Annotated in this window: 47 protein-coding genes; 30 read left to right on the top strand and 17 right to left on the bottom strand. The window is 66.0% G+C overall.

Translation table 11 applies throughout. From position 1 onward, the window contains the following. Window positions 1-123 precede the first annotated feature (123 nt). Complete coding sequence (gene nadB, locus VSR72_RS27640; protein ID WP_342955530.1) at window positions 124-1,725, top strand: L-aspartate oxidase; 1,602 nt, start codon at window positions 124-126, stop codon at window positions 1,723-1,725. Window positions 1,726-1,816: 91 nt separating this feature from the next. Here the strand turns inward: nadB and nadC are convergent, their stop codons facing one another. The 5 genes from nadC to purN all read right to left on the bottom strand — a co-directional run bounded on the left by nadC (window position 1,817) and on the right by purN (window position 7,772). Continuing rightward, entirely contained in the window at window positions 1,817-2,716 is a 900-nt protein-coding gene (nadC, locus tag VSR72_RS27635) for a carboxylating nicotinate-nucleotide diphosphorylase (protein ID WP_342955529.1), read from the bottom strand. Continuing rightward, window positions 2,717-3,847, bottom strand: coding sequence for a quinolinate synthase NadA (nadA, locus tag VSR72_RS27630; protein ID WP_342955624.1), 1,131 nt, complete (start codon window positions 3,845-3,847; stop codon window positions 2,717-2,719). 175 nt (window positions 3,848-4,022) lie between these two features. Further along, a complete protein-coding gene (locus VSR72_RS27625; RefSeq protein WP_342955528.1) occupies window positions 4,023-5,219 on the bottom strand; it encodes an acyl-CoA desaturase in 1,197 nt (398 codons plus the stop codon). 505 nt (window positions 5,220-5,724) lie between these two features. Further along, window positions 5,725-7,116 carry an RsmB/NOP family class I SAM-dependent RNA methyltransferase gene (locus VSR72_RS27620; protein ID WP_342955527.1) on the bottom strand — a complete coding sequence of 464 codons (1,392 nt, stop codon included), beginning with the start codon at window positions 7,114-7,116 and terminating at the stop codon, window positions 5,725-5,727. Next, window positions 7,113-7,772, bottom strand: a complete 660-nt coding sequence (gene purN, locus VSR72_RS27615; protein WP_342955526.1) for a phosphoribosylglycinamide formyltransferase — start codon at window positions 7,770-7,772, stop codon at window positions 7,113-7,115. Before purN ends, VSR72_RS27620 begins: the two co-directional genes overlap by 4 nt. A 178-nt stretch (window positions 7,773-7,950) precedes the next feature. Here purN and VSR72_RS27610 point away from each other — a divergent pair, with 178 nt between their 5' ends. The 6 genes from VSR72_RS27610 to dut all read left to right on the top strand — a co-directional run bounded on the left by VSR72_RS27610 (window position 7,951) and on the right by dut (window position 15,266). Then, window positions 7,951-8,946 (top strand): bifunctional riboflavin kinase/FAD synthetase, encoded by a 996-nt coding sequence (locus VSR72_RS27610; RefSeq protein ID WP_342955525.1) that lies wholly within the window; start codon window positions 7,951-7,953, stop codon window positions 8,944-8,946. A gap of 141 nt (window positions 8,947-9,087) precedes the next feature. After that, window positions 9,088-11,937, top strand: coding sequence for an isoleucine--tRNA ligase (gene ileS, locus VSR72_RS27605; protein ID WP_342955524.1), 2,850 nt, complete (start codon window positions 9,088-9,090; stop codon window positions 11,935-11,937). Then, a complete protein-coding gene (lspA, locus tag VSR72_RS27600) occupies window positions 11,937-12,452 on the top strand; it encodes a signal peptidase II (protein WP_342955523.1) in 516 nt (171 codons plus the stop codon). The genes ileS and lspA overlap by 1 nt, the downstream gene beginning before the upstream one ends. 90 nt (window positions 12,453-12,542) lie before the next feature. Continuing rightward, window positions 12,543-13,715, top strand: coding sequence for a bifunctional phosphopantothenoylcysteine decarboxylase/phosphopantothenate--cysteine ligase CoaBC (gene coaBC / locus VSR72_RS27595; protein ID WP_342955623.1), 1,173 nt, complete (start codon window positions 12,543-12,545; stop codon window positions 13,713-13,715). Window positions 13,716-13,782: 67 nt separating this feature from the next. Further along, complete coding sequence (locus VSR72_RS27590) at window positions 13,783-14,787, top strand: LLM class flavin-dependent oxidoreductase (protein WP_342955522.1); 1,005 nt, start codon at window positions 13,783-13,785, stop codon at window positions 14,785-14,787. A 32-nt stretch (window positions 14,788-14,819) separates the two neighbouring features. Continuing rightward, window positions 14,820-15,266 (top strand): dUTP diphosphatase, encoded by a 447-nt coding sequence (gene dut, locus VSR72_RS27585; RefSeq protein ID WP_028205273.1) that lies wholly within the window; start codon window positions 14,820-14,822, stop codon window positions 15,264-15,266. Window positions 15,267-15,320: 54 nt separating this feature from the next. Here dut and VSR72_RS27580 read toward each other — a convergent pair whose 3' ends face one another. The 3 genes from VSR72_RS27580 to clpS all read right to left on the bottom strand — a co-directional run bounded on the left by VSR72_RS27580 (window position 15,321) and on the right by clpS (window position 19,511). Next, window positions 15,321-16,736, bottom strand: a complete 1,416-nt coding sequence (locus VSR72_RS27580) for an amino acid permease (protein ID WP_342955521.1) — start codon at window positions 16,734-16,736, stop codon at window positions 15,321-15,323. A 172-nt stretch (window positions 16,737-16,908) separates the two neighbouring features. Continuing rightward, window positions 16,909-19,200: an ATP-dependent Clp protease ATP-binding subunit ClpA gene (gene clpA, locus VSR72_RS27575; protein WP_069262762.1), complete on the bottom strand. Its 2,292-nt coding sequence runs from the start codon at window positions 19,198-19,200 to the stop codon at window positions 16,909-16,911. Continuing rightward, on the bottom strand, window positions 19,197-19,511 hold the full coding sequence (gene clpS, locus VSR72_RS27570; protein ID WP_028213389.1) for an ATP-dependent Clp protease adapter ClpS: 315 nt from the start codon (window positions 19,509-19,511) through the stop codon (window positions 19,197-19,199). The genes clpA and clpS overlap by 4 nt, the downstream gene beginning before the upstream one ends. Window positions 19,512-20,096: 585 nt before the next feature. On the opposite strand from clpS, the gene cspD reads away from it, so the two are divergent. Continuing rightward, entirely contained in the window at window positions 20,097-20,303 is a 207-nt protein-coding gene (gene cspD, locus VSR72_RS27565; protein WP_007586257.1) for a cold shock domain-containing protein CspD, read from the top strand. An 80-nt stretch (window positions 20,304-20,383) separates the two neighbouring features. Here the strand turns inward: cspD and VSR72_RS27560 are convergent, their stop codons facing one another. Both VSR72_RS27560 and icd read right to left on the bottom strand, forming a co-directional pair. Next, a complete protein-coding gene (locus VSR72_RS27560; protein WP_342955520.1) occupies window positions 20,384-21,988 on the bottom strand; it encodes a multicopper oxidase family protein in 1,605 nt (534 codons plus the stop codon). Window positions 21,989-22,838: 850 nt separating this feature from the next. Further along, window positions 22,839-24,095: an NADP-dependent isocitrate dehydrogenase gene (gene icd, locus VSR72_RS27555; protein ID WP_342955519.1), complete on the bottom strand. Its 1,257-nt coding sequence runs from the start codon at window positions 24,093-24,095 to the stop codon at window positions 22,839-22,841. A gap of 536 nt (window positions 24,096-24,631) precedes the next feature. Here icd and VSR72_RS27550 point away from each other — a divergent pair. From VSR72_RS27550 to VSR72_RS27500, 11 genes are all read left to right on the top strand, one after another. Continuing rightward, entirely contained in the window at window positions 24,632-25,213 is a 582-nt protein-coding gene (locus tag VSR72_RS27550) for a pseudouridine synthase (RefSeq protein WP_342955518.1), read from the top strand. Window positions 25,214-25,557: 344 nt separating this feature from the next. Then, window positions 25,558-25,761, top strand: a complete 204-nt coding sequence (locus VSR72_RS27545) for a hypothetical protein (RefSeq protein ID WP_342955517.1) — start codon at window positions 25,558-25,560, stop codon at window positions 25,759-25,761. Window positions 25,762-26,005: 244 nt separating this feature from the next. Continuing rightward, the gene (locus VSR72_RS27540) at window positions 26,006-26,524 is read left to right on the top strand and encodes a DUF192 domain-containing protein (protein ID WP_342955516.1); all 519 of its coding nucleotides are present in this window, start codon (window positions 26,006-26,008) and stop codon (window positions 26,522-26,524) included. 396 nt (window positions 26,525-26,920) lie between these two features. Continuing rightward, window positions 26,921-29,029 (top strand): elongation factor G, encoded by a 2,109-nt coding sequence (fusA, locus tag VSR72_RS27535; RefSeq protein WP_342955515.1) that lies wholly within the window; start codon window positions 26,921-26,923, stop codon window positions 29,027-29,029. Window positions 29,030-29,170: 141 nt separating this feature from the next. After that, the gene (locus VSR72_RS27530; RefSeq protein ID WP_342955514.1) at window positions 29,171-29,686 is read left to right on the top strand and encodes a cupin domain-containing protein; all 516 of its coding nucleotides are present in this window, start codon (window positions 29,171-29,173) and stop codon (window positions 29,684-29,686) included. Window positions 29,687-29,690: 4 nt separating this feature from the next. After that, entirely contained in the window at window positions 29,691-30,710 is a 1,020-nt protein-coding gene (locus tag VSR72_RS27525; protein WP_342955513.1) for a HoxN/HupN/NixA family nickel/cobalt transporter, read from the top strand. 250 nt (window positions 30,711-30,960) lie between these two features. Then, window positions 30,961-32,637: an ABC transporter substrate-binding protein gene (locus tag VSR72_RS27520; protein WP_342955512.1), complete on the top strand. Its 1,677-nt coding sequence runs from the start codon at window positions 30,961-30,963 to the stop codon at window positions 32,635-32,637. A 39-nt stretch (window positions 32,638-32,676) separates the two neighbouring features. Further along, complete coding sequence (locus VSR72_RS27515; RefSeq protein WP_342955511.1) at window positions 32,677-33,699, top strand: ABC transporter permease; 1,023 nt, start codon at window positions 32,677-32,679, stop codon at window positions 33,697-33,699. A 5-nt stretch (window positions 33,700-33,704) separates the two neighbouring features. Beyond that, complete coding sequence (locus VSR72_RS27510) at window positions 33,705-34,601, top strand: ABC transporter permease (protein ID WP_342955510.1); 897 nt, start codon at window positions 33,705-33,707, stop codon at window positions 34,599-34,601. Continuing rightward, window positions 34,598-36,694: an ABC transporter ATP-binding protein gene (locus VSR72_RS27505; protein WP_342955509.1), complete on the top strand. Its 2,097-nt coding sequence runs from the start codon at window positions 34,598-34,600 to the stop codon at window positions 36,692-36,694. The genes VSR72_RS27510 and VSR72_RS27505 overlap by 4 nt, the downstream gene beginning before the upstream one ends. A gap of 542 nt (window positions 36,695-37,236) precedes the next feature. Next, the gene (locus VSR72_RS27500; protein ID WP_342955508.1) at window positions 37,237-38,103 is read left to right on the top strand and encodes a hypothetical protein; all 867 of its coding nucleotides are present in this window, start codon (window positions 37,237-37,239) and stop codon (window positions 38,101-38,103) included. Window positions 38,104-38,340: 237 nt separating this feature from the next. On the opposite strand, the gene VSR72_RS27495 is transcribed toward VSR72_RS27500, so the two are convergent. Next, window positions 38,341-39,186 carry an aldo/keto reductase gene (locus VSR72_RS27495; protein ID WP_342955507.1) on the bottom strand — a complete coding sequence of 282 codons (846 nt, stop codon included), beginning with the start codon at window positions 39,184-39,186 and terminating at the stop codon, window positions 38,341-38,343. Window positions 39,187-39,344: 158 nt separating this feature from the next. Here VSR72_RS27495 and VSR72_RS27490 point away from each other — a divergent pair, with 158 nt between their 5' ends. After that, window positions 39,345-40,091 (top strand): GntR family transcriptional regulator, encoded by a 747-nt coding sequence (locus VSR72_RS27490; protein ID WP_233882636.1) that lies wholly within the window; start codon window positions 39,345-39,347, stop codon window positions 40,089-40,091. An 8-nt stretch (window positions 40,092-40,099) separates the two neighbouring features. On the opposite strand, the gene VSR72_RS27485 is transcribed toward VSR72_RS27490, so the two are convergent. After that, entirely contained in the window at window positions 40,100-41,539 is a 1,440-nt protein-coding gene (locus tag VSR72_RS27485) for a CoA transferase (protein WP_342955506.1), read from the bottom strand. A 144-nt stretch (window positions 41,540-41,683) separates the two neighbouring features. Between VSR72_RS27485 and VSR72_RS27480 the strand changes: the two genes are divergently transcribed. Beyond that, on the top strand, window positions 41,684-42,934 hold the full coding sequence (locus VSR72_RS27480) for a citrate synthase family protein (protein ID WP_342955505.1): 1,251 nt from the start codon (window positions 41,684-41,686) through the stop codon (window positions 42,932-42,934). A 27-nt stretch (window positions 42,935-42,961) separates the two neighbouring features. Here VSR72_RS27480 and VSR72_RS27475 read toward each other — a convergent pair whose 3' ends face one another. Continuing rightward, entirely contained in the window at window positions 42,962-43,342 is a 381-nt protein-coding gene (locus VSR72_RS27475) for a DUF2917 domain-containing protein (protein WP_342955504.1), read from the bottom strand. Between the two features lie 235 nt (window positions 43,343-43,577). Here VSR72_RS27475 and VSR72_RS27470 point away from each other — a divergent pair, with 235 nt between their 5' ends. The 3 genes from VSR72_RS27470 (at window position 43,578) to VSR72_RS27460 (ending at window position 48,117) form a co-directional block, all read left to right on the top strand. Next, the gene (locus VSR72_RS27470; RefSeq protein WP_342955503.1) at window positions 43,578-45,017 is read left to right on the top strand and encodes a PLP-dependent aminotransferase family protein; all 1,440 of its coding nucleotides are present in this window, start codon (window positions 43,578-43,580) and stop codon (window positions 45,015-45,017) included. A gap of 99 nt (window positions 45,018-45,116) precedes the next feature. After that, window positions 45,117-46,559, top strand: a complete 1,443-nt coding sequence (gene mdtD / locus VSR72_RS27465; protein ID WP_342955502.1) for a multidrug transporter subunit MdtD — start codon at window positions 45,117-45,119, stop codon at window positions 46,557-46,559. Window positions 46,560-46,845: 286 nt separating this feature from the next. After that, window positions 46,846-48,117 (top strand): EAL domain-containing protein, encoded by a 1,272-nt coding sequence (locus VSR72_RS27460; RefSeq protein ID WP_342955501.1) that lies wholly within the window; start codon window positions 46,846-46,848, stop codon window positions 48,115-48,117. Window positions 48,118-48,126: 9 nt separating this feature from the next. Here the strand turns inward: VSR72_RS27460 and VSR72_RS27455 are convergent, their stop codons facing one another. After that, window positions 48,127-49,248: a sigma-70 family RNA polymerase sigma factor gene (locus tag VSR72_RS27455; protein WP_342955500.1), complete on the bottom strand. Its 1,122-nt coding sequence runs from the start codon at window positions 49,246-49,248 to the stop codon at window positions 48,127-48,129. Window positions 49,249-49,437: 189 nt separating this feature from the next. Here VSR72_RS27455 and clpP point away from each other — a divergent pair, with 189 nt between their 5' ends. Beyond that, window positions 49,438-50,082 (top strand): ATP-dependent Clp endopeptidase proteolytic subunit ClpP, encoded by a 645-nt coding sequence (gene clpP / locus VSR72_RS27450; RefSeq protein WP_342955499.1) that lies wholly within the window; start codon window positions 49,438-49,440, stop codon window positions 50,080-50,082. Here clpP and VSR72_RS27445 read toward each other — a convergent pair. Continuing rightward, window positions 50,079-50,717, bottom strand: a complete 639-nt coding sequence (locus tag VSR72_RS27445; protein WP_342955498.1) for a TetR/AcrR family transcriptional regulator — start codon at window positions 50,715-50,717, stop codon at window positions 50,079-50,081. The genes clpP and VSR72_RS27445 overlap by 4 nt on opposite strands. A 63-nt stretch (window positions 50,718-50,780) precedes the next feature. On the opposite strand from VSR72_RS27445, the gene VSR72_RS27440 reads away from it, so the two are divergent. Further along, window positions 50,781-51,356, top strand: a complete 576-nt coding sequence (locus tag VSR72_RS27440) for an isochorismatase family protein (RefSeq protein WP_342955497.1) — start codon at window positions 50,781-50,783, stop codon at window positions 51,354-51,356. A gap of 93 nt (window positions 51,357-51,449) precedes the next feature. On the opposite strand, the gene sodB is transcribed toward VSR72_RS27440, so the two are convergent. Together sodB and xseA are read right to left on the bottom strand one after the other, a co-directional pair. Continuing rightward, complete coding sequence (sodB, locus tag VSR72_RS27435) at window positions 51,450-52,028, bottom strand: superoxide dismutase [Fe] (protein ID WP_342955496.1); 579 nt, start codon at window positions 52,026-52,028, stop codon at window positions 51,450-51,452. Between the two features lie 455 nt (window positions 52,029-52,483). After that, window positions 52,484-53,860 (bottom strand): exodeoxyribonuclease VII large subunit, encoded by a 1,377-nt coding sequence (gene xseA / locus VSR72_RS27430; RefSeq protein WP_342955495.1) that lies wholly within the window; start codon window positions 53,858-53,860, stop codon window positions 52,484-52,486. Window positions 53,861-54,345: 485 nt separating this feature from the next. Here xseA and lpxK point away from each other — a divergent pair, with 485 nt between their 5' ends. The 4 genes from lpxK to adk all read left to right on the top strand — a co-directional run bounded on the left by lpxK (window position 54,346) and on the right by adk (window position 57,579). After that, window positions 54,346-55,437 carry a tetraacyldisaccharide 4'-kinase gene (lpxK, locus tag VSR72_RS27425; protein ID WP_342955494.1) on the top strand — a complete coding sequence of 364 codons (1,092 nt, stop codon included), beginning with the start codon at window positions 54,346-54,348 and terminating at the stop codon, window positions 55,435-55,437. Next, window positions 55,418-55,621, top strand: a complete 204-nt coding sequence (locus VSR72_RS27420) for a Trm112 family protein (protein ID WP_042266182.1) — start codon at window positions 55,418-55,420, stop codon at window positions 55,619-55,621. Before lpxK ends, VSR72_RS27420 begins: the two co-directional genes overlap by 20 nt. 190 nt (window positions 55,622-55,811) lie before the next feature. Further along, window positions 55,812-56,615 (top strand): 3-deoxy-manno-octulosonate cytidylyltransferase, encoded by an 804-nt coding sequence (kdsB, locus tag VSR72_RS27415; RefSeq protein WP_342955493.1) that lies wholly within the window; start codon window positions 55,812-55,814, stop codon window positions 56,613-56,615. 301 nt (window positions 56,616-56,916) lie between these two features. Then, window positions 56,917-57,579 carry an adenylate kinase gene (gene adk / locus VSR72_RS27410; protein ID WP_342955492.1) on the top strand — a complete coding sequence of 221 codons (663 nt, stop codon included), beginning with the start codon at window positions 56,917-56,919 and terminating at the stop codon, window positions 57,577-57,579. Window positions 57,580-57,671: the final 92 nt, after the last annotated feature.

Below are 57,671 nucleotides of genomic sequence, written 5' to 3'. Positions count from 1 at the left end.
TCCTCTCTCGGAGTATGCTTCCCGCTTTATACCGGCTGCCACACGCGTGTCATATGCCCGTGACGGCGGCCCGTGACGGCGCAGCCGGAAAGCGTAGAACAAGAGAGACGGAGAAGCAGGATCATGAATTTCGATGTAGCGATCGTCGGCAGCGGCCTCGCAGGACTGAGCGTCGCGCTGAATCTCGCCGACTCGCGTCGCGTCGTCATCATCGCCAAGCGCGCGATGACCGAAGGCGCGAGCGACCGCGCGCAAGGCGGCATTGCCGCCGTGCTCGATTCGGCAGATAGCGTGGAGAACCACGTGGACGACACGCTCGTCGCCGGCGGCGGCCTGTGCGACGAGGCGGCAACGCGCTACATCGTCGAGCATGGCCGCGAGGCCATCGAATGGCTGATCGCCCAGGACGTGCCGTTCACGAAGGACGCCGCCGCCGAACTCGGCTTTCACCTCACGCGCGAAGGCGGCCACAGCCACCGCCGCATCATCCACGCCGCCGACGCCACGGGCCACGCGGTCGTGCAGACGCTGCTCGAGCGCGCGCGCTCGCACCCGAACATCACGATCCTCGAAGACCATCAGGCGATCGACGTCATTACGTCCGACCGGCTAGGCCTGCCGGGCCGCCGTTGCCACGGCCTCTATGCGCTCGATCTGAAGAACGATCGCACGGTGACGATTCAGGCGCCGCACACGGTGCTCGCCACGGGTGGCGCGGGCAAGGTCTACCTGTACACGACGAACCCCGACACGGCCACCGGCGACGGCATCGCCATGGCGTGGCGCGCGGGCTGCCGCGTGGCGAACATGGAGTTCATCCAGTTCCACCCGACTTGCCTCTTCCACCCGCACGCCAAGTCGTTCCTGATTTCCGAAGCCGTGCGTGGAGAAGGCGGCGTGCTGCGCCTGCCCGACGGCACGCGCTTCATGCCCGCGCACGACGAGCGCGCCGAACTGGCGCCGCGCGACATCGTCGCCCGCGCGATCGACTTCGAAATCAAGAAGCACGGCATCGACTGCGTGCATCTCGACATCAGCCATCAACCCCCGGCGTTTCTCGAAGAGCACTTCCCGACCATCCTCGCGCGCTGCCGCGAGTTCGGCATCGACATCACGAAGGAGCCGATTCCGGTCGTGCCCGCCGCGCATTACACGTGCGGCGGCGTCGTCACCGACCTGGCCGGGCGCACCGATCTCGCGGGCCTCTACGCCGTAGGCGAGACCTCGTACACGGGCCTGCACGGCGCAAACCGTCTGGCGAGCAATTCGCTGCTGGAGTGTCTCGTGATCGGCCGCTCGGCCGCCGAGGCGATCGAGGAAGAAGGCTTCAGCGCGGCCGCGCATGCACCGTTGCCCGACTGGGACGAAAGCCGCGTTTCCGATTCCGACGAAGAAGTCGTCGTTGCCCACAACTGGGACGAACTGCGCCGGCTGATGTGGAACTACGTCGGCATCGTGCGTACCGACAAGCGGCTCGAGCGCGCGCAGCATCGCATCGCACTCCTGCGCGACGAAATTCTCGAGTACTACGCGAATTTCCGCGTCACGCGCGACCTGCTGGAGTTGCGCAACCTCGTCGAAGTCGCTTCGCTGATCGTGGAAAGTGCGCGCTCGCGCCGCGAGAGCCGCGGCCTGCACTACAGCCGCGACTGGCCGAACTCGCTGCCCAAGGCATTGCCGACCGTACTCGCACCGGAGCGCGTGCGCAATCGCACGGTTTCGTGAGGCTTGCGCACTCAACGCGCCGCAAAAACAAAGGCCGCCTCATTGCGAGGCGGCCTTTTTCGTTCTGGCTCAGATCAACGAACTTGAAGCGTCAGACAATGCGCATCGAGAAGTCCGTCGCGCGCACGTCTTTCGTCAACGCGCCGATGGAGACGCGGTCCACGCCAGTTTCCGCGATCGTGCGCACCGTGTCGAAGTTCACGCCGCCCGAGACTTCGAGCACCGCGCGCCCCGCCGTGATCTTCACCGCGTCGCGCATCATGTCGAACGAGAAGTTGTCGAGCAGCACCGACTTCGCACCATGTGCAAGCGCCGCTTCAAGCTGCTCGAGCGTTTCGACCTCGATCTGGATCGGCACGCCGGAGTCGAGCGCGAGCGCAGCGTCCATCGCCGCATCCACACCGCCTGCCGCAGCGATATGGTTTTCCTTGATGAGGATTCCGTCGTAAAGCGCGAGACGCTGGTTTGCGCCGCCGCCCACGCGCACCGCGTACTTCTGCGCAAGACGCAGGCCGGGCAGCGTCTTGCGCGTGTCCAGAATGCGCGTACTCGTGTGCGCGATCATGTCGACGTAGCGGCGCGTCACGCTCGCCACGCCCGAAAGGAGCTGAAGGAAGTTCATCGCGTTGCGCTCAGCCGTGAGCAGCGAGCGCGCCGGACCCCGCAGCGAGCAGACGGTCGTGTCGGCGGCCATGCGATCGCCTTCGCGATAGTGCCAGCGCACTTCGATGCGCGGATCGACCCGCTTCACCACGCCGTCGAACCAGAGCACGCCGCACAGCACCGCCTCTTCACGGACGATGATGCGCGCGTCGCGCATTTCGTCGGCGGGCACGAGGCGGCCGGTCTGGTCGCCAGGGCCCACGTCTTCCTCTAGCGCATCGGCCACGTTGCGTACGATCGCGGCGTCGAACGCCGCGCCGTACTGCGCGCGCACTTCAGCGAGCACGGGCGAAACGGCATCGACTGCGAGCAATTCGAGTGCACCCATTTACGCCGCCCCCACTTGCGAGAACAGCGCGGTGTCGCGCGCGAGGTCGCCGCTCGCCTGCACGCGGCGCTTGTGCTCAGCGGCGAACGCCAGCATGCGATCGATCGGCAGACGTGCGCGCTCACCGATCGCAGCGTCCACATGAATCTCGTTGTGACCGCGCTCGAGCACGTCGGCGAGATTCGCGAGACCGTTCATGGCCATCCACGGGCAATGCGCACAGCTCTTGCAAGTGGCGCTGTTGCCGGCCGTGGGCGCTTCGATGAACGTCTTGCCCGGCGCCGCGAGACGCATCTTGTGCAGGATGCCGAGATCGGTCGCGACGATGAAGCGTTGCGCGTCGAGCTTCACGGCGGCGTCGATCAGTTGCGTGGTCGAGCCGACCACGTCCGCGAGCGCGACCACGGCTTCCGGCGATTCGGGGTGAACGAGAATCTTCGCGTCCGGATATTCGGCGCGCAGCAGATCGAGCTCGATGCCCTTGAACTCATCGTGCACGAGGCACGAGCCCTGCCACAGCAGCATGTCGGCGCCGGTCTTCTTCTGGATGTAGCTGCCCAGGTGCCGGTCCGGCGCCCAGAGAATCTTTTCGCCCTTGGCGTGCAGGTCGGCGACGATCTCGAGGCCGATGGACGACGTGACCATCCAGTCCGCACGCGCCTTCACGGCCGCGCTCGTGTTCGCATAGACGACCACGGTGCGGTCCGGATGCTCGTCGCAAAACGCCGAGAATTCGTCGATGGGGCAACCGAGGTCGAGCGAACAGGTCGCGTCGAGGTCGGGCATGAGAATGCGCTTGTTCGGACTCAGAATTTTCGCGGTCTCGCCCATGAAGCGCACGCCCGCCACGACGAGCGTCTGTGCCTCGTGGTCGCGGCCAAAGCGCGCCATCTCGAGCGAATCGGCCACGCAGCCGCCGGTTTCGTCGGCGAGCTCCTGCAATTCGGGGTCCACATAATAGTGCGCGACAAGCACCGCCTTCTCGCGCTTGAGCAACGCGCGAATCCGCTCCTTCAATGCCACGCGCTCTGCGGTGGACGGTGCATCGGGCACGCGTGCCCACGCCTGTCCAACGCTGCAGACGGCACCCTGCGGCCGGTCGTATTCGACCTTCCTGATTGCCTGACTCATCATCTCCTGCCCCTACCGATCGCCGCACCATGAAGCCATTGTGGGGACTCCGGCTTTTTTTGCGGCCCAAAAAGAAAAACCCCGCCAGCGCGGGGTTTTGTGACGTCTCGTCATTCTAAAGGATTTTCCTACGCGCCACTGAGGGGCCAAAATCCCCTCAAGCCGGTCAGGTCAATCAGGCGTAACGGCGCAGGCGCGAAGCGAATTCCTGCAGCGCCTTGATGCCGCTTTGTTCAGCGCGGTGGCACCAATCCTGGAGCTGCGTGAGCAGTTGTTCGCGCGATGCGCTCGAACGTTCCCAGATCGTGGCCAGTTCGTTGCGCAGTTCGATGAACGTGCGCAGCTTCTGGCTGTTCGCGAAAATTTGCGGCAGCTGGCGCTTTTGCGGCTCGTTCAGACTGGCTTCTTCCTTGTCGAACCACTTGCGCGCACCGCGCATGACCTTGTACTTCTCGCGCTCGCCCACTTCCTTCAGGTGCGCCAGTTCCTGCCGGTACGCCTGCTTGACGGCCTTCGCGTACGTCGCCATCACTTCATAGCGGTTCGACAACACGGCTTGCAGCGTTTCGTGGTCAGCCACGAGCTTGCCCTTGGCGAGGCGCGGCGTAGGCGCGACCTTCTTCACCTTGGCAAGACCAACCGCCTGCATCATGCGGATGTACATCCAGCCGATGTCAAACTCGTACCACTTGTTCGAAAGCTTCGCGGAAGTCGCGAACGTATGGTGGTTGTTGTGCAGTTCCTCGCCGCCGATGATGATGCCGAACGGCAGAAGGTTCGTGCTCGCGTCAGACGAATTGAAGTTGCGGTAGCCCCAGAAGTGGCCGAGGCCGTTCACGACGCCAGCCGCCCAGAACGGGATCCACGCCATCTGCACGGCCCACACGGTGAGGCCGACCGCGCCGAACAGCGCGACGTCGATCACCATCATGATGCTCACGCCGAGAATGGGGTAGCGCGTATAGACGTTGCGCTCCATCCAGTCGTTGGGCGTGCCGTGGCTGAAACGGCGCAGCGTTTCTTCGTTCTTCGCTTCGGCGCGATAGAGTTCGGCGCCTTCGAGCAGCACCTTCCAGATGCCGCGCGTTTGCGGGCTGTGCGGATCTTCTTCGGTCTCGCACTTGGCGTGGTGCTTGCGGTGGATCGCCGCCCACTGGCCCGTGAGCATGCCCGTGGTCATCCACAGCCAGAAGCGGAAGAAGTGGCTCGCGATGGGATGCAGATCCAGCGCGCGGTGCGCCTGGCAGCGATGCAGATACACCGTCACGCCGATGATCGTGATGTGGGTGACCACCGCCGCGAACAGCACGATCTGCCACCACGAGAAATGGAGCACCCCGTGGGCGAAGAAATCAAGCAGGGAGTTCAACAAGGCATTTACCTGTGAAGCGAAGCGCGTCGGCCTTTCAGCCCGGCGCGGGTGTCAAGAAAGTGAAAGCGACCTGGATGCGGTTGGACGGCATTCTACTAGAACCGTTCCAAGTGTTTGTAACAAAGGGAGATTTTTTTCTTTAATGGTTACGGCGTCAACGTCTTTAGGACGTTTCGAGGCGCTTTGCCGCACCCCAACCGACCCTTTCCACCACATCTGGCCCCATCCAGTCTTTCATCGCGCGGCCCGAATTTCGACCTGCCCCGGCTGCGGCGCAAGCCACGTTCCGCGCCCTCTATCGAGAATCGTAGTTCGACTTGCACAGGGGCGCCTGAATATTTGATGAATTAAGGCGTTCGCTGAGAATCAGGTCTCGATGGCGTGTCTGCTCAGGCCCCGAATACGGCCTGCGCTGACGGTGTCGCCAATATGCAACGCGCGGTTGGCCAGCAGCGCCCAGCCCGTGAAGGCTGGGCGCTTCCGCGACATGGCTTCACAGCCCTCCTTACTCCAGCGCGGCGTCTGGCTCGGCGGCCTCGCTATCCTGCGCCTTCGCGATCGCGTCGGACGCTTCCTGCTCCGCTGCCGCTTCTTCCGGCGTAGTTTGCGCGCCGGCCGACTTCGTCTTCGGCTTGGCTTCGCCGCGACGCTCCAGCACGGCAGCAAAGAAGCCGTCGGTGGCGTGGCGGTGCGGCCACAGCGAGAGGTAGTCGCCCGTGTCAAGGCCCACACGCTGCTCGGCCAGGACGTCGCGCGCGCTCACCAGCACGTAGTCCGGATGCGCCTCGAGGAACTGCTTCACGACCGCTTCGTTCTCGGCTTCGAGAATGCTGCAGGTCGCGTAGACGAGACGCCCGCCGCGCTTGAGCAGGCGCGCCGCGCTCGTGAGAATCGAAAGCTGCTTGGGCGCGAGTTCCGCAATTGACTCCGGCGACTGGCGCCACTTGAGGTCGGGGTTGCGGCGCAGCGTGCCGAGGCCCGAGCACGGCGCGTCCACGAGCACGCGGTCGATCTTGCCGATCAGGCGCTTGATCTTGGCATCATGCTCGCTATCGATCAGCACCGGATTGACGTTCGAGAGGCCGCTGCGCGCGAGGCGCGGCTTGAGCTTGGCGAGGCGCCGGTCCGACACGTCAAAGGCGTAGAGCCGGCCCGTCGAACGCATCATCGCGCCAAGCGCCAGCGTCTTGCCGCCAGCGCCCGCGCAGAAGTCCACGACCATCTCGCCGCGGCGCGGCGCGAGGAGCGTGCACAGCAGCTGGCTGCCCTCGTCCTGCACCTCGAACCAGCCGTTCTTGAACGAGTCGAGTTTCGAGAGCGCGGGCTTGCCCGTCACGCGCACGCCGAACGGCGCGAACGGCGTTTCGCCGCCTTCGATGCCCGACTCGGACAGCGCGCGGATCAGCTCGTCGCGGTTCGCCTTGATCGGATTCGCGCGCAGATCGAGCGGCGCCGGGTAGTTCAGCGCGGCGGCCAGTTGCGCGAGTTCGGCGGGCTGGAAGCGCGTTTCCAGTGCCTTCATGATCCACTCCGGCAGATTGAGCTGCACGCGTAGCGGCAGGCTCGCCGGGTCGATCTTCGAAACATGCTCGAGCCAGCTCGCCTCGGCGTCCGATACGAACGGACGGACCGCCGCGCGCCCAGCGGTCGACATGAGGCCAAGCAGCGTGAGGCGGCGCATCGGGCTGCCCGTGCCGCTTTCGGCCAGGTGCGCGAACTCCATGCGCCGGCGCAGCACCGCGAACACGGCTTCGGCGATCACGCCCCGCTCGGAGTGGCCGAGCTTCGGATGCTCGCGGAAAAAGCGGCTCGTCGCCGCGTCGGCCGGGCCCGTGAATTTGAGAACGTCGGCGAGCAACGTTTCGGTCTGTCCAATCAAAAATCCATGCAGTCTCATGCGCCCTCCCCGGCGGCTTGCGAGTCGTCAAAGAAGAGCCACTGTGGCTCGGCAGGCGTGAGCGTTACGCGTTCGCCGTCGAGCGCGAGGCGCCCTTCGACGAACCAGCGCACCGCGCGCGGATACATCACATGTTCGGTCTTGAGCACGCGCGCGGCGAGCGCCGCGGCGTCGTCGCCCGCGCGCACCGGAACCACCGACTGCGCGACGATCGGACCATGATCGAGTGTGGGCGTGACAAAATGCACCGTCGCGCCGTGCACGCGGCAGCCAGCGTCGAGCGCCTGCTGGTGCGTCTTGAGGCCCGGAAACATCGGCAGCAGCGACGGGTGGATATTGACCATCCGACCCGAATAATGGCCGACGAACGATTCGGTCAGCACGCGCATGAAGCCCGCCAGCACGACGAGGTCCGGCGCATAGCCGTCGATGACTTGGGCGAGCGCCGTGTCGAAGCTGGCGCGATCGGGAAACTGGCGGTGATCGACGACCGCCGTGGCAATGCCGTTCGAAGCCGCGAACGCGAGGCCCGCGGCGTCAGGACGGTTGGCAATCACGGCGGCGATGCGCGCGCCCCAAGCCTCCTGCGCGCAAGCGCGCACGATGGCTTCCATGTTGCTGCCCCGCCCCGAAATCAGGATGACGAGATTTTTCATCCGCGGATTTTATCATCGGGGGGCGGGCTCAACGCTCGTACGGCGGCGATCGTCGCCTCGTGCGTTTATAATCTTCTGTTTCGTCGCGGTCCTTGGGCCGCGAGTGGCCAAGTCAGTCGGTCCAGAGTACGCGTGCTGTGCCAGCGCGCTTTTCGAGGTTCCACCAGGTTCCGCTATCGTGAGAGTCTTCCGCGGTCTTCCCAATGCCGAAAGCCGCGCGCCCTGCGCGCTGACCATCGGCAATTTCGACGGTGTCCACCGCGGGCATCAGGCATTGCTCGCGCGTGTGCGCGCGGCAGCCGACGCGCGCGGCCTGCCCGTCTGCGTGATGACCTTCGAGCCGCATCCGCGCGAATTCTTCAACCCGGCCAGCGCCCCGCCGCGCATCGCCATGCTGCGCGACAAGCTCGAAGCGCTGCGCGAGAACGGCGTGGACCGCGTCGTGGTCGAGCATTTCAACCACACGTTCGCGAGCCAGTCGCCCGAGACGTTCGTCGAACGCATCATCGTGGGCGGGCTGCACGCACGCTGGATGATGATCGGCGACGACTTCCGCTACGGTGCGAAGCGCGCGGGCGACTTCGCCTCGCTGCAAGCCGCGGGCGCGCAGCACGGCTTCGAAGTCGAACAGATGGCAACGGTGGCCGACCCCTCGGGCGTGCGCATTTCCAGCTCCGCCGTGCGCGCGCAGCTGAACGCGGGCGACCTAGACGCCGCGCGCGCCTCGCTTGGCCGCGGCTATCACATCAGCGCACACGTCACGCATGGCCTGAAGCTCGGCCGCGACCTGGGCTTCCCCACGATGAACCTGCTGATCGGCCACAAGCGGCCGGCGCTCAAGGGCATTTTCGTCGTGATGGTGCACGGCCTTGCCGACCATCCGCTGCCAGGCGTGGCGAGCCTCGGCCTGCGCCCGACCGTGGACGACTCGGGCCGCGTGCTGCTCGAAGTGCATCTGCTCGACTGGCACGGCGACGCCTACGGCAAACTCGTGCGCGTCGAGTTCCTCAAGAAGCTGCGTGACGAGGAGAAGTTTCCCGACCTCGAAACGCTCACCGCCGCGATCGCTCGCGACGTGGCGAACACCCGCGCGTGGTTCGCCGCCGCGGGCGCCGACGTGGCCGGCGGCGCATCGACCGGCTTCGCCACTTCGGCCACCGACCGAATTAGGTGACCTGCGGCCCGCGTGCGCGGGCTGCCCCGCCCCCAGGCGCCGCGTGCCCGAAGCACCGCATGCAGCGCCCGAGGCGACGGTTGCGCGGCATCGGCCGCAACGCTGACGCCATGCATCCCCCGAATTCCACGTGATCTCACCATGAGCGACAAAAAAGCATCCTCCGGCAAGCCGCAGAAGTCCGAATCGAAGTACCCCGTCAACCTGCTCGACACCCCGTTCCCGATGCGTGGCGACCTGCCCAAGCGCGAGCCGCAATGGGTCAAGGAGTGGGAAGAGAACCAGGTCTACGAGAAGATCCGCGCGGCCTCGAAGGGCCGCAAGAAGTTCATCCTGCACGACGGCCCGCCGTATGCAAACGGCGACATCCACCTCGGCCACGCGGTGAACAAGATCTTGAAGGACATGATCGTCAAGGCGCGCAATCTCGCGGGCTTCGACGCGGTCTACGTGCCGGGCTGGGACTGCCACGGCATGCCGATCGAAATCCAGATCGAAAAGCAGTTCGGCAAGTCGCTGCCTGCGCAGGAAGTGATGCAGAAGGCGCGCGAGTACGCGGCCGGCCAGATCGAGACGCAGAAGAAGGGCTTCAAGCGCCTGGGCGTGCTCGGCGACTGGAACAACCCGTACAAGACGATGAACTTCGCGAACGAGGCCGGCGAGATCCGCGCACTCGCGAAGATCATCGAGAAGGGCTATGTGTTCCGCGGTCTGAAGCCCGTGAACTGGTGCTTCGACTGCGGTTCGGCGCTCGCTGAAGCCGAAGTCGAGTACAAGGACAAGACCGACCCGACCATCGACGTGCTGTTCACGTTCGCGCAACCGGCCGAAACGGCGGCCGCGTTCGGCCTGCCGGCCCTGCCGCGCGAGGAAGGCGGCATCGTGATCTGGACCACCACGCCCTGGACGATCCCGTCGAACCAGGCGCTAAACGTGCACCCGGAAATCGACTACGCGCTCGTCGACACGCAACGCGGCCTGCTGATCCTCGCCGTCGAGCGCGTGGAAGCGTGCATGAAGGAATTCGGCCTCGAAGGCAAGATCGTGGCCACGACGAAGGGCGAAAAGCTCTCGCTGCTGCGTTTCAATCACCCGCTCGCCTCGGCGCACCCGGGCTACAAGCGCACCTCGCCCATCTATCTCGGCGACTACGTCACGACCGACACCGGCACGGGCATCGTGCACTCGGCGCCCGCCTACGGCGTGGAAGACTTCGTGTCGTGCAAGGCGCACAACATGGCCGATTCGGACATCATCAGCCCGGTGATGGGCGATGGCCGCTACATCGAATCGCTGCCGCTCTTCGGCGGCCTCTCGATCTGGGCGGCGAACCCGAAGATCGTCGACGCGCTCGACGCCGCCGGCACCCTTCTGCGCAGCGAAAAGTACCTGCACAGCTACATGCACTGCTGGCGCCACAAGACGCCGATCATCTACCGCGCCACGTCGCAGTGGTTCGCGGGCATGGACGTGACGCCGAAAGACGGCGGCAAGACGCTGCGCGAAACGGCGCTCGAAGGCATCGAGGCGACGGCGTTCTATCCGTCATGGGGCAAGCAGCGCCTGTACTCGATGATCGCCAACCGCCCGGACTGGACGCTCTCGCGCCAGCGCCAATGGGGCGTGCCGATGGCGTTCTTCGTGCACAAGGAAACCGGCGAGCTGCACCCGCGCACGCTGGAGCTGCTCGAACAGGTTGCGCAGCGCGTGGAAAAGGAAGGTATCGAAGCGTGGCAAACGCTCGACCCGCGCGAATTGCTCGGCGACGACGCCAACATGTACGAGAAGAACCGCGACACGCTCGACGTGTGGTTCGACTCGGGCACGACGCACTGGCACGTGCTGCGCGGCTCGCACAAGGACGAGCTGCAGTTCCCGGCCGACCTGTACCTGGAAGGCTCGGACCAGCACCGCGGCTGGTTCCACTCGTCGCTGCTCACGGCTTCGATGCTGGACGGCCGCCCGCCCTACAACGCGCTGCTCACGCACGGCTTCACCGTCGACGGCGAAGGCCGCAAGATGTCGAAGTCGCTCGGCAATGGCGTCGATCCGCATGAAGTAGCGAACCGCCTGGGCGCGGAAATCATCCGTCTGTGGATCGCCTCGACTGACTACTCGGGCGAACTGGCCATCTCGGAGGAAATTCTCAAGCGCGTGACGGAAGGCTATCGCCGTATCCGCAACACGCTGCGCTTCCTGCTCTCGAACCTCTCGGACTTCGACTTCGAGAAGCACGCGCTGCCCGCAAGCGAGTGGCTCGAAATCGACCGCTACGCGGTGGCGCTCACGCATACGCTGCAAAACGACGTGCTCGCGCACTACGACCGTTACGAGTTCCACCCGGTCGTGGCCAAGCTCCAGACGTTCTGCTCGGAAGACCTGGGCGGCTTCTACCTCGACGTGCTGAAGGACCGCCTCTACACGAGCGCAGCCGACTCGAAGGCCCGCCGCGGCGCGCAAACGGCGCTGCACCACGTCACGCATAGCCTGTTGCGCATCCTCGCGCCGTTCCTCTCGTTCACGGCCGAAGAAGCGTGGAAGGTGTTCCAGCCGCAAAGCGAAACCATCTTCACCGAAACCTTCCACGCCTTCCCGGACGTCGAAGGTGCGCCGGAGCTGATCGCCAAGTGGACGCTGCTGCGCGAAGTGCGCGGCAACGTGACGAAGGCGCTGGAAGAAGCGCGCGTGGCGAACCAGATCGGCTCGTCACTGCAGGCCGAAGTGCGCATTCTCGCGAGCGGCGCGCGCTACGACGCCCTCACCTCGCTCGGCGACGACCTCAAGTTCGTGCTCATCACCTCGGCGGCGGAAGTTGTGAAGGTGGAAGGCGAAGCGGAGGAAGGCGTCGAAGTCGTCACCTCGAAGTACCTCAAGTGCGAGCGCTGCTGGCACTACCGCGAGGACGTGGGTGCGAACGCGGAGCATTCGGGCCTGTGCGGCCGCTGCGTCGTGAATCTGTTCGGCGACGGTGAAAAACGGAGCGCGGCATAATGGCGAAAACCCTGCCGAAGCAAACCCGATCGAACGGTGCGGGCGGTACGCTCGCGCCGTGGCTGGGGGTCGCGGTCATCGTGATCCTCGCCGACCAGCTCACGAAAATCGCCATCAACAAAGTGTTCAGCTACGGCGAAGGCCGCGTGATCACGCCGTTCTTCAACCTCGTGCTGGTCTACAACAAGGGCGCGGCGTTCAGCTTCCTGTCCGCCGCGGGCGGCTGGCAGCGCTGGGCGTTCACGGCGCTTGGCGTGGTGGCGGCGCTCGTGATCTGCTATCTGCTCAAGCGCCACGCCACGCAGAAGCTCTTTTGCACGGCGCTCGCGCTCATCATGGGCGGCGCGCTCGGCAACGTGATCGACCGGCTGATGTACGGCCACGTGATCGACTTTCTCGACTTCCACGCGGGCGGCTGGCACTGGCCGGCGTTCAACCTGGCCGACAGCGCGATCACCATCGGCGCGGTGCTGCTGGTGTTCGACGAATTGCGGCGCGTGCGCGGCGCGCGCTGAGTGTGCGGGCTGCACGGTTAAAGGAGCTGTGACTTGAACACGTCCGCTGCAAACCCAGGCGAACTGGCCGGCCGCCACCTCGTGCTCGGCATGACGGGTGGCATTGCCTGCTACAAGATCGCCGAGCTCACGCGCCTGTTGACCAAGGCCGGCGCGACCGTGCAGGTCGTGATGACCGAGGCGGCCACGCAGTTCATCACGCCGGTCACCATGCAGGCGCTGTCGGGCCGCCCCGTCTACACGAGCCAGTGGGACGCGCGCATGCCCAACAACATGGCGCACATCGACCTCTCGCGCGAAGCGGACGCCATCGTCATCGCGCCCGCCTCCACCGACTTTCTTGCCAGGCTCGCCCACGGTTTCGCCGACGACCTGCTCTCTACGCTCTGCGTGGCGCGCGACTGTCCGCTGCTGGTCGTGCCCGCAATGAACCGGCAGATGTGGCAAAACCCGGCGACGCAACGCAACGTCGCGCAACTGCGCGCGGATGGCATCGAAACGCTCGGCCCCGATTCCGGCCCGCAGGCGTGCGGCGAGATCGGCGACGGACGCATGCTCGAACCCGAAGCCGTGTACGAGGCAATCGTCTCGTTCTTCGCGCCGAAGGTGCTCGCGGGCCGCAAGCTCCTGATCACCGCCGGCCCGACCTTCGAGCCGCTCGACCCGGTACGCGGCATCACCAACCGTTCGAGCGGCAAGATGGGCTTCGCGCTCGCGCGCGCGGCGCAGCAAGCCGGCGCCGAGGTGCATCTAGTCGCGGGGCCGGTCGCGCTGGCAACGCCGTGGGGCGTCTATCGCGAAGACGTGCAGACCGCTCAGCAGATGTACGACGCGGTGATGCGCGCCGCGACCGGCGCCGATGTCTTCATCGGCGTGGCCGCTGTGGCCGACTGGCGCGTCGATCATGTCGCCGAGCACAAGATCAAGAAAACGGCCGAGCACCGCATGCCGACGTTCACGTTCGTCGAGAACCCGGACATCCTCGCCTCGGTCGCGGCCTTGCCGAATCCGCCTTACTGCGTGGGCTTCGCCGCCGAAAGCGGTGACCTCGACGTGCACGGCGAAGAAAAGCGCGCGCGCAAGAAAGTGCCGCTGTTGATCGGCAATCTCGGCCCGCTCACCTTCGGTCAGGACGACAATGAAGTCGTGCTGTTCGAGGCAGGTGGCCGCAAGCCGCTGCCGCGTGCGGCCAAGCAGGCACTCGCGCAGACGCTCGTCGCCGAGATCGCGCGGCGTCTGCCGGACCAGAGCATCATCTCGTGACGCGCGCGTCGGCACCCTCGCGTGCCGGCGTGCGGCGCCGCGAACACAGGCAAGGAGCAGTACTGCCATGACACTGCTTTCCGTACTGGACCAGTCGCCCGTCATCGCCGGGCACAGCGCGGCGGACGCCATCGCCGCCACAATCGAGCTTGCACAGCTCGCCGACGACCTCGGCTACACGCGCTACTGGTGCGCCGAGCACCACGGCCTGCTGGGCGTGTGCAACCCCTGCCCCGAAGTCATGCTCGCGCGTCTGGGCAGCGTGACGAAGCGCATCCGCATCGGCTCGGGCGGCATCATGCTGCCCTATTACAGCCCCTTCAAGATCGCCGAGCAGTTCATGATGCTCGAGGCGCTGTTTCCGGGCCGTGTCGATCTCGGTGTCGGACGCGCACCGGGTGGCGACATGCGCACGGCGCAGGCTGTGGCTGCGGGCACGTATAACCGCGGCGACCAGTTCGCACAGCAAGTGCAAGATCTCGTCGGCCTGATGGACGGCAATCTCCCCGCCGACCACGTCGCGCATGGCGTGGTGCTGCAGCCGCAGATCCAGACACGCCCGCAGCTCTGGGTGCTCGGCTCGAGCGACTTCGGCGGCATCCTCGCCGCACAGCTCGGGCTGCGCTTCTCGTTCGCGCATTTCATCAACGCGCACTTCGGGCATCTCGTGGCCGAGGCGTATCTCGACCGCTTCAAGCCGGGCCACGAAGCCAAGCCGTATCTCGCGTGCGCCGTGTTCGCGATCTGCGCCGACACCGAAGCCGAAGCCGCCGACCTCGAAAAGGCCGTCGACCTGCGCCGCGTGCAGATGGCGTACGGCCTGAACGCGCCGATTCCGAGCCTCGAGCAAGGACGCGCGCAGGAGTACGGCGAGCGCGAGCAGATCGTGATCGACCGCGAGAAGCCGCGCAGCGTCATCGGCACGCCGGAGAGCGTCACCGAGCGCCTTCTCGCGATCAAGGACAACTTCCGCGCCGACGAACTGATCGTGCTGACCGTTGCGGGCAGCTACAAGGCTCGTCTGCGCTCTTATGAACTTCTCGCCGAGGCGTTCCAGCTGCCTCGCGCTTGAGCGATCCACCACCGCCCCATCATCCAGACTTCATGAAAATCGACATCAAGATCCTGAACGAGCGCATGCGCGACCAGCTGCCCCACTACGCCACGCCGGGCAGCGCCGGCCTCGACCTGCGCGCGTGCCTCGACGCGCCGATCACGCTCGAACCGGGCGAAACGAAGCTCGTACCGACGGGCCTCGCGATCCACGTGGCTGACCCCGGCTACGCGGCGCTGATCCTGCCGCGCTCGGGCCTCGGCCACAAGCACGGCATTGTGCTCGGCAACCTGGTCGGCCTGATCGACTCGGACTACCAGGGCGAGCTGATGATTTCGACCTGGAACCGCGGCCACACCACCTTCACGCTCAACCCGCTGGAGCGCCTCGCGCAACTCGTGATCGTGCCGGTTGTGCAGGCGCAGTTCAACATCGTCGACGACTTCGAGGCGAGCGAGCGCGGCGCCGGCGGTTTCGGCAGCACGGGCAAGCACTGACCTGAAGCGGTTGCGCTGGCAACAAAAAAGCACGCCTCGGCGTGCTTTTTTCGTTTAGACGGAAGCTTCGGTTTGCCGCGCCGCGCCGGGGCGCCGGCGATACCAGAGCGCATAGACCACGACGAGTACGGCGAGAAACGCGAGACCGTAGGCCAGCGTCATGCGGAATTCACGCGTAAAGGCCGTGCCGGCGAGAATGCAGAGCATCAGCAGCGCGCCCAGCACGCTCGTGAACGGAAAACCCCACATGCGGAACGCGAGCGGCGCGCCGCCTTCACGCGCCTGGCGCACGCGGAAAAAAATCTGCGTGACGAAGATCATGAACCACGTGAACATCGCGCCGAACATGGCGATCGACATCATCAGCGTGAACGCCGCTTGCGGCCAGAGGGCGTTGAGCACCGCCGCCACGGCAATGCCGATGGTCGAGAGCGAAAGCGCAGCGGTCGGCACGCCGTGGCGCGTGAGACGCCCGAACGCCGCGGGCGCATAGCCCGCGCGCGAGAGGCTGAACATCATGCGCGTGGTGATGTAGAGCTGGCTGTTCATGGCCGAAAGCGCGGCCACGAGCACGATGAAGTTGATCGCGCCCGCCGCGTACGGCACGCCGGTTGCGGCCATCACCTTCACGAACGGGCTCTCGTTGCCGCCCGCCTGGGTCCACGGCACGATGGCAAGCATCAGCGCGAGCGTGAGCAGGTAGAACAGCACGAGGCGCAGCACGGTCGCGCGAAACGCACGCGTGACGGCGCGCTGCGGGTCCTGCGCCTCGGCGGCCGCCACGGCGATCGTCTCCACGCCCAGGTAGCTGAAGAGCGAGACGATCGTCCCCACCCACACGCCCCACCAGCCTCGCGGCAGCAAGCCGCCGTGCGACGTGTAGTTCGCAAAACCCACGCCGGATTCGGCCGGCGCCTGCCACACGAACCACGCGCCCAGCACGATGAACGCGACGATGGCCCCAATCTTGAGGCTCGAAAAGAGGTACTCGATGGTGCCGTAAGCGCGCACACTCATTGCGTTCACAACGATCAGCGCTGCTGAGAATCCGACGATCCAGTAGAGCCCCGGCACGTGCGGAAACCAGAATTTCATGTACACAGCAATCGCCGCAACTTCGGTTCCCACCGCCAGCACATAGGCCGACCAGTACGCATAGCGGACGACGAAACCGGCGAGCGGCCCGATGTAGTGCTCGGCATACGCGCCGAACGAGCCCGACACAGGATGCGCGACCGTCATTTCGGCCAGTGCGCCCATCAACAGCAAGGCGATCAGCGCGCCGATCGCGTACGAAATGAGCACGCCCGGCCCGGCGAATGAGATCGCGAAGCCGCTGCCGAGAAAAAGCCCGGTGCCGACTGCGCCGCCGATGGCGATCATCGTCATTTGCCCGGCGGACAAGCCCTGGCGCAGCCCTTGTTCGCGCTCGACGATGGCTTCGAACGCGCCCGATTTACGTGGTACCACTGTTACACCCCTGCTAAACGCCGATGGCGGGACAAACGGTTATTTTACCGGGCGCGCCCTTCGCGCCCGCGCACCCCGACTAGCGTGACGCTAGAACAGGCGCCCAAAAGAAAAACGGCGCAGTCCTTTCGGACTGCGCCGTCTTGCCTTGAGGCTGTGTGCGCGGTGTCGCTTACTCCACTTCCACCGCTTCCGGATTGCGCGGCGCCGGCTGCTCGTCGAACGTGAGCTGGACCTTGTCTTCCGCATCGACGTCCACGGTCACGCGGCCGCCGTTCATGAGCTTGCCGAACAGCAGTTCGTCGGCGAGCGCACGGCGGATCGTGTCCTGGATCAGGCGCTGCATCGGCCGCGCGCCCATGAGCGGGTCGAAGCCGTGCTTGGCCAGATGCTTGCGCAGCGCGTCGGTGAAGACCGCGTCGACCTTCTTCTCGTGCAGCTGGTCTTCCAGTTGCATGAGGAACTTGTCGACCACGCGCATGATGATCTCTTCATCGAGTGCGCGGAAGCTGATCGTCTGATCGAGCCGGTTGCGGAACTCCGGCGTGAACAGGCGCTTGATATCGGCCAGTTCGTCGCCCTGCTCGCGCCGGGTCGTGAAGCCGATCGTCGACTTGTTCATCGCCTCGGCACCCGCGTTCGTCGTCATGATGATGATGACGTTGCGGAAATCCGCCTTGCGGCCGTTGTTGTCGGTCAGCGTGCCGTGGTCCATCACCTGCAGCAGCACGTTGAAGATGTCCGGGTGCGCCTTCTCGATTTCGTCGAGCAGGAGCACGCAGTGCGGCTTCTTCGTAACGGCTTCGGTGAGCAGACCACCCTGATCGAATCCGACGTAGCCCGGCGGCGCGCCAATCAGACGGCTCACCGCATGGCGCTCCATGTACTCGGACATATCGAAGCGGATCAGCTCGATACCGAGCGTGAACGCGAGCTGGCGCGCCACTTCGGTCTTGCCGACACCGGTCGGGCCCGAGAACAGGAACGAGCCGATCGGTTTGTCCGTCTTGCCGAGACCCGCGCGCGCCATCTTGATCGAAGCCGACAATGCGTCGATAGCCGGATCCTGGCCGAACACCACGGCCTTGAGGTCACGGTCGAGCGTTTGCAGCTTGCTGCGATCGTCCTGCGAGACGCTTTGCGCCGGCACGCGCGCGATCTTCGAGATGATCTCTTCGATCTCGCTCTTGCCGATGGTCTTCTTCTGCTTCGACTTCGGCAGAATGCGCTGCGCCGCGCCCGCTTCGTCGATCACGTCGATGGCCTTGTCGGGCAAGTGACGGTCGGTAATGAAGCGCGCCGACAATTCAGCGGCCGCGTTCAGCGCGCCCGACGAATACTTCACGCCGTGGTGCTCTTCGAAGCGCGACTTCAGACCGCGCAGGATCGCCACGGTTTGCTCGACGGTCGGCTCGACCACGTCGACCTTCTGGAAGCGCCGCGACAGCGCCGCGTCCTTCTCGAAGATGCCACGGTATTCCGTGAACGTCGTCGCACCGATGCACTTGAGCGTGCCCGACGAGAGCGCCGGTTTCAGCAGGTTCGACGCATCGAGCGTGCCGCCCGATGCGGCGCCCGCGCCGATCAGCGTATGAATTTCGTCGATGAACAGAATGGCGTGCGGACGCTCTTTCAGTTCTTTCAGCACCGTTTTGAGGCGTTGCTCGAAGTCGCCGCGATATTTCGTGCCCGCAAGCAGTGCACCCATATCGAGCGAGTAGACCTGAGCGTCTGCAAGAATGTCCGGCACTTCGCCGCGCGTGATGCGCCAGGCGAGGCCTTCCGCGATCGCGGTCTTGCCGACACCGGCCTCACCCACGAGCAGCGGATTGTTCTTGCGGCGGCGGCACAGCACCTGCACCACGCGCTCCACTTCCAGTTCGCGACCGATGAGCGGATCGATCCGGCCGTCCTTCGCCATCTGGTTCAGATTCTGCGTGAACTGGGCGAGCGGGGTTTCCTTCTGGCCGGCGGCGTCTTCGGCTTCGGCGTTCGCGTCGCTGGCCTTGGCGGCTTCGCCACTGCCCGTCTTCGCGATACCGTGCGAAATGAAATTCACGACGTCCAGACGCGTGACGCCCTGCTGCTGCAGGTAGTACACCGCGTGCGAGTCCTTCTCGCCGAAGATGGCGACCAGCACGTTCGCGCCCGTCACTTCCTTCTTGCCGTTGGAAGTGGACTGAACGTGCATGATCGCGCGCTGGATCACGCGCTGGAACCCGAGCGTCGGCTGCGTATCGACGTCATCCGTGCCGGGAACCGTAGGGGTATTGTCGTGAATGAAGTTGCGCAGGTTCTGTCGCAGGTCTTCGATATTGGCGGCACACGCGCGCAGCACTTCCGCCGCTGTTGGGTTGTCCAACAGCGCCAGCAGCAAATGCTCGACCGTTATGAACTCGTGCCGCGCCTGACGTGCTTCCATGAACGCCATGTGCAGGCTGACTTCCAGTTCCTGGGCAATCATGCTTCCTCCATCACACACTGCAGCGGATGCCCGGCCTGCCGTGCATGGGTAACGACTTGCTCAACCTTGGTCGACGCGATGTCCCGCGTATAGACCCCACAAACACCCCTGCCCTCGCGATGCACCTTCAACATGATCTGCGTTGCGGTCTCGCGGTCCTTATTGAAATATTCCTGCACGACCATCACGACGAATTCCATCGGCGTGTAGTCATCATTCATTAGCACGACCTTGTACATGGAGGGCGGTTTGACCTTTTGCTCCTGCCGCTCCAGTACGGTTGAATCCTGCTTGTCCGGGATAATCGCCATACACCCATTCTAAACAACTCGGACAGGCCCGCAATCCTGCCGTAACCTGACCGGCCGGCCGGTGAACCCGGCGCTCCCGACCTGCGACCCGCTGCAAGCAATTCATGCGCCCTGGCCCGGCCCCGATCCCTTGGACCGGCTGCGGGGCCGGTACACAATCCTGCTCTCAGCAGCTTTCACGCCACCGTTGAATTGAGTATCGCACAACCTTGACGTTGCCGTGGGAAGCGACTGTAGGCGCCCGCACGCTCAACGTCAGATTCCATGGTGCGGTGCATCGCATATGCGTCGCTTGCGCGACTTTTCAAGATGGTTCGTGCACCCTGCTTCATGCACCGGCGCTCAGCGTCGGCGAAAAGCAGGAAAAACCCTGGAAATGCGCTCTTTACAACGCGTCAAGGAGCGTCTCAAAATATTCTTGACAGCAGAATAAAGACCCTCAACAATCAAGCTGGCACTTTTTTCAACCGCCTTAAATTCGAAAAAATGCCGTTGGTGAGCTTGTGAGGAGGGGGCGATCGCACCGCGATCGTTTAGCTTTTCGAACTGCTCGTGGTAGTGACATGAGTTACAGGGGAAGTTGGTATGGCAACCGGTACGGTCAAGTGGTTCAACGACGCGAAGGGTTTCGGGTTCATCACGCCGGATGAAGGCGGCGAGGACCTGTTCGCTCACTTTTCGGCTATTCAAATGAATGGCTTCAAGACCCTCAAAGAAGGTCAGAAGGTGAGCTTCGAGGTCGTGCAAGGCCCGAAGGGTAAACAGGCATCGAACATTCAGTCTGCAGCCTGATCTGTTCGATACCAGTACCTTGGAAACCCGGCTTCGGCCGGGTTTTCTTTTTAGCGTCATCGTTTTTTAACGTTCGCGCGCTAGCTCACGCGCAACGTGCCCATCATGCCGAGATCCTCGTGCTCGAGGATATGGCAATGAAACATGCGGTCGCCCGCCTCGCGCTGAACCGTTGCGATATGCACCGTTTCGCCGGGCCGCACGTTCACCGTATCGCGCCACGCCAGCAGTTCCTCATCCTTGCGCACACCGCCCTGCTCGCGCGCCAGCACCTGAAACTGCGTGCCGTGAAGGTGGAACGGATGATCCATGTCCGTGCCGTTTGCTATCGCCCAGTGCTCGACTTCGCCGCGCCGGCTCATAAGCGTCACGCGCGCCGGATCGAATACCGCCCCGTTCACCATGAACTGCATGCCGCGCGGCATGGACTGCATGGACGCGCCCGGCGCGTGCATCGCTTTCATGTCCATGGCTTCGCTGAACACCACGCTTTTTTTCGGGATCGTTAGCGCACCTGACGAAACGAGCGGCGCAATCTCGCGCAGGCGCGTGGGCAATGCCGATTGTGTTGCGCTTGCCGGCGCGAAGCCAACGTTCGCCAGGATCAGCGATGGCCCCGCGGGCAAGCTGCCGTGCGTCATCGCCATCTTGCGGCGGTCGTACTGCGCGGCAATGAGCGACGTACGCGAGGCGCCCTGCCCCGCGCGCACGATCAGTTCCGCGCGCTCGCCCGGCGCGAGCAAAAGCGAGGTGACGCTCTCGCGCGCAGCGCCCAGCAGCCCGCCGTCGGTCCCCACCTGCGCGAAGGCGCGGCCATCGTCGAAAGCAAGTTGCAGATAGCGCGCGTTACAGCCGTTCCAGACGCGCCAGCGCTCGTCGCGCACGACCTCGATATGCGGCTCGCGCGCGCCGTTCACGAGCACGTACTGGCCTTCGCGGCCGTTCATCCAGTCCATCATGCTGTTCGCGGGAATCGTGCCGTCTGCCGCGAGTTTCAGGTCCGAAACGAACAGATGCCGCTCGGGCCACGCTGCGAGCGGATCGTCGGCCGCTCGGACGACGAAGGGCCCCGCCAGCCCGCGGAACACCTGCTCCGAACTCAGCATGTGGGGATGCGGGTGATACCAGTAGGTGCCAGCGCTTCCCTTCGGCAGCGTGAAGCGGTAGACGTGCTGCTCGCCCGGTGCGACGGGTTTCGACGGATTGCCGTCCTGATCGGGCGGCACGGGCAGGCCGTGCCAATGGATCGTGGAAGGCTGCGGCAGCCGGTTCACGAAAGTGATCTCGACGGTATCGCCCTCGCGCACGTCGATCATCGGGCCGATGACCGGGCCGTCGTTTTCGGCCGCTGCGCTCGCGTCGTACTGCCAGAACACCGTGTGCGGTTTCCCGGGCAGCAACGCACGCGCAGCAGGTTGCGCGATCAGCGTCGCGCGAAACTGGCCCGGCTCACGGCTCTGGTTGGCGAGCGTGCGCAACGCGGCTAGCGGCGCGCCGGCGGGCAATGCGTCGGCAGCCGCAAGCGGCGCTTGCGTCGCCATCGTGCCAGCGGACATCGCCGGCATATTCGACATGCCGTGCATGGCGTGCATCGCATCGTCGGCACGTTGTGCGAATGCGTGGCGCGCAAACAGGGTCGCGGTGGCGGCGCTCACCGCGCCGGATAGAAATGCTCTTCGTTTCATCGATGAAATCCTCATACCTCGTTCATGCCTGAGCACACGACGCGCCATATCCGGCGCGCCGCGCGTGCAGCCGTTCGCTTCGCGTTTGCGAAGCACTTCGGACGAGCATCGGGCCGCGCGCGACAACGCTAGCGGCCCGGCTCAGACGATCGGAGGAGGTAAAGGAGGGGCGTGCGTAATCCCCGCACGCATCGGGGCGGGAAGCACATTCAGTGTCGAGCCATCGGGAGCTTGCGTGCTCAACGCCAACGCAACAGGCGGCGCACCGCAATGCACGCCGCAACCCGCGACGCAGCAACTCGCGCCACACGCACCGTGCGAACCGTGGTCGCCAGCGTTCGTCATGCTGCCGGGTTTCATAGTGCCGCAATGAGCGCTGGCCACAACGACGGCGCGCGCCGCCTGCTCAACTCCGTGCATGTGCTCGCAAGCCCCCGCGCCGCGCACGGCGAAGAGCGCGAACAGGCAAGCAAGGAAAAGACGACACAGAAAAGGCATGCGACTTGGGCGAAGAACCGACCGGGTTGACGAGCATCATCATATCGCACTGGAGACATCGCGACGCGCACGACGCGGTGGCACGTTGGCGGCTCGGGCGGCAACGGTGTGCTGTTTTCGAAGGATGGGAAGGTGCCTGGCTATTACAACGTCAGCGCGCTCTCTTACGGCTTGCAGGCCGGCGCTCAGAACTTCCGACCTGTACGCTTTCGTATTCGGCCAGGCCGGACTGATGGCCGGGCTTGGCGTGCAAGGGCAAAAGATCACGAAGCTCACAGAGTGAGGCGCAAAAAGAAAAACCCCGGTGAACCAGAGGTCCACCGGGGTTGTGTTGACCGAGTCAGCGTCACACTCACATATTCTCGATCATCACCTGACCGAAGCCCGAGCACGACACCTGCGTCGCCCCTTCCATCAGACGCGCGAAGTCATAAGTCACGCGCTTCTGCAGAATCGACTTCTCCATCGAGGCAATGATCAGGTTCGCCGCCTCGACCCAGCCGAGATGGCGCAGCATCATTTCCGCCGAGAGAATTTCGGAGCCCGGATTCACGTAGTCCTTACCCGCGTACTTGGGCGCCGTACCGTGCGTGGCCTCGAACATCGCCACGGAGTCCGAAAGATTCGCACCCGGTGCGATACCGATGCCGCCCACCTGCGCCGCCAGCGCATCGGAAATGTAATCGCCGTTCAGGTTCAGCGTGGCGATCACGTCGTATTCGGCCGGACGCAGGAGGATCTGCTGCAGGAAGGCATCGGCGATCACGTCCTTGATCACGATGTCGCCGCCCGTCTTCGGGTTCTTGATCTTCATCCACGGGCCGCCGTCGATCAGTTCCGCAGCGAACTCCTTCTGCGCGAGCGCGTAACCGTAGTCGCGGAACGCGCCTTCGGTGAACTTCATGATGTTGCCCTTGTGCACGAGCGTGACCGAGCGGCGCTCGTTGTCGATCGCATACTGGATCGCCTTGCGCACGAGACGCTCCGTGCCCTCGCGCGACACCGGCTTCACGCCGACGCCCGAGCTTTCCGGGAAGCGGATCTTCGCCACGCCCATCTCTTCGCGCAGGAACTTGATGAGCTTCTTCGCGCCTTCGGACTCCGCGGGCCATTCGATGCCCGCATAGATGTCCTCCGAGTTCTCGCGGAAAATCACCATGTTGACCTTCTCCGGCGCACGCACCGGCGAAGGCACGCCCTTGAAGTACTGCACGGGGCGCAGGCAAACGTAGAGGTCGAGTTGCTGGCGCAGCGCGACGTTGAGCGACCGGATGCCGCCGCCAACGGGCGTCGTGAGCGGCCCCTTGATCGACACGACGTATTCCTTCACGACGTCGAGCGTTTCTTCGGGCAGCCACACGTCGGGACCGTACATGCGCGTCGCCTTCTCGCCCGCGTAGATTTCCATCCAGTGGATCTTGCGCTTGCCGCCGTAGGCCTTTTCCACCGCAGCGTCGACCACCTTGAGCATGACCGGCGTAATGTCCACGCCCGTGCCGTCGCCCTCGATGTACGGGATGATCGGCCGGTCTGAAACGTTGAGCGAGAAGTCCGGATTGACGGTGATCTTTTCTCCGCCGGTCGGAACCACAATGTGCTGATACGACATGATCGACTCCAGTAAGGGCAAGGCTGTTGTAGCGGGTTTGACGCGGCGCCCGGCGCCCGATGCCTCTGGGCGGCGACGAAGCCTGTTCGCCCGGCGGGAGAGGCATCCCGCCTGCATTCGCCGTTACGGCTTCTCGACAACCGGCGCGGTCGACGCGGTCGATATAGGCTGCAAGACTGTCCAGGGACACGCGACGCACCGCGCAGCACAAGCGCGGTAAGCGGCTTGCCAGGCGGCGCGAGCGGCCCGTCGCGTGGGGGTCTGGCGGCTATTCTAGCCCACGCCTGGCGCATGCGTGCCGCGCGCTTCACATGAACGCCGGCGCGAGGCAAGCCGCTTGCGATGCTGCGACGCCACATGCCGAGTCCGTCCGGGCCGCGCGCGGGACACGCTCGTACGCGGTTGTCGAAGCCGCAGAAGGGTGATCCGGCTCGCCCCTGTCTTATATCTTATATAAGAGATAAAAATCGGCTCGGCGCAATATGCATTAAGATCTCGGCGCTAGCCAGTCATCCCTTCGCCCCCGTCGCCCCGTCATGCGTTTAATCGCCCTCAACAAACCGTTCGGCACGATCTGCCAGTTCTCGCCGCACGAAACGCGTCAGTCACTCGCGGACTGGGTGAAGGTGCCGGGCGTGTATCCCGCGGGCCGGCTCGACTCCGATAGCGAAGGTCTCCTGCTCCTCACCGACGACGGCGCATTGCAGGCCCGGATCGCCGAACCGAAGCGCAAGCTCGTGAAGCGCTATTGGGCGCAAGTGGAAGGCGCGCCCGATGCCGCAGCGCTCGCTGCGCTCGAACGCGGCGTCGATCTCGGTGACTTCGTGACGCAGCCGTGCCGAACAAGAATCATTGTTGAGCCCGAGAATTTGTGGCCGCGCAATCCGCCGATTCGTTATCGCGCGTCAATACCCACCACGTGGGTGGAGATCGCGATCAGCGAGGGCAAAAACCGGCAGGTGCGGCGCATGACCGCGGCAGTGGGTTATCCAACGTTGCGGCTCGTACGCGTCGCGATTGGCGCACTCGATATTTTTTCGCTCGGCCTCATGCCCGGCGACAGCATCGACGTGCCCGCCAATGCGCCCTGGCAAAACACACCTCACAAACACAAGTGATTGTTGTGCAAGCACTTTTCACTTGCTGATCGATTTTTTTCGAATCGCGCGGTACGTCCCTCGTCTTTCTGTTGCGTCTCGTTACGAAGCAAATGAAAACTTCGCGTCAACCGTCTCGCGAGACCGTGCGTTATTCGACGCAGATGCCTCCAGAAGCTATCCGGCATTCAGCCTTCAGGGGCTTCGCAGCAATGCTCGGTCCCGACCGCTGGCAGACGCAGAAATCAAATTCACGCGAATTTGTCGAAAGCGACTGTCAACCGAAAGGTGGATGGCACGTTTACCGACCTGACTCCAAAAACCGGGTCATTTGGTTAATCAACTCAAGCTTGAGGATTCACAACATGAACAAACTGATCGCTGCTCTGGTCGCTGGCCTCTTCGCATCGGCTGCATTCGCACAAGCTTCGGCTCCGGAAGCTGCTTCGGCTGCTCCGGCTGCTGCTGCTTCGGCTGCTCACAAGTCGTCGACGCACAAGAAGTCGCACAAGAAGTCGTCGCACAAGAAGGCAGCGAAGGCTGAAGCCGCTTCGGCAGCTTCGGAGTAAGCTTGCTGTAAGACGCATGAAGCAGCGGCATTCCTTGCCGCTCTTCAGCGCGACGAAAGGCAGAGCGCTGCAAGGCGTTCTGCCTTTTTGTTTGGCCGTTTGATTTGCAGGCATTTTTTTGACATGCGCGCTCGCCGCATCACGTCGATGACGTGAATGACGACGTTCACCGCGCCGCGCATTTTGACCCGCTCTGACCTGGTCGCGTAACATGCGCGGATTAACCTACAGCAAGGAGTCTCTCGTGCGATTTTCCCTGCGCTCGTTCTTCGTGCGCCTCGCGCTAGTCGTTGCATTGCCGTTTGCCGCTTTCGCGGCGCTCACGTTCACCGCGGCGGCAACGTCGAGCATGGCGCTAGCGCAGCAGATACCGCCGGGGGCCAAGCAGCCCAGCGAATTTCCACGCGTGAAGCTCACGGCAGGCATGTTCGTGATCGACGCGGCGGTCGCCGCCAACGACGCGGACCGCGAACAAGGCCTCATGTACCGTTCGCAGCTCGGGCCCAATGAAGGCATGCTGTTCGTGTTCGGCGAAAACGCCGTGCACTGCTTCTGGATGAAGAACACGCTGATCCCGTTGTCGATCGCTTTCATTCGCGCCGACGGCACGATCACCGACATCGACGAGATGCAGGCCGAAACGACCAACAACCACTGCCCGCGAAACAACGGCACCTTTGCGCTCGAAATGCCCAAGGGCTGGTTCACGGCGAAGGGCATCAAGCCAGGCATGAAAATTCAGGGACTGCCGCCGCTGCAATAAGCGCGATTTCCCAACGCGCGACATACGCGCGCAGCGCGAAATAGCGAAATAGCGAAATAGCGCAATCGCAAGCCGGCCCCGCACGCACGCGGCGCCGGCTTTTTTTGCGCCCGCTTTCCTACGCCGAGAGCGCCCGCGTGCGTCGTTGCCACGGCGCATGGCGCGCCCCATCGCGCCAGCGCCCCGCCTGGCGCCGCCGCGGCCCGGTTCCGCCCGCTCTGGTTTCGTCCCGCGCCGCGGCATACGCCCTGCAAAACCGGCGCGCAAGCGCTATCCTATAAACCCCCGCATGGCGCGTGCCACCAAGGCGCGTGCCTGCGGCGCATCGGGCCGCGCGCTGGCCGCGCCGCGTGCCGCCCGGCAGCTTCCATGGCGCGTCATTCCAAGGAGATCACCGTGCCTCGCAAGACCCCCATCGAGCGCTATCGCAACATCGGGATCAGCGCTCACATCGACGCCGGCAAAACCACGACGACCGAGCGCATCCTTTTCTACACCGGCGTGAATCACAAGCTCGGCGAGGTTCACGACGGCGCGGCGACCATGGACTGGATGGAGCAGGAACAGGAACGCGGCATCACGATCACCTCGGCCGCGACCACCGCGTTCTGGAAGGGCATGGCCGGCAATTACCCCGAACACCGCATCAACATCATCGACACCCCGGGGCACGTGGACTTCACGATCGAAGTCGAGCGCTCCATGCGCGTGCTGGACGGCGCGTGCATGGTGTACGACTCCGTGGGCGGCGTGCAGCCGCAGTCGGAGACCGTGTGGCGCCAGGCGAACAAGTACAAGGTCCCGCGTATTGCGTTCGTCAACAAGATGGACCGCGTGGGCGCCGACTTCTTCCGCGTGCAGCGGCAGATCGGCGAGCGCCTGAAAGGCGTTGCCGTGCCTATCCAGATTCCGGTGGGTGCGGAAGATCACTTCCAGGGCGTGGTCGATCTCGTGAAGATGAAGGCGATCGTGTGGGACGACGAAAGCCAGGGTGTGAAGTTCGAGTACGAGGAGATTCCTGCGAATCTCGTCGAACTGGCGCACGAGTGGCGCGAGAAGATGGTCGAAGCCGCGGCCGAAGCCGACGAAACGCTGCTCGAAAAATACCTTCACGACCACGAAAGCCTGACCGAAGAGGAAATCAAGGGCGGGCTGCGCAAACGCACGATCGCCAACGAGATCGTGCCGATGCTTTGTGGCAGCGCGTTCAAGAACAAGGGCGTGCAGGCCATGCTCGACGCCGTGATCGACTACCTGCCCTCGCCGGTGGACGTGCCCGCGATTCTCGGCCACGACCTCCACGACAAGGAAATCGAGCGTCACCCGAGCGACGACGAGCCGTTCTCGGCGCTCGCCTTCAAGATCATGACCGACCCGTTTGTCGGCCAGCTGATCTTCTTCCGCGTCTATTCGGGCGTGGTGAATTCGGGCGACACGGTGCTCAACGCGACCAAGGACAAGAAAGAGCGTCTGGGCCGCATCCTGCAGATGCACGCGAACGAGCGCAAGGAAATCAAGGAAGTGCGCGCGGGCGACATCGCAGCCGCGGTGGGCCTGAAGGAAGCGACGACGGGCGATACGCTCTGCGATCCGGCGCATGCCATCGTGCTCGAACGGATGATCTTCCCCGAGCCGGTGATCTCGCAGGCCGTCGAGCCGAAGACCAAGGCCGACCAGGAAAAGATGGGCATCGCGCTCAATCGCCTCGCGCAGGAAGACCCCTCTTTCCGCGTGCAAACCGATGAAGAGTCCGGCCAGACCATCATCTCCGGCATGGGCGAGCTGCACCTCGAAATTCTCGTCGACCGCATGAAGCGCGAGTTCGGCGTGGAGGCGACCGTCGGCAAGCCGCAGGTCGCGTATCGCGAGACCGTGAAGAACAAGGTCGAAGATGTCGAAGGCAAGTTCGTCAAGCAGTCGGGCGGGCGCGGCCAGTATGGCCACGCGGTCATCACGCTCGAACCGCAGACGCCCGGCAAGGGCTACGAGTTCGTCGACGCCATCAAGGGCGGCGTAATTCCGCGCGAGTTCATCCCGGCAGTCGACAAGGGCATCCAGGAAACGCTCAAGGCCGGCGTGCTCGCGGGCTACCCCGTGGTCGATACGAAGGTCACGCTCACGTTCGGCTCGTACCACGACGTGGACTCGAACGAAAACGCCTTCCGCATGGCCGGTTCGATGGCCTTCAAGGAAGCGATGCGCAAGGCCAAGCCGATCCTGCTCGAGCCGATGATGGCCGTGGAAGTGGAAACACCCGAAGACTTCATGGGCAACGTGATGGGCGATCTGTCGAGCCGTCGCGGCATCGTACAGGGCATGGAGGACATCGCGGGCGGCGGCGGCAAGATCGTGCGCGCCGAAGTGCCGCTCTCGGAGATGTTCGGCTACTCCACGTCGCTGCGCTCGCTCACGCAAGGCCGCGCCACGTACACGATGGAGTTCAAGCACTACGCAGAAACCCCGCAGAACGTGGCCGAAGCGGTCATCAACGCGAAGAAGGCTTGAGCGCACGACGTGCAGGCGTTGCTGTGCACACGAAAGCCCGTCCCCTTGCGGACGGGCTTTTTTTCATGCGCGCGGCGCAATTATGACCATGCCACAATGCAGCGATAACGCTGCGACGCCCACAGTCAAGGAGACACGACGATGAGCCACGATCACGACCATGGCCATGACCACGATCATCACGACGACGCCGCGCCCGACTGGCGCGAAAACGGCGTCAAGGTGATACGCGGCGACCAGCTCGATACGAACACGGCGCAGACGCCCGGCATGAACCGCGCGGCTGCGATCAACGCAGCGCGCGTAGGCGCGCAAAAGATCTGGGCGGGCACGGTGACGATCCATCCGAACGCAAAGACGGGCGCGCATCATCACGGCGCACTGGAAAGCGTGATCTATGTCGTGCGCGGCCACGCGCGCATGCGCTGGGGCGAGCATCTGGAGTTCACGGCCGAGGCAGGCCCGGGCGACTTCATCTTCGTGCCGCCCTACGTGCCGCATCAGGAGATCAACGCGAGCACCGACGATCCGCTCGAATGCGTGCTCGTGCGCAGCGACAACGAGGCCGTGGTGGTGAACCTGAACATCGACGCCGTCGAAGCGCCGGAAACCGTGTACTGGGTCGATCCCATCCACCGTCATCCGCACGACCATTGAGCCGATGCCGACGCCCACTGCCTCGCTGCGCGCCCGCCTGATTCCGCTCTATGCCGCGCTCGTCGCCGCCAATCTCGGCGCGTGGGCGTGGGCGCTGATCGCGTTTCGCCACTATCCGCTGCTGCTCGGCACGGCGTTGCTCGCCTACGGCTTCGGCCTGCGCCACGCGGTGGACGCCGACCATATCGCCGCCATCGACGCCGTCACGCGCAAGCTCATGCAGCAGGGCCAGCGCCCGCTCGGCGTGGGACTTGCGTTCTCGCTCGGCCATTCGACGGTCGTGGTCGCCGCCACGCTCGGCATCGCGCTCACGGCGCTCTCGCTGCATGGGCGCTTCGAGCAGTTCCACGAAATCGGCTCGACCATCGGCACGCTCGTTTCGTCGACGTTCCTGCTCGTGCTTGCGGGCGTGAATCTCGTGATCCTGCGCGACGTGTGGTTGCGCTACCGGCGCGCACAGCAAGGCGACGATGCGGCGCTCGCCGCCGCCGATGCACCCGCTCCCGCCGGCCTCTTTTCGCGCGCGTTGCGGCCGCTCTTCGCACTCGTCACGAAAAGCTGGCACCTGTACCCCGTGGGCGTGCTGTTCGGCCTCGGCTTCGACACGGCCACCGAAATCGGCCTGCTCGCCATCGCCGCCGCCGAAGCGGGCAAGGGCCTGCCGATGTATTCGATTCTCGTGTTCCCCGCGCTCTTCACGGCAGGCATGACGCTCGTCGATTCCACCGACAACGTGCTGATGGTCCACGCCTATGGCTGGGCCATGGACGACCCCAGGCGCAAGCTCTACTACAACGCGAGCATCACGTTCGTCTCGGCGCTCGTGGCGATCGTGATCGGCGGCGTGGAAGCGCTCGGGCTCATCGCCGACAAGCTCGGTGCAAACGGCGGCGCGTGGACGCTCATAGCCGGCCTGAACGAACGCTTCGGCGAGCTGGGCTACGGCATCGTCGCGGCGTTCATCGCGTGCTGGATCGGCTCTGTGCTGTTCCATCGCTGGCGCCGGCCCGCTGCTGTGCGCTAGAACGCACGCCGCTCGCTCGTAGGCACGGCGCGCCACAGGCGCGCAACCCCGCTTAACCCTACCCTTCGCCTCGTTTGCCGAAAGCGCGTAAACTAGGCCCAGCTATTGCGCTTCACAGCCTTATCGATAGCCTCATCAATCGTTTCGCCTAGCTGCACCCATTCGTCGTCTGCCGTACCGCATGCCGCCGTCGCGCAAGCCCTTGGGCCTCGCGCGTCCCCTGAACGGAATCGCACGGAAACCCGCACCGATGAAACGACCGCAGTCCCGCCGTCCCCTCCTCGCCAGCCTCGAAGCGCTGCGCCCTCAGGCCGGCGATCACGGCAACCACGCTCTCGACGAATTCGCTGCCGGCCGCCTCACGCGCCGCGAGCTGCTGCGCTATGCAAGCGCAATCGGCCTCACGGCGCTGCCTGCGATTGCGGGACTCGGCGTGCCACGCGGCGCGCACGCACAGGGCGCCGGCAAGCCCGGCGAGCAGACGATCCGCGTGGCGCACCTGATGCCCGCGGGCGCCGTCGACCCGCTCACCGTGACCGACGCGGGCGCGCTGTGTCTTTTGAACCAGACCGGCGAATTCCTCGCCAACGACGACGCGCAAGGCCATCTGCAACCCGCCCTCGCGCTCTCGTGGCAAGCCAACGCGAAAGCAGACGTCTGGACGTTCAAGCTGCGCCCCAACGTGAAGTTCCATGACGGCCAGCCGTTCGGCGCGAAGGACGTGGTGGCGACGTTCGATCGCCTGGCCGATCCGGCAACCGGCTCGGCGGCGCTCTCGGTGCTCAAGGGCGTGCTCTCGAAAGGCGGCACGAAAGCCGTCGACGATCACACAGTCGAGTTCCACCTCGACGCTCCCAACGGCAACTTCGCCTATTACGTTTCTTCGGACAACTACAACGCCATCATGCTGCCCGCGAACTATGCGGGCAATTACGAAAAGAGCTTCATCGGCACGGGGCCGTTCAAGCTCGACAAATTCGAAGCGCGGCGCGGCGTGAGTTTCGTGCGCAATCCCGACTATTGGGGCGACAAGGCGCTGCCCGCGCGCGTGGAATTCGCTTTCTACGCCGACGAGCAGGCGCAGTTGCTCGCGCTGCAAGGCCACCAGGCCGACGTGATGGGTACCTTCACCGTGCAGGGCGGCATCGGCATCCTGAACAATCCCGACTTCAAGGTGATCGGCGTGCGCTCGAGCGCGCACCGCCAGATCCACATGCGCAACGACTCGCCCACGTTCAAGGACAAGCGCGTGCGCCAGGCGCTCGCGCTCGCGCTCGATCGCGACGTGATGGTGCGCGGGCTCTTCAAGGGCCGCGCCGAGGTGGGCAATGACAGCCCGTTCGCGCCGATCTTCCCCTCGACGGCAACCGACGTGCCCCAGCGCAAGCTCGATGTCGCGAAGGCGCGCCAGTTGCTCGCGCAGGCGGGCGTCGCCAACGGCTTCGATGTGACGCTCACCACCGAGAAGTACATGGAGATCCCCGACCTCGCCGTGGTCGTGCAGAACGCGGCGAAGGCGGTCGGCATTCGCATTACGCTCAAGGTGGAAAGCCAGTCGCAGTACTACGGCGCGGGCACGTTCGGCAAATCGGACTGGCTCGACTCGCCGCTGGGCATTACCGACTATGGGCATCGCGGCGTGCCGAACGTGTTTCTCAACGCGCCGCTCACTTCGGGCGGCACGTGGAATGCGGCGCACTTTCGCAACGCGCAGTACGACAAGCTGGTCGCGCAGTTTGCGGCGACGCTCGACGTGGCGGCCCAGAAGCAGGTGGCGAGGCAGATCCAGACGCTCCTGCTCGACGAAACGCCCGTGATCATCCCGTACTTCTACGACCAGTTGATCGCGCAGCGCGCCGTGCTTTCCGGCGTGCGCTTCACGGCGCTCGCCCAGCTCTATTTCGACCGCGCGACGCTCGCCGCCTGAACCGGCGCACGAGGCTAGCGCACCCGAAACGGAGGTCCGATGGCTACTCCGCTCCCGCCCATGTCGAATCCGGCCGGCTCCGCGCGCGCATTCGCTCCGCGCGCGGGCGTCGCGCGCTTTCTCGGCGGGCGCGCCGCATGGGCGATCTTCACGCTCTGGCTGCTTTCGGTGCTCGTGTTCGCGGGCGGCCAGTTGCTGCCCGGCGACATCGGCCGCGCCGTGCTCGGCCCACTCGCCGACGCACGCGCCGTGGCCGCCCTCAATCACGAACTGGGCGCAGACCGGCCGGTGCTCGACCAGTACGTTTCATGGATCACGCATGCGCTGCGCGGCGACTTCGGCATGTCGTGGAGCTACAAAGAGCCCGTGTCGCCGTTCGTAGGCGACGCGCTGTTGCAGTCGGCGAAGCTCGGGCTGCTCGCGTTCGTGGTGGTGGTGCCGCTCGGTATTGCGGGCGGCGTGTGGGCGGCGCTGCACGAAGGCCGCGTGATCGACCGCGCGATCAGCACGGGCGGCCTGTGCGCGAGCGCCGTGCCGGAGTTCGTCTCGTCGATCGTGCTGATCCTCATCTTCGGCGTGTGGCTGCGCTGGCTGCCCATCGAGGCCACCGCGCCCAGCGGCGCGGGCGTGCTCGAACAATTGCGCCATCTCGTGCTGCCCGTGCTGCCGCTCGTGCTCGTGTTCTTCGGCTATCTCGCGCGCATCGCGCGCGCGGGCACGATCACGGCGCTCGACGCCGACTACACGCGCACCGCGATTCTCAAGGGGCTGCCGAGCCACGTCGTGATCGTGCGGCACGTGTTGCGCAATGCGCTCCTGCCAAGCGTGACGGTGGCGGCCACGCAGCTCGGGTATCTGATCGGCGGGCTCGTCGTGGTCGAATCGCTGTTCCGCTATCCGGGCGTAGGCTCGCTCATCTTCAACGCGGCGAAGGCCAAGGACTTTCCGTTGCTCGAAGCGGGCGTGCTCGCGGTGGGCGCGGTCTACACGCTCGCCAATCTCGCCGCCGATGCACTGCACGCGTTGCTCGACCCGCGCCTGCGCACGCCAGGAGGCGCATGAAAGATATGGCATCCGAAGCAATTTCCCCTTGCGGCGAACCGCCGGGCGCCCCAGGCGAAGAAGCGCTCGCGGATACGCGTCTGCGCGACACGCTGCACCTGCTGCTGGGTTCGCCCTCGTTCGTCGCCGGTGCGCTGATCCTCCTGTGGTGGATCGTCTGCGCACTCGCGGGCCAGTGGTTCGCGCCGCACGACGCCTACGCGTCCGATCCGCTCAGTTCGCTTCTGCCGCCTGACCATACGCACTGGTGCGGCACCGATCAGCTCGGCCGCGACATCTGCTCGCGCGTGATCGTGGGCGCGCGCGACATCCTCACGATCGCGCCGCTCGCCACGCTCGTCGGCACGCTCGCGGGCGCGGCGCTCGGGCTCGTCACAGGCTATTTCGAAGGCGCATTCGGCACGCTCGTCGCGCGCACGCTCGACGCCGTGCTCGCGCTGCCGCTCGTGATCGTCGCGCTGCTCGTGCTCGCGGCCGTGGGTGCCTCGAATCTTGCCGTGGTGCTCGTGATCGGCATTACGTTCGCGCCGCTCATCGCGCGCACGGTGCGCGCGGCCGTGCTCGCCGAGCGTCATCTCGACTACGTGGCGGCGGCGCGTTTGCGCGGCGCGAACGCTTTCGAAGTGATGTTCACCGAGATTCTGCCGAACGTATGGCCGCCCATCGTCGTCGAGGCGACCGTGCGCCTCGGCTATGCGATCTTCGCGGTGGCGACGCTTTCGTTCCTCGGCTTCGGCATCCAGCCGCCCTCCGCCGACTGGGGACTCGCGCTCGCCGAGTCGTACACGCTGCTCGCGGGCGGCGCATGGTGGACAGTGGCCTTCGACGCGATCGCCATCGCCTCGCTCGTGGTGGCCGTGAACCTGATCGCCGACAGCCTGCGCGAGGTGCTGCAATCGTGAACCGCCCCGCTTCCTCACGCCCCGCACTCGCCACCTTCAGCGCGCCGCGCGACGACGACGCGCTCGCGCTCGTCGGCCTCACCGTCGCCTACCGCGTGCGCGGTCGCGACCGCGACGTGCTCACCGACGTCTCGCTGCGCATCCGGCGCGGCGAGGCGTATGGGCTCGTGGGTGAGTCGGGCTGCGGCAAGTCGACTGTCGCGCTCGCCGCGCTGCGCTATCTGCCGCGCAACGGACGAGTGAAGGCCGGGCGCATCGCGATTGCAGGCGACGATGTGCTCGCACTCAACGCCGACGGTCTGCGCACGCTGCGCGCCAACGCTGTTTCGATGGTCTATCAGGACCCCGCCAGCGCGCTCAATCCGACGCTTACGATCGCCCGCCAGTTGAACGAGGCATTCGAGGCCGCGGGCGCCGACGCGAGCGTTGCCCGCTCACGTTCGTACGCGATGCTCGAACGCGTGCGCATTGCCGATCCGGGCCGCGTGCTGGCGAGCTATCCGCATCAGCTCTCGGGCGGCATGCAGCAGCGCGTGGTGATCGCCATGGCGCTTGCGTCGAACCCCGCGCTGCTGATCCTCGACGAACCGACGACGGGCCTCGACGCCACCGTCGAGGCCGAAGTGCTCGATCTCATCGCGAAGCTGCGTGCGGAACTGGGCATGGCGGTGCTGCTCATCAGCCACGACCTCGCGGTGATCGGGCGCATGTGCGAGCGCGTGGGCGTGCTTTACGCGGGGCGGTTAGTCGAAGAAGGCGCCACGCGCGACGTGTTCGAGCGCGCGCGGCATCCGTACACGGTCGGCCTGCTGCGCTGCCTGCCGGCGCATGGGCGCAACAAGCATGCGGGCGCGCTCGACACGATACCGGGCGAGTTGCCCGCGCCCGGCGCAAGCGCGCCCGGTTGCATCTATGCGCCGCGCTGCCGCCTCGCCGACGCGCGTTGCCGCGAGCAGGCGCCGCCGCCGCATCGCATGACGTCGCCGCACGGCGAGCAAATGTCGCGCTGCCACTATCACGAGCGCGCGATGGAATTGCCGTTCGGGAATCTGATCGGAGGCAGCGACGGCTCGCAGACTTCGAGCGATGCGCCAACGAACGCCGATGCGCAACCGCGCGTCGTACTGCGCGCGCTCGACGTCTCGCGCACCTTCGGACACGGCGCGCAAGCCGTGCGCGCACTCGACGGCGTATCGATCGAGTTGCATGCCGGAGAGACGCTCGGCCTCGTCGGCGAATCGGGCAGCGGCAAGACGACCCTCGCGCGCATGCTGCTCGGACTGCATGCGCCCGACGCGGGCGGCGCCGTCGAACTCGATGGCAAACGCCTGCACGCGCACGTCGCGCGACGCGGCGCCAGCGAGCGTGCGGCGCTGCGCGTCGTGTTCCAGCATCCGGACGCCTCGCTCAATCGCGCGCTGCCGGTGAAGCGGCTGATCGAGCGCGCACTGTCCCGTCCGCACGACGACACGCAGGCCGATCGCCAAGCCTCAGACGAATCGCGCATCGCGGGGCTGCTCGAAGCCGTGCGCGTGCCGGCGCGCTATCTCGTGGCGCGCGCGAGGCAACTTTCGGGCGGGCTCAAACAGCGCGTGGCGATTGCCCAGGCGTTCGCGGGCGAGCCGCGCATCGTGATCTGCGACGAGCCCACCTCGGCGCTCGACGTCTCTGTGCAAGCCGCGATTCTCAACCTGCTTGCACGCCTGCAGCGCGAACGCGGCGTGAGTTATCTGTTCATCTCTCACGACCTCGATGTCGTGCGCTATCTCGCCGATCGCATCGTCGTGCTTTACGCGGGCCGCATCGTGGAAAGCGGCCCGGCCGGCGCGGTGTTCGACGGCCCCTGGCATCCGTATACAGAAACGCTGCTGGCCGCCCGCGCGCTCGGCGCAGCTTCGGCAAACGACACACAGGCCACGGCTCGCGGCTGCATTTTCAGCGCGCACTGCCCGCGTAGGCTCGGCGCCATGTGCGACGAAGCGCCCCCTCCACTTGCCGACGCGGGCGGCGGCCACCGGATTCTCTGCCACATTCCCGTAGACGAATTGCGCGCACAACAGAGCGCCACCGCGGCCACACAATCGGCAACCTGACGATGCGATAGCGCACATATCGCACTCGGGTTCGTTGCGCAGTCCGCAATCGCCCGCGAATCGCGCCATTGCGCGCGTGCGTTTCATCGCCGTAACGTTTTCCGCGCATTTTCTGCCGCGCGGGCGACACATCAATTGTCAAGTCCATCGCGCACGCCCTTCCCCGGCCGATGGCACAAAACTGGCTACATCGGCACCAGGCATCCGGCCGCTGCAATCCAGTGCAATCCGCCGCGACACGCGCGGGTCGTCGCACCGGGCGGACGGATGACCGGTTGCTCGACGCGCTTGTAATCTGCCGTCCCACGCCATGGGCTCCGACAATCCACAAGTAGTCCTGCACAAACCGGTCATCCTGCGCGCGGCCTGACCGGGTGCCTGCTTTGTAGCGGGGACCGCTCCAGCCGGATCGAACTCTATACGCCGGCGCAAAGCGGGTAGCGAGCCTGACGGGGACGGCGCACGCGCACAAGGCGTGCAGCCTGCATGGGGGCATGAGAGACGACAGCACATGACGCTGCCTGTCTCGCAGGGAGAACAAGATGAAAAAGACCAATATTCATCAGTACTACTACTGGATAAGGCGGGGAGCCGGCATGTGTGTGGTGGGCGCGAGCGTTCTGTGTCCCGCGATCGCCGCGCATGCCGAAGGCGACACCATCAATCCGGTAATCCTGCTCGCCGACGCGCCTTTGCCGGCGAGCGGAGCGGAAGGCTTCGGGGCTTTTGGCGCAGCGGCTGCCGAGTCTCCCGCCACAGGTTCGCCGGCTGCCGGCACCTCGTCGAAGACTGATTCGGAGTCCGATTCAGCCGACCTGGCGAGCGACGTTTCGACCGTGTTCGCACCGAACGATTGCATCAGCCGTACGGGCAGCGCGTGTTTTCGCGGCAACGGCGGCAACGGCGGCGGCCGAGGCGGCTCGGGTTCGTCGGGTAGCAGCAACGGAAGCGGCAGCGGCGGCAACGGCGGTGTGGGCGCCGCTACGGCCAGCACGGGAGGGCTTGGCCGTAGCGGCAGTGCTGGCGTCGGAGGAACGGGACCGAGCGGTTCGGGAGGCGGTTCCAGCAACTCCGGCGGCGGGAAGGGAGGTAGTGGCAACAGCGGCGGTGGCAATAACGGCGGTGGTGGCAACAACAGTGGTGGCAATAGCGGCGGCAACAGCGGCGGCGGCAGCAACGGTGGTGGCAGCAACGGTGGTGGCAGTTCAGGCGGCTGTGGCTGCGGCAGCCACGGCGGATCGGCAAGCGGCCCAGCGGGCGGGCCCGCAGGCGGATTCGGCGGCGGCTTTGGCGGTGGGTTCGGTGGGTTCGGTGGATTTGGTGGCGGATTCGGCAAAGGTGGACCGTCGGGCGGCCAGGGCGGCGGGTACGGCGGCGGACACGGTGGCGGCCATGGCAGCGGTCATTGAACCTGTACGGCGGTGCAGGCAGACCGCTGCAGCCACCCCGATCTGGCGCGAAGGCCAGGCGCGCCAGTTCTGGCATCGGCGGCGGCATCCCGGTCCCCCGGCCGGGCGCCGCCGCCGCGGGCCGGTCGCCGGATGCGCAACGCGCGCGGTGTTCCCTCGTGGGCACGCCGGCTGTCTGCTCGCAATACGCCGGCGCAGACCATGACCGCGTGCGCAAGTGCGCACCCCGCTCGCGCCCTACAGCATCTCCAGCGGACGCTTGCTGCGCGGCGGCTTGAAATACGCGTCGAGCGCGGCGCGTTCTTGCGCGTCGAGTACGAGATCGAGCGCCGCGCGGTTGTCGCGCACGTGCTCCACGCGAGCCGCCTTCGGAATCGCGCAGACCCCGCTTTGACCCAGCACCCAGGCCATTGCCACGCGATACACCGACACGCCGTGCGCATGCGCGATGTCGTCGAGCGGCGAGCGCTTGGGCAGGCGCGCGTGATCGACGGGGCTATACGCCATCACCGGCATGCGATGCGCGGCGCTCCACGGCAGCAGATCGAATTCCGCGCCGCGCCGCGCGACGTTGTAGAGGATCTGGTTGGTCGCGCACGCGTCGCCGCCGGGCGTGGCGAACAGCTCTTCCATGTCGTCGGTGTCGAAATTACTCACGCCCCAGTGGCGGATCTTGCCCGCGCGCACGAGCGCTTCGAACTCTTCGACCGTCTCCTCGAGTGGCACGCCGCCACGCCAGTGCAGCAGATAGAGATCGAGCCGGTCGGTGCCGAGGCGTTTCAAGCTGGCCTCGCACGCGCGCACGACGCCGCTGCGGCTCGCGTTGTGCGGATACACCTTGCTCACGAGAAACACCTCGTCGCGCAGACCCTGCAAGGCCTCGCCGACCAGGCGCTCGGTCGCGCCGTCGCCGTACATCTCGGCGGTGTCGATGAGCGTCATGCCGAGCGCCACGCCTTCGCGCAACGCGGCGATCTCCGCCGCGCGATGCGCGCTGCGCTCGCCCATTTCCCACGTGCCCTGCCCGAGCTTCGGAATGCGTTCGCCATCCGGCAATGCGACGCTTGCAATATCGGTCGTCATGATCTCCCTTTGCGCGCTGCAACGGCGCTGACTGGCAAAGACAGGCCAGTGTATCGCCTCGCGCGTAATGCGGTCATACGCACTTTCGCAAGCCGTTCATTTCCGGGATCGCACGCCGATGACATAAAATTGCCGTTCGCCTTTCATGCCTGCCTCCCATGAACGCACCCACGGAAGACCGCTGGCGCGACCTGCGCCCGGACCCGGACAACGACACGCCGCTCTATCTGCAGCTCGCACGCAAGCTGAGCGTCGCGATTCACGACAATCGCTGGAACGCGGGCGAAGCCCTGCCTTCCGAGCGCGTACTCGCGGAGTCTCTCGGCGTTTCGCGCATCACGGCGCGCAAGGCGATCGCGCTGCTCGTCGAGCAGGGCCTGATTCGCCGCACGCAAGGCGCGGGCAGTTTCATCACGCCGCGCATCGAAGACCCGCTCTCGCGCCTCACGAGTTTCAGCGAGATGCTGCGCCAGCGCGGCTTCACGCCAAGCTCGCGCTGGCTCTCGCGCGAAATCCAGCCCGCGAGCCGCGACGAGGTGATCCAGCTCGGCCTCTCGCCCGCGGCGGCCGTCACGCGCCTGAAGCGTCTGCGTCTCGCCGACGGCATCGTCATGGCCGTCGAGAACTCCACGTTTCCCGCCGCGCTGATTCCCGACCCGAACGCGATCGGCGACTCGCTCTATAGCTTTCTCGAACAGCGCGGGCTTTCGATCGTCCGTGCGCTGCAACACTTCCGCGCCGTGAACGCGAGCGAGGAAATCGCGCGGCAGATGAGCATTGCGCCCAACGAGGCGCTGCTGCTCATCACGCGCGTGGGCTATACCGCCGATCAGCGCGCCATCGAACTCACCGATACGTACTGCCGCAACGACTACTACGATTTCGTCGCGGAATTGCGCAAGTAGCGCGCGGTTCAAGCGCGCGCCTGGTCGCTCCACGCCGCCGCATCGCTGCCGATCGGCACTGGCGGCCGTGCGTGAAACGCAGGCGTGAGTTCGAGCCGCTCGGCGGGCGCCACCGCACGCACGCGCCCGAACGGCGAATCCATTTCCTCCAGACAATCGGCGAGATCGGCGGCGCCCACCTCGGGGGCCTGCTGGCCGTCTTCGAGCGTGCCCATTGTCTGCAGCCAGCGGCCCGTTTGCGCGAGCGAAAGGCGCACGTGCCAGCTGCCGCCTTCGCGTGCGCGCCGCGCGAGCGCAACCATTGCGCCGAAAGCCGCGAGATAACCCGTGGCGTGATCGAGCGCCTGACACGGCAGCGGACGGGCCGTGGCGAAGGGCTGCGCGCTGGCCCCATTGTTGCCGTGTGTTGCCGCGGCAACGCTCTCTGCCCACACAATGCCGCTCGCCGACTGCACGAGGCTGTCGAAGCCGCGCCGCTCGCGCCACGGCCCGCGATGCCCATACGCGCTGATCGACACGCACACGATGCCGGGCCGCACCTGAGCGAGCGCTTCGGGCGCGAACCCGCGCGCCGCGAGCGCGCCTGGCCGGTAGCCTTGAACGAAGACATCGGCGTCGCGCACCAACGCGCGCAATTGTTCGCACGCGGCTGCGTCGCGCAGGTCGAGCGTGGCCGAACGCTTGCTGCGGCCGTTGTCGATCACGAGCGGCGCGATGTTCGGCAGATGCGGGCCGTTGATGAGCAGCACATCCGCGCCGTGTTGACCGAGCGTGCGCCCCGCCACCGGGCCCGCGATGATGCGCGTGAGGTCGAGCACCCGCACGCCCGCGAGCGGACGCACGCCGGCGCCCGCTCGCGGGGCCTGCGCGGGCGCGTCGCCAATGCGCTCGATCTCGAAGAGCGGCAGGCTCGCCACCGCCTTCGCCTGCTCGTGCGCGGCCCATTCGCGCGGCGTGCGCACGAGCGCGGCGCACAGGCCCGCTTGCGCGAGCGCGTCGTCGAGCGCCGCGCCTTCCCAGCCAAGGATCGCGCGCGCCACGGCGTCGCGGTCGTCCGCGCACTGGAGCACGCGCAGGATGCCCGCAAGGTGATGCGGAAAGTTCGCATGCAGTTGAATCCAGCGGCCGTCGCCGGTCGGGAAGTGGCCCGTCACCGGGTGACGCAGCTCCGTGGGCGGTTTGCCGTCCACGCTCAGATAGCGTTCGCTGCGAAACGCGGCCAGCGCGCGGCGCACGTCGATCGCCACGCGCTGCGTCTGGCCCGTGCGTAACGCGTGCAGTTGCGCCGCCGCGAGCCCCGCCGCACCAATGCTCGCCGCCGCGAGCGTGCCCACGCGGAAGATCGAGGGCAGGCCCGGATCGCCGCCTTCCACGTCGAGCCAGTCGAGTGCGGACGGGTCACAGCCTGCCAGCATCCAGAGGTGTTCGAGCGCGTCGCGTGGCGTCATGGCGTGGAGTCCTTTTGCGTGGAAAACGTGGGGAAACCGATCCGAAGTGATGTCACGAATCGTCGCGCCGCTCGAATCCCGGATCAATCTTGATTATCATGATCAACATAGATTGATTTCTCCGGTTCCAGGAGGCGAGCCACCATGTCCAGCTATATGACCGCGCAGGAAGCCGCCGCCGCACTCGGCATCAGCCGTGCCACGCTTTACGCCTATGTGAGCCGCGGACTGATCGCTTCCGCGCCCTCGCCCAATGGCCGCCACAACCGCTACGACGCCGCCGAGGTGAGGCGCCTCTCGCGACGCAAGGCCGATGGCAAGCGCGCGGGCAAGGTCGCGCAGAAGGTGCTCGACTGGGGCGTGCCCGTGCTCGAATCGTCGATCACGCTGATCGCGGAGGGCAAACTCTTTTATCGCGGCGAAGACGCCATCGCGCTCGCGCGCCAGGCCTCGCTCGAAGAGGTCGCGGCACGGCTCTGGCAATGCGCGCCGCGCCGTGTGCTGCAGGCGCCCGAGGCGCCCATCGCGGCTGCGCAATGGTCGGCATGGCTGAAGATCTGGAGTGGTTACACGCCGCTCGAACGGGCGCTCGTGCTGTTGCCGGCCGCCGCCGCGCAAATGCCGCGCATCTGGGCGCAGGGCCGCGACGCGCAAATCGATACCGGCGCGATGCTCATGCGCCTGCTCGCGGCGGCGCTCGTTTCCGCCGCGCCGTCGAACGAGCCGTTGCACCGCCAGCTAGGCGAGGCGTGGGGCGTGCGCTCGCGCGCGCAAACCGATTTGCTGCGCGCGGCGCTCGTGCTGTGCGCCGACCACGAGCTGAACGCCTCGACGTTCACAGTGCGCTGCATCACGTCCACTGGCACACATCTGTTCGGCGCGGCAACCGGCGGGCTTGCCGCGCTGGCCGGCCCGCGCCACGGCGGCGAGACCACGCGTGTGGCCGCGCTCTTCGACGAAGCCGCGCGCGCCGACGACCTGCATCGCTATCTGGCAGACCGGCTCGCGCCCGATGAACTCGGCGCGGCGGTGCCGCTTTCCGGCTTCGGTCACCCGCTTTATCCCGATGGCGACCCGCGCGCGCGCCTGTTGCTAGACCTGCTCGCACAGCGCGCGCCAGCACGCTCGCCGATGGACGAAGTCGACGCGCTCGCTCAGGCCGTGGCCGAGACGAGCGGCGCGCGGCCGACGCTCGACTACGCGCTCGCGGCTATCGAGCGCGTTCTGGGGCTGCCGCGCGGCGCGGCGTTTACGCTGTTCGCCGCGGGCCGCGTGACGGGCTGGATCGCGCACGCCCTGGAACAGACCGCCGATGGCCGGCTGATCCGCCCGCGCGCACGCTATGTGGGAGAGATGGCGGGCGATGCCCACAACGTCGCGAGGCATATCGCTTAATAAGAGCGACAAGCACGCGCAACAAGCTCAACCCGCCGCCCGGACACCCCACTGCCCCCGCTGCGCCCAGCCGCGCAACGCCTCACCGATGCGCGCGGTAACGCCGCTCGCACCCGCCGCGTGGGCGCGTTCCACGTCGACTGGTGCCACCGTCCGCGCCGGCGCATCGGCGGTTGCGCCGCCCAACGCCAGCACGAAACGCGCACCCTCGCGGCCCGCGCTCACGTGGACGCGCACGCCCGCCGCAAGCCCGATCGACTCGCCGGCACGCAGCCAGTAGTCGCCGGCGTCGCCCGCAATCGTGAGCCAGAGTTCGCCTTCGCTCACATGCAATTGCATGGCCTGGGCGAGCCGCCACGTTTCGACGGGCTCGCCGTGTTCCAGTTCGAAGATTCGGATTTCGCGCATTGCCGTGCTCCTTGCAGACTGGCCGCCGAACACCTCGGACGGCCGCCGGAAGGCTTGCTAACAGGGACTTGAAGCGCCTTTCCGGTAGGAGCATTATTGCGGTCAGTGACGCACGATCCCATGTACAGTTCTGAACAGTTCATCTGGAACTGTGCAGCAAAAAAACCGAACAGTCACGGCAATTTCGAACTGCAGCCTGAAGTGGCAGATCCAGCAAGACTCCAGCGAGACCCAAATGAAACTCGAACTCGACCGCGCGAGCGACGTGCCGCTCACCGACCAGATCGTCACCGGCGTGCAGACGTGGATCCGTTCGCGCGCGGCGCACCCGGGCTCGCGCCTGCCGTCCATCCGCCAGTTCGCCGCCGACTACGCGATCAGCCGCTTTCCCGTGATCGAGGCCTATGACCGGCTCGTCTCGCTCGGCTATCTCGACTCGCGCCACGGCTCGGGCTTTTACGTGAGCGAATACGCGCACGCGGGGCTGTCGGGCATGGGCACCTGCGACCTCTCGAACGCCGCCGACGAATCGGGCCACCTGCTTAGCCAGCTCGAGCGCGAAGGCGAACTGCTTCAGCTCGACAGCGGCTCGATCCCGCAGGCATGGCGCGACCTCGACGCGCTCGGCCAGGCGATCCGCCACGTGTCGCGCAGCGACCCCGCGAGCCTCGTCGACTACGGCACGCCAACCGGCGACGCCACGCTGCGCGAGCATTTGCGCAACCGGCTCGCGCCGCTTGGCATCGTCGCCGAGACGCAGCAGATCCTGATCACCGAAGGCGCGAGCGAAGGCCTCGACCTGCTCATGCGCTACATGCTCAAGGCCGGCGACACGGTATTCGTCGAAGACCCCGGCTACTACAACCTCTACGGTCTGCTCAAGCTGCATGGCGTGCGCCTCGTGGGCATCCGCCGCACGGCGAGCGGGCCCGATATCGACCATCTGCACGCGATGCTCGCCGAGCACCGCCCGCGCGCGTTCTTCGTCAACACCGTGTTCCACAACCCGACCGGCTCGACGATCTCGCCGCCTGTGGCGTTCCGCTTGCTGCAACTCGCGCGCGAGCACCGCTTCACGATCGTCGAGGACGACATCTACGCCGACTTCCAGGCCGATCCCACCGACCGCCTCGCCGCGCTCGACCAGTTCGAGCATGTGGTGTACGTGGGCGGGCTTTCGAAGACGCTCTCCTCGGCGCTGCGCGTGGGCTACGTGGTGGCCAACCCGGCGATCGTGCGCGACCTCGCGGCCATCAAGGCGCTCACCAGCATCAGCGGCTCGCGCTTCACGCAAGCCGTGGCCGCCACGCTGCTCGAGCGCGGCGCGTACCGCAAATACCTCGAACGGCTGCGCAGGCGCATCGCCGAAGCGCAAGGGTCGGCCACACGCACGCTCGAAGCACACGGGTGGGAGCTGTTCGGCGGCGCTGCATCGAGCACGGCGGCGCGCGGCTATGCGCAACCGGGCGGCAAGTTCGTCTGGGCGCGCGTGCCGCACGTGGAGGATTCCACACGGCTCGCGGCCTGCGGCGAGCCGCTCGGCGTGGCGGTTTCGCCGGGCAGCCACTTCCGCCCGCAAGGCGAGCCGAGCCCGTGGATCCGCATCAACGTGGCGCTCACGCTCGATCCGCGCGCTCAGGCGTTTTTCGCGGCGGCGGCGCGTCTCGCGGGATAAACGCGCACAGGGTGGACAGTCGGCTGCGTGCCCTACGGTCTGCGCGCGCACACCGTTTTCCCTACAATGGCGCTTGCCCGCGCGCCCCACTCCTCGCCCATGTCCGATTCCGCCGCTGCGTCCAGCACCACCCCGTCGCCCCGCTCGTTGTCCGTGATGCTGTGGCTCGTCGCCACCGGCTTCTTCATGCAGACCCTCGACTCGACCATCGTCAACACGGCGTTGCCGGCGATGGCGAAGAGTCTTGGCGAATTACCGTTGCGCATGCAATCAGTCGTGATCGCGTATTCGCTCACGATGGCCGTGATGATCCCCGTCTCGGGCTGGCTCGCGGACAAGCTCGGCACACGGCGCGTGTTTCTCGGCGCGATTTTCGTGTTCGCGCTCGGCTCGCTGCTTTGCGCGAGCGCGCATACGCTGAACCAGCTCGTGGTCTCGCGCGTCGCGCAGGGCGTGGGCGGCGCGATGCTGCTGCCGGTCGGCCGTCTCGCGGTGCTGCGCACGTTTCCCGCCGAACGCTACCTGCCCGCGCTCTCGTTCGTGGCGATTCCGGGGCTCATCGGCCCGCTGATCGGCCCGACGCTCGGCGGCTGGCTCGTGCAGATCGCCTCGTGGCACTGGATCTTTCTCATCAACGTGCCGGTGGGCGTGGTGGGCTGCATCGCCACCTTCATCTTCATGCCCGACAGCCGCAACCCCGACACGCCGCGCTTCGACCTGCCGGGCTACCTGCTGCTCGTCATCGGCATGCTCGCGATTTCCTTCGCGCTCGACGGGCGCAGCGAGTTCGGCATCCAGCACGCCACCGTGCTCGTGCTCTTCATTCTCTCGCTCGCCGCGTTCGTGGCTTACGGTCTGCACGCGGTGCGCACGCCGCAGCCGATCTTTTCGCTCGATCTCTTCAAGATCCACACCTTCAGCGTGGGCCTGCTCGGCAATCTGTTCGCGCGCATCGGCAGCGGCGCGATGCCGTATCTGATTCCGCTGCTCCTGCAGGTGGCGCTCGGCTACACGGCCTTCCAGGCGGGTCTCATGATGCTGCCCACAGCCGCTGCGGGCATGTTCTCGAAGCGCCTCGTGACGTATCTGATCATGCGCTACGGCTACCGCAGCGTGCTCGTGTCGAACACGGTGCTCGTGGGCCTCATGATGGCGAGCTTCGCGCTTTCCACGCCGGGCGAGCCGCTGTGGATGCGCATCGCGCAACTGGCGATATTCGGCGCCGTGAACTCGATGCAGTTCACGGCGATGAACACGCTCACGCTCAAGGACCTCGGCACGGGCGGCGCAAGTAGCGGCAACAGCCTCTTCTCGCTCGTACAGATGCTCTCGATGAGCCTTGGCGTGACGGTCGCGGGTGCGCTGCTCACGACCTTCACGGGCATCATGGGTCACAAGACCGGCGAGAACGTGATTCCGGCGTTCCACGCGACCTTCATTTGCGTGGGCATCATCACGGCGGGTTCGTCGTGGATCTTCGCGCAGCTCTCGTCGGACCTGCGGCGCACGGCGAAGAAGACCGACCCGTCCGAACGGACCTGATCGCTGCGGCCGCTGCGGTAGTCGTTGCCGTTGCGTCGTCCGCGCCGGCGCGCACCGCAACGGTGCGGCGCGCCTCGCGGCCGTGCGTTGCCAGCCTTGGCGCCGGGTTCCGGCACCAACTCGGGAACATCGCAGCCACCGTCCCAAAATAGCGCGTGCGCCAGCACACGGGCTAATGACCACGGGACTCGGGGCTCGCATACTTTTTGCTGTCCTATCCTGTAATGTAAACTTGACGCTCACGCGTCCCGCCCGTCACGTCCGTCCCGCGCGCCATCGAAACGAAATGACCAGCATGATCGACATCGATCCCCCCGGCTTCCAGTCTCGCCCCATCGCGGGCGAAGAGGGCGCCCGCCGCACCGTGCTGTACGGCGGCTACACCGTCTTCAGCGTGTTCCAGCCCGTGTTTTCGGTCGCGCACCGCCGCGCGATCGGCTATCACGCGTCGCTGCGCGCGCACGACGAGCAGGGTCAGCAGGCGCCGTCACAGGAAGTGTTCACGCAGGCGGCGCGCCGCGGCGACCTGCTCGAACTCGGGCGTCTCGCGGAATCGCTGCATCTGGGCAACTTCAACGCGTTCGATTCGCATGACGAATGGCTCTTTCTGAGCTTGCACCCGGCCGCGCTCATGGACACGAGCTACGGCGACGCGCTCCTCGCCGGCCTCAAGGCGCTCGGTCTGCAGCCGCAGCGCGTGGTGCTCGAAGTGTCGGAACAGGCGGGCGGCGAGAATTCGCGCTTCGCGGAGATCATCGACGGATTGCGCAAAGCGGGCTTCGTGATCGCGCTGGATGGCTTTGGCGCGAAGCATTCCAACATCGACCGCGTGTGGCAAGTGCGGCCCGACATCGTCACGCTCGACCGCAGCCTGCTCGCCCAGGCGAGCCGCCACGCGCATATCGAGCGCGTGCTGCCGGGGCTCGTCTCGATGCTGCACGAGTCGGGTCAGCTCGTGCTCGTGGGCGGGCTCTCGACCGAGCGCGACGCGCTGATCGCGCTGGAGAGCAACGCCGACTTCGTACAGGGCGCGTATTTCGCGCGGCCCGACGTCGAGCCGGTGCCGCCAGCGAAGGCCGCGCAGCTCATGGACGATCTATCTGCGCGCCTGCGCGAGCGCGTGGCCGCGCGCGAGCGCTCGCAGTCCGCGCGTCTCGCTCCGTACGTGAGCGCCATCGAAGCGGCGGCGAAGCAGCTTGCCGAGGGCGTGAACATGAGCGACGCGACGCTGCCGCTGCTGGGCCTCGACGATACGGCCCGCTGCTTCCTGCTCGATGTGTCGGGCCGGCAGATCGGCGACAACGTGCTGCCCGACGGCCGCACGTCGCAACGCGCCAAGCGCTTCCGGCCGCTGCTGCATTCGGAAGGCGCGAGCTGGGAACGGCGGCCGTATTTCATCGGTGCGATGAAGGCGCCGGGCCGCGTGCAGTTCACGCCGCCGTATCTGTCGATCAACGAGGCGCACCTGTGCGTCACGGCCTCGGTCGCGGTGCAAACGGAGCACGGCGTGCAGGTGCTGTGCGTCGATATCAACTGGGACGCGGCCTTGCGCGGCTAACGTTCAGGCTCAGGCCAGAACGAGCGGTTGCGCGAGCGTCGCCGCGCAACCGTGTGTGGTGGACACGCGCGCGGTGACGCAGAGCGTAGACACGCACGACGCGCCATCGCTCGATGCGAGCCGCGCGAGCAGCTTGCGCACCGCATCGCCGCCGAAGGCGTGGTTGGCCGCCTGGAGCCGGTTGGCCGGCCCCACGCTCCCCTCTTCCAACGCCGCAATACCGGCGATCGAGACGACCGGCTCGGGCAGCCCGTCGCGATCGTCGCGCACATGCAGCCAAGCCGCGAGTGCACCGTCGCGCGCGACGAGCGCCACGCCCGGCTCGCCGTCCAGCGCGAGCGCCTCGGCGCGCAGCTCGCGCGCGGCTGGCGCTTCTTGCGTAGCCTGGCTGTGGGCGACGTCGGGCGCACTCGCCGCGACCAGCGCGCTTGCCGTCACCCCAAGCAAATCCATCAATCCCACGCGATCCTGCGCATGCAGCACGTCGCGCAGACGCTCGACCGTGCGCGCATGCTGCCCCTTGTCTATGGGAGCCGCCTGCGGCGCGGCCTCGCGGGCAAGCCGCACACGGGCACGCCGCACGATCTGCCGGCAATGCTCGTTCGTGCAGCCCGTAAGCGCGCCGATCTGCGCGTAGTCGCACTCGAAGGCCTCGCGCAGCACGAACACCGCCTGCTCGAGCGGTCCCAGCCTTTCGAGCAGGAGCAGCAGCGCGTCCGAAAACCGCCGCGCGCGCAAGCCCGCCTCTTCCGCTGAGGGCGCCGCATCGTCGAGCCAGGCGGCCTCGTGCGCGCCCGCATTCTCGCGACGCAAGCGCCGCAGCCGGTCGATCGCGAGACGCACGGTAACCGTGGCGAGCCACGCCTGCGGAGTGTGCAAGGCTTGCGCGTCGGCGTCACGCCAGCGGAACCACGCGTCCTGCACGACGTCCTCGGCCTCGGCACGGCTACCCAGCACGCGCGCGGCCAGCGCGATGAGCCGCCCGCGCGCATCGCCGAAAGCGGCGGCGCGGCGCGCGTCGGTCCACGCTTCTTCTCCCGGCCCGGCCGCGCCGCGCAATGGGGTCGCAGCATCATTGCACCCCGCGCCTTCCAGACTCGTTCCTTCGATTGTGTCGATCGCCTGCGTCATTCGCTTCGCTCCTTCGCCATGCGTTCGCTTTCGCCCGTTTCCTTCATGACGTTCGGCACGCGGCCGGCGTGACAGCCGCACGCAAAAATATTCTCGTCACGCGGCGGCCGCGCCTGGCGTCATGACAGCAGCGGCGCAATCGCGCCGCCAACGTCAACCGCCGTCAACGGAAAAACCGCGAGGCCACTCATGCCATCCTTTGCACTGAATCATGCAGCAATGCCGCCGAGCGCGCTCAATCTCGTCCCGACCGTGATCGAAACTTCGGGGCGCGGCGAGCGCGCCTACGACATCTACTCGCGTCTGTTGCGCGAGCGCATCGTGTTCCTCGTGGGGCCGGTGACCGAGCAGAGCGCCAGCCTCGTGGTCGCGCAACTGCTCTTTCTCGAAGCGGAAAACGCGGACAAGGACATCAGCCTCTATATCAATTCGCCGGGCGGTTCGGTCTACGACGGACTCGCCATTTACGACACGATGCAGTTCATCAAGCCCGATGTCTCGACGCTGTGCACGGGTTTCGCGGCCAGCATGGGCTCGTTCCTGCTCGCGGCGGGCGCGCATGGAAAACGATTCGCACTGCCAAACGCACGCATCATGATCCATCAGCCTTCGGGCGGCGGCCAGGGCACCGCCGCCGATGTCGAGTTGCAGGCGCGCGAGATCCTTTACCTGCGCGAGCGCCTGAATGCGATGCTCGCCGCACGCACCGGACGCGGCATCGAGCAGATCGCGCACGACAGCGACCGCGACAACTTCATGTCGGCGCAGGCGGCTGCGGAGTACGGCCTGATCGACCGCGTGCTCGAATCGCGCAACGACCCGTTGCTGCGCTAGGCGAGCCGCACGGCGAGCCACGCCGCCAGCACGCCCTTGTACTCGGCGACCAGCAGCTTGCGCTCCTTCGGTTTCGCTGCGGCGTATAGTGGATTGAGGCTCTTGATGACCTGCAGCATGACTTCGGCCACGCGATAGGCCTCATCGGACGAAAGCTTCGGCTGATAGCGCAGGAACAGCGCCGTGAAACGCTGGCGCAGCAGATTGCGCACGGCCGCATCGCGCTTGAAGCCGAGCGGCACGGAAAGCAGGGGCAAATACGCGGGATAGTCGTGCATCAGATCGACCATCAAGTCGAACAGGCGCTCGACCAGTTGCGCGAGCGGCAGCTTGCCTGGGTCGTCGTGCGCGGCGATGAGCGCGCTCCAGCGCGCGTCCATTTCGTCGCCATAACGCTTGCGCAGCGCGAGAGCCAGTGCCTCCTTGTTCGGAAAGTACTGGTACGCCGCGCCCACCGAAACGCCCGCCTGCTGCGCGATCTGCGTCATCGTCGCCGCTTCGAAGCCACGCTCGGCGAAAGCTCCGCCCGCGGCTTCGAGCAGCGCGTCCACCGTGCGCGCCGCGCGTTCCTGGCGCGGCACGCGCCGAGCGTTCTCATTTTGCGCCTCCTTGCGCGCGAGCGGGTCTGCCGCCATATCTGAAGCCTCCTTCACATTCGTGTATGATTATGTGAAGCCATCCTCACATATAGGTGAACCATGACGCAAGCACTTTCACTGAACGCGCGCACCACGGCGCTCGTGATGATCGACCTCCAGCACGGCATCGTCGGCCGCCAGATCGCGCCCTATAGCGGCGCGCAGGTCGTGGCCAACGCCAAGCCGCTCGCCGACGCATTGCGCGCCAAGGGCGGCACCGTCGTCTGGGTGCACGTGCTCCTGAACGAACTGCTCGCGCTGCCCGCCGACGCACCCGGCCGCACGCCCGACACGCCGCCCGCCCCGGCCGAAGCCTCGGAACTCGTACCCGAGATCGGCGCGCAAGCCGGCGACGTGATCGTCGCCAAGCGCCAATGGGGCGCGTTCTACGGCACCAACCTCGAGCAGCAACTGCGCCGCCGCGGCATCGACACCATCGTCATCGGCGGCATCGCCACGAACTTCGGCGTCGAATCCACCGCGCGCGCGGCGTTCGATCTCGGCTTCAAGCTCGTGTTCGTCGAAGACGCCACGTCGGGTCTGAACGAAGAGATGCATCACTTCTCGTTCGCAAAGCTGTTCCCGCACATGGGCCACGTGCGTTCGACGCAGGAAACCATCGCGGCTTTTGCGTAAAACACTTCGCGCAAAACAAAAAGCCCTCGATTCGCATCGAGGGCTTTTTTTGCGTGTGCCGCAGCCAGTGCGGCGCACGGAACCGGCTTCGTATTACGCGAAGTTCTGCGCTGCGAAGTTCCAGTTCACGATGTTCCAGAACGCTTCGACGAACTTCGGACGTGCGTTGCGGTAGTCGATGTAGTAAGCGTGTTCCCACACGTCGATCGTGAGGAGCGCCTTGGCGTCGGTCGTGAGCGGCGTGGCGGCGTTGCTGGTCGACACGATGTCGAGCGAGCCGTCTGCCTTCTTCACAAGCCACGTCCAGCCCGAACCGAAGTTGCCGACTGCAGCCTTCGTGAAGGCTTCCTTGAATGCGTCGTAGGAGCCCCACTTCGCATTGATTGCGTCGCCGAGCGCGCCCGACGGTGCGCCGCCGCCCTGCGGCGAGAGGCTGTTCCAGAAGAACGTGTGATTCCAGATCTGCGCCGAGTTGTTGAACACGCCACCCGACGACTTCTTGACGATCTCTTCGAGCGAGAGGTTTTCGAACTCGGTGCCCGGAACGAGGTTGTTCAGATTCGTGACGTAAGCCTGGTGGTGCTTGCCGTAGTGGAACTCGAGCGTTTCTTCCGACATGTGCGGAGCGAGGGCGTTCTTCGCGAACGGCAGCGGCGGGAGCGTAAATGACATGATGCGGTTCCTTCGTCGTGTTATGGGGAGTTCTGCGTGAAGTTCTACAAATTCGCCGGCATGGAGGACTCGATTGTAGGCGAGTTGGAATAACCCCGCAAACGAGCGGCCTTTATGCTGGATATCGTTTGCACGGGGCTTTTGCGGATGAACCGCTATGCGGTTTTTCGTCGATTCCCCGCCTCAACGGCGCCGTGCTGCACGCACTGCACAGAGCGCGATGCTCGATGCCAGGACGCTCGAACGGCGCTTTCGATGCAACCCGGTCAATGCCGGGCGCGCACGCAGGCAAGACGGCTGCAATCGCGTTGCAATCTTTGCGCAACCGGCGTGCAAACTTCCTGCAACGAGACTGCAACAATCGCCAGTCACGACGATGCATCGTCGTGACGCAAGCGATCATGCGATTGCGCCGGTTCTCCTGGTGCAGCAAGCACCGAGCCTGACCGCCGCTATCAGAAACCGTCGGCGAGGCGCGGCTGGACATCGGCGAGCGCGACGTCGGCGCTGCCCTGCGCAAGGTGCACGGTGAGCCGCTTGCCCGGCTTGAGCGCGGCGGGCGAGCGCACGGCCGCGCCGCTCTGCGCATCGAGCAGTGCCGCATAGCCGCGTTCGAACGTGCGTTGCGGGCTCAGCACTTCGAGCCGCGCCGTGAGTTCCGAAACACGTGCCGCTTCGCGCTCGCGCTGACGCGCAAAGGCGCCGTCCAGACGCCGGCCGAGCGATTCGAGCTGGGCGCGCTGCGCGGCGGCGTCGGGCCGCGCGCGCTGCCAGCGCATCTGCATGACGTTCAGGCGCGCACGCGCTTCGGCGCTCGCACGCGAGCCCGCCGAGGCGAGGCGTATCGTCAATTGGCGCAAGTGCGTGCGCTGCTGCGCCAGCCGCTCGACGGGCGAAACGAGCCGGCGCGCCAGCCAGTCGAGCTGCTGCGCGCGCCGCTCGAGCAGGCGGCCGAAATCGCGCGCGAGCGCAGCATGACGCTGGTCGAGGTCGCGCAGCAACAGTGTGCGCTGCGGACTGACGAGTTCGGCCGCGCCGGTGGGCGTTGGCGCACGCACGTCGGCGGCGAAATCGGCGATCGTGAAATCGGTTTCGTGGCCAACGCCGCTCACCACCGGAATGGCGCTGGCCGCGATCGCCCGCGCGAGCGCCTCGTCGTTGAACGACCACAAATCCTCGATCGAGCCGCCGCCGCGGCACAGCACGAGCACGTCCACTTCGTTGCGCGCGTTCGCGGTTTCCAGCATCGCCGTGAGTTTTTCCGCCGAACCCGCGCCCTGCACCGGCGCGGGATAGACGATCACCGGCACGTGCGGCGCGCGGCGGCACAGCGTGGTGAGCACGTCGCGCAGCGCGGCGGCCTGCATCGACGTAATCACGCCGACGGCGCGCGGATGCGAAGGCAGCGCGCGTTTGCGCTCGGGGTCGAAGAGCCCTTCGGCCTCGAGTTGCGCCTTCAGGCGCAGGAAGGCTTCGTAGAGCCGGCCCTGGCCGGTGCGCCGCACGGCCTCGACGTTCAGCTGGAGTTCACCGCGCGGCTCGTACATCGTGACGAGCGCGCGCACCTCGATGCGATCGCCTTCGCGCGGCGTGAATTCGGCGTATTGGGCGCGGCCGCGGAACATCACGCAGCGAATCTGCGCCTGGGCGTCCTTGATCGAGAAGTACCAGTGGCCGCTCGCGGCGCGCGTAAAGTTGGAAACTTCGCCGGAAATCCATGCAAGCGGAAACGTGCGCTCGAGCATCGAGGCGATCGCCCGGTTGAGCGCCGAGACCGGCACGACGACGTCGCCCGAAGGCGCGGAAGAAGCGGAGAATCGGTCGGATAGCATGCGAGAAGGTGTGGAGAAACGTCAGCCGGACAGACGATAGACCGTTCGGGGGGCGACAGTCCAGCACGAATGAGACCCGGCCCGCAAGCCCCGCGAAGTGTCCACATCGGCGCTGTCATGCGGCATGATGACCGCACCCTGCCCGCAGACGCTGGAAAAATAACCCATCCCGTTGATTTTTAAACGTTTTTAATCTCTATAACATCCTTACAGACCGATGGAGAGGCCGAAGAATGGGCCTTTCAGCCTTCCTGAGACCCACTTCTCCACAAAGTTATCCACAGGAGTCGATTTTTCCGGCATTTCGCGCAGCTTGCAGGCAGCCGACAATTGCGTGCGGCCCGGCAACTTGCCGCGTGGCGCCTACCCGCGCTAGAGTGCCGGGTTCCCTTGTCGCTCACCTCGAACCGGAGAACCGACCCGATGCCCGCCCTGCCTGTCAGCTTCCCGCATGCCGCGTGCGGCGCTTCGCGCGCAGATTGCCGATGAGCGGCCCCGTCTCCAGTCTCAAAGAACGCCTCGAAGCGCAGTTTGCGCACGCCTGGCAACGCCGCGGCGCGCTCGCCTGGGCGCTCACGCCGCTCGCCGCCGTATTCGCCGCCGTAAGCGGCGCGCGCCGCGCCGCCTTCGCCACGGGCTGGCTCAAGAGCGTGCGCGTGGGCGTGCCCGTGGTGGTGGTCGGCAATGTGACCGTGGGCGGTACGGGCAAGACGCCCACGGTGATCGCGCTTGTCGAGGCGCTGCGCGCCGCGGGCTTCTCGCCGGGCGTCGTCTCGCGCGGGTACGGCGCGAAAATCGCGCGCCCCACGCCCGTCACGGCGGATACGCCCGCGCGCCTGTGCGGCGACGAACCCTTGCTGATCGCGCGCCGCACCGGCGTGCCCGTGTGGGTCTCGCCCGACCGCGTGGCGGCAGCCACGGCGCTGTGCGGCGCCCACAGCGACGTCGACGTGATCGTGAGCGACGACGGCCTGCAGCATTACCGCCTCGTGCGCGACGTCGAGATCGTGGTGTTCGACCATCGTCTGGGCGGCAATGGCTTTCTGCTGCCGGCGGGGCCGCTGCGTGAACCGCTCTCGCGCCGGCGCGACGCCACGCTCGTCAACAATCCGTTCGAGCGCACGCTGCCGCCCTGGCCCAATACGTTCGCGCTCAAGCTCGAACCCGGCGACGCCTGGCATCTCGCCAATCCGGCGATGCGCCGCCCGCTCGCGCAGTTTGCCGCGGGCGCGGCCGCGCCGGGGCAAGGCGCCCGAATGACGCCGGACGGGCAAGGATCGCAAGCGGCGCTGCGCATCGTGGCAGCGGCCGGCATCGGTTCGCCGGAGCGTTTTTTCGCGACGCTGCGCGCGGCCGGCCTCGCGCCGCAAACCCTGCCGCTGCCCGACCACTACGCCTACGCGACCAACCCGTTCGCCGACGTTGCCGCCGACGCGATCCTGGTCACCGAAAAGGATGCAGTAAAATTGGGGGCCTGGAACGACGCGCGCATCTGGGTCGTCCCCGTCGAAGCCGCGCTCGATCATCGCCTCATTACCCTGGTTGTGGAGAAACTCCGTGGACGCTCGTCTGCTTGAAATCCTGGTCTGCCCCATTTGCAAGGGCCCGCTCAGCTATGACCGCGCCGCGCAGGAGCTGATCTGCAATGCCGACAAGCTCGCCTATCCGATCCGCGACGGCATCCCGGTCATGCTCGTCGACGAAGCGCGTCAAACCGTGGAAGGCACGCCGGTCGATCCGCACGGGCCGAGCGCTGCGTGAGGCTCACGGGCGGCGCATCGCGCGCCGCCAGGTGGGCGCGATCGCACGCATTCGCGCAGCTCATCCGCTCTTTCCGGCTGGAAACCGGGTCACGCGCGCGGTCCCCGGCGCGCTGTCGTCTCCAGAGACGGTTTCCAGAACCGGTTTCCCGAATCCCGAATCCCGTTTCCTGTCCTTGCCCGAACTGGCCATGACCGCTCCCGTCCAACCCTTCATCGCTGTCGTCCCGGCGCGTCTCGCATCCACGCGGCTGCCCAACAAACCGCTCGCCGACATCGGCGGCAAGCCCATGGTGGTGCGGGTGGCCGAGCGCGCGCGCGATTCGGGCGCACAGAAGGTGCTGATCGCGTCCGACGCCCAGAGCGTGCTCGACGCCGCCCGCGAACACGGTTTCGAAGCCATGCTCACGCGCGCCGATCACCCGTCGGGCACCGACCGCCTCGCTGAGGTCGCCGAGCACTACGGCTGGAGCGACGACACGATCGTGGTCAACGTCCAGGGCGACGAGCCGCTGATCGACCCTGCGCTCGTGTGCGACGTTGCGTCGCACCTCGCCGCACGCCCCGAATGCGCGATCGCCACCGCCGCGCATCCCATCACGGCGCCCGACGAAATCTTCAGCCCGAACGTCGTGAAGGTCGTACTGGACGCTCGCGGCGTGGCGCTCTACTTCTCTCGCGCGCCCATTCCCTGGGCCCGCGACGCCTGGCAACCGCACTGGTCGCCGGCGCGTCTCGATCTCGGCGCAATGCCCGCCCCGCCTGCTCCCGCGACCGTTTATCGGCACATCGGCCTGTACGCGTACCGCGCGAAATTCCTGCGCAGCTACCCCTCGCTCGCGCATTCGCCGATCGAGCAGGTCGAGGCGCTCGAACAGCTTCGCGCGATGTGGCATGGCGAGCGCATCGCGGTGCTCGTGACGGCCGAAGCACCCGCGCCAGGCGTCGACACCCCCGCCGACCTCGCCCGTGTGCAGGCGTTATACCGGCCTTAATTCCGTCCGTGGGGCAAAAATCCCATGGCATAATCAATTGTTTGCGCGAGCCGTCTAAAGCCTTTGTGCGTCGGGGTTTCCCCGCTTTTCGGCACCGTCTTGCAGCGCTATCCAGTGTCCTGAGCGAGTCATGGGCACCGGGCGAAAGCCGCGCGGGACGGGCCGTCGCCCCCGCCTGCACTGCCTCGACGGCCGTGAGCGAACAGGCGAGGAGACGCACGACGCTGACGATGCCGCCCCACTGCGTGTGCAGGGGCAGCCGCCGCGCCGCAAGAATTCACACAGATCGGAGATTGTTCACATGCGTTTGATCCTGTTGGGCGCCCCGGGCGCGGGCAAGGGAACCCAGGCAAGCTTCATCAAGGAAAAGTTCGGCATTCCGCAAATCTCGACGGGCGACATGCTGCGCGCGGCCGTCAAGGCTGGCACGCCGCTTGGCCTCGAAGCGAAGCGATTCATGGACGCGGGCGAGCTCGTGACCGACGAGCTCATCATCAATCTCGTGAAGGAACGCCTTCAGGAGCCCGACTGCAAGAACGGCTACCTGTTCGACGGCTTCCCGCGCACGTTGCCGCAAGCCGAAGCAATGAAGCAGGCGGGCGTCGCGATCGACTACGTGCTCGAGATCGACGTGCCGTTCGACGAAATCATCACGCGCATGAGCGGCCGCCGCATGCACCCGGCTTCGGGCCGCACGTATCACGTCAAGTTCAATCCGCCGAAAGTGGAAATGACGGACGACGTGACCGGCGAACCGCTCGTCCAGCGCGACGACGACAAGGAAGAGACGGTGCGCAAGCGTCTGGACGTGTACGTCGCCCAGACCAAGCCGCTCATCGCCTACTACAGCGACTGGGCGAAGCGCGGTGAGGAAAACAGCCTGAAGGCGCCGCAGTATCGCGCCATCTCGGGCCTCGGCACCGTCGACGAGATTCGCGAGCGCGCATTCGCAGCGCTCAAGTAAGCGATCCAAAGCACGATTCGAAGCCGGTTTCGGCTTTCATGCTGGTTTGCCTGCGGGCCGGCTGGCGCCGCACTCCCGATGTGACTCGGGAC

Source organism: Paraburkholderia sp. JHI869 (genome assembly GCF_038900775.1).
In the GTDB taxonomy this organism is placed as follows: Bacteria; Pseudomonadota; Gammaproteobacteria; order Burkholderiales; family Burkholderiaceae; genus Paraburkholderia.
The sequence above is the reverse complement of the archived record's forward strand: the minus strand, read 5'-3'. Positions and strand labels throughout refer to the sequence as shown.

Bases quoted from the DNA above. Each gene is read 5' to 3' on its own strand.
- VSR72_RS27530 (WP_342955514.1), top strand. From the start codon at position 29,171: ATGAGCCACGATCACGACCATGGCCATGACCACGATCATCACGACGAC.
- VSR72_RS27515 (WP_342955511.1), top strand. From the start codon at position 32,677: ATGGCTACTCCGCTCCCGCCCATGTCGAATCCGGCCGGCTCCGCGCGC.
- clpS (WP_028213389.1), bottom strand. From the start codon at position 19,511: ATGGCGATTATCCCGGACAAGCAGGATTCAACCGTACTGGAGCGGCAG.
- cspD (WP_007586257.1), top strand. From the start codon at position 20,097: ATGGCAACCGGTACGGTCAAGTGGTTCAACGACGCGAAGGGTTTCGGG.
- VSR72_RS27545 (WP_342955517.1), top strand. From the start codon at position 25,558: ATGAACAAACTGATCGCTGCTCTGGTCGCTGGCCTCTTCGCATCGGCT.
- purN (WP_342955526.1), bottom strand. From the start codon at position 7,772: ATGAAAAATCTCGTCATCCTGATTTCGGGGCGGGGCAGCAACATGGAA.
- VSR72_RS27560 (WP_342955520.1), bottom strand. From the start codon at position 21,988: ATGAAACGAAGAGCATTTCTATCCGGCGCGGTGAGCGCCGCCACCGCG.
- VSR72_RS27510 (WP_342955510.1), top strand. From the start codon at position 33,705: ATGGCATCCGAAGCAATTTCCCCTTGCGGCGAACCGCCGGGCGCCCCA.
- coaBC (WP_342955623.1), top strand. From the start codon at position 12,543: ATGACGGGTGGCATTGCCTGCTACAAGATCGCCGAGCTCACGCGCCTG.
- mdtD (WP_342955502.1), top strand. From the start codon at position 45,117: ATGTCCGATTCCGCCGCTGCGTCCAGCACCACCCCGTCGCCCCGCTCG.
- VSR72_RS27455 (WP_342955500.1), bottom strand. From the start codon at position 49,248: ATGACGCAGGCGATCGACACAATCGAAGGAACGAGTCTGGAAGGCGCG.
- lpxK (WP_342955494.1), top strand. From the start codon at position 54,346: ATGAGCGGCCCCGTCTCCAGTCTCAAAGAACGCCTCGAAGCGCAGTTT.
- VSR72_RS27445 (WP_342955498.1), bottom strand. From the start codon at position 50,717: ATGGCGGCAGACCCGCTCGCGCGCAAGGAGGCGCAAAATGAGAACGCT.
- VSR72_RS27495 (WP_342955507.1), bottom strand. From the start codon at position 39,186: ATGACGACCGATATTGCAAGCGTCGCATTGCCGGATGGCGAACGCATT.
- clpA (WP_069262762.1), bottom strand. From the start codon at position 19,200: ATGATTGCCCAGGAACTGGAAGTCAGCCTGCACATGGCGTTCATGGAA.
- nadC (WP_342955529.1), bottom strand. From the start codon at position 2,716: ATGGGTGCACTCGAATTGCTCGCAGTCGATGCCGTTTCGCCCGTGCTC.
- icd (WP_342955519.1), bottom strand. From the start codon at position 24,095: ATGTCGTATCAGCACATTGTGGTTCCGACCGGCGGAGAAAAGATCACC.
- adk (WP_342955492.1), top strand. From the start codon at position 56,917: ATGCGTTTGATCCTGTTGGGCGCCCCGGGCGCGGGCAAGGGAACCCAG.
- VSR72_RS27620 (WP_342955527.1), bottom strand. From the start codon at position 7,116: ATGAGACTGCATGGATTTTTGATTGGACAGACCGAAACGTTGCTCGCC.
- kdsB (WP_342955493.1), top strand. From the start codon at position 55,812: ATGACCGCTCCCGTCCAACCCTTCATCGCTGTCGTCCCGGCGCGTCTC.
- VSR72_RS27485 (WP_342955506.1), bottom strand. From the start codon at position 41,539: ATGACGCCACGCGACGCGCTCGAACACCTCTGGATGCTGGCAGGCTGT.
- VSR72_RS27520 (WP_342955512.1), top strand. From the start codon at position 30,961: ATGAAACGACCGCAGTCCCGCCGTCCCCTCCTCGCCAGCCTCGAAGCG.
- dut (WP_028205273.1), top strand. From the start codon at position 14,820: ATGAAAATCGACATCAAGATCCTGAACGAGCGCATGCGCGACCAGCTG.
- VSR72_RS27460 (WP_342955501.1), top strand. From the start codon at position 46,846: ATGACCAGCATGATCGACATCGATCCCCCCGGCTTCCAGTCTCGCCCC.
- nadB (WP_342955530.1), top strand. From the start codon at position 124: ATGAATTTCGATGTAGCGATCGTCGGCAGCGGCCTCGCAGGACTGAGC.
- VSR72_RS27490 (WP_233882636.1), top strand. From the start codon at position 39,345: ATGAACGCACCCACGGAAGACCGCTGGCGCGACCTGCGCCCGGACCCG.
- clpP (WP_342955499.1), top strand. From the start codon at position 49,438: ATGCCATCCTTTGCACTGAATCATGCAGCAATGCCGCCGAGCGCGCTC.
- VSR72_RS27470 (WP_342955503.1), top strand. From the start codon at position 43,578: ATGAAACTCGAACTCGACCGCGCGAGCGACGTGCCGCTCACCGACCAG.
- VSR72_RS27440 (WP_342955497.1), top strand. From the start codon at position 50,781: ATGACGCAAGCACTTTCACTGAACGCGCGCACCACGGCGCTCGTGATG.
- sodB (WP_342955496.1), bottom strand. From the start codon at position 52,028: ATGTCATTTACGCTCCCGCCGCTGCCGTTCGCGAAGAACGCCCTCGCT.
- VSR72_RS27525 (WP_342955513.1), top strand. From the start codon at position 29,691: ATGCCGACGCCCACTGCCTCGCTGCGCGCCCGCCTGATTCCGCTCTAT.
- VSR72_RS27550 (WP_342955518.1), top strand. From the start codon at position 24,632: ATGCGTTTAATCGCCCTCAACAAACCGTTCGGCACGATCTGCCAGTTC.
- lspA (WP_342955523.1), top strand. From the start codon at position 11,937: ATGGCGAAAACCCTGCCGAAGCAAACCCGATCGAACGGTGCGGGCGGT.
- xseA (WP_342955495.1), bottom strand. From the start codon at position 53,860: ATGCTATCCGACCGATTCTCCGCTTCTTCCGCGCCTTCGGGCGACGTC.
- VSR72_RS27480 (WP_342955505.1), top strand. From the start codon at position 41,684: ATGTCCAGCTATATGACCGCGCAGGAAGCCGCCGCCGCACTCGGCATC.
- nadA (WP_342955624.1), bottom strand. From the start codon at position 3,847: ATGAGTCAGGCAATCAGGAAGGTCGAATACGACCGGCCGCAGGGTGCC.
- VSR72_RS27590 (WP_342955522.1), top strand. From the start codon at position 13,783: ATGACACTGCTTTCCGTACTGGACCAGTCGCCCGTCATCGCCGGGCAC.
- VSR72_RS27475 (WP_342955504.1), bottom strand. From the start codon at position 43,342: ATGCGCGAAATCCGAATCTTCGAACTGGAACACGGCGAGCCCGTCGAA.
- VSR72_RS27500 (WP_342955508.1), top strand. From the start codon at position 37,237: ATGAAAAAGACCAATATTCATCAGTACTACTACTGGATAAGGCGGGGA.
- ileS (WP_342955524.1), top strand. From the start codon at position 9,088: ATGAGCGACAAAAAAGCATCCTCCGGCAAGCCGCAGAAGTCCGAATCG.